Origin of the sequence: Paenibacillus sp. 2KB_22 (genome assembly GCF_052115745.1) — a bacterium.
In the GTDB taxonomy this organism is placed as follows: Bacteria; Bacillota; Bacilli; order Paenibacillales; family Paenibacillaceae; genus Paenibacillus.
The window spans coordinates 173,015-230,685 of sequence record NZ_JBFRHG010000006.1 but is presented as its reverse complement, the minus strand read 5'-3'; the positions used below and the strand labels follow the sequence as shown (position 1 = coordinate 230,685).

41 protein-coding genes (1 of these 41 cut by a window edge) are annotated in these 57,671 nt (G+C 46.2%); 30 read left to right on the top strand and 11 right to left on the bottom strand.

Going from position 1 to position 57,671, the window contains the following annotated elements; genetic code table 11:
* From AB4111_RS26380 to AB4111_RS26350, 7 genes are all read left to right on the top strand, one after another.
* Nucleotides 1–1,100, top strand: the 3' portion of a protein-coding gene (locus AB4111_RS26380; protein WP_442033896.1) for an outer membrane protein assembly factor BamB family protein. Its footprint begins 1,204 nt before the window's first position; 1,100 of the gene's 2,304 nt are visible here — the last part of the coding sequence; its start codon lies off the left edge, out of view; the stop codon is at nt 1,098–1,100.
* Between the two features lie 131 nt (nt 1,101–1,231).
* Nucleotides 1,232–2,041, top strand: coding sequence for a methionine ABC transporter ATP-binding protein (locus AB4111_RS26375; protein ID WP_253430483.1), 810 nt, complete (start codon nt 1,232–1,234; stop codon nt 2,039–2,041).
* Nucleotides 2,038–2,709, top strand: a complete 672-nt coding sequence (locus tag AB4111_RS26370) for a methionine ABC transporter permease (protein ID WP_442033894.1) — start codon at nt 2,038–2,040, stop codon at nt 2,707–2,709. The genes AB4111_RS26375 and AB4111_RS26370 overlap by 4 nt, the downstream gene beginning before the upstream one ends.
* A gap of 85 nt (nt 2,710–2,794) precedes the next feature.
* Complete coding sequence (locus tag AB4111_RS26365; RefSeq protein ID WP_442033892.1) at nt 2,795–3,634, top strand: MetQ/NlpA family ABC transporter substrate-binding protein; 840 nt, start codon at nt 2,795–2,797, stop codon at nt 3,632–3,634.
* A gap of 352 nt (nt 3,635–3,986) precedes the next feature.
* Complete coding sequence (locus AB4111_RS26360; protein ID WP_442033890.1) at nt 3,987–5,984, top strand: methyl-accepting chemotaxis protein; 1,998 nt, start codon at nt 3,987–3,989, stop codon at nt 5,982–5,984.
* Between the two features lie 71 nt (nt 5,985–6,055).
* The gene (locus tag AB4111_RS26355) at nt 6,056–6,361 is read left to right on the top strand and encodes a PAS domain-containing protein (protein ID WP_442033888.1); all 306 of its coding nucleotides are present in this window, start codon (nt 6,056–6,058) and stop codon (nt 6,359–6,361) included.
* A gap of 194 nt (nt 6,362–6,555) precedes the next feature.
* Nucleotides 6,556–9,780, top strand: a complete 3,225-nt coding sequence (locus AB4111_RS26350; protein WP_442033886.1) for a response regulator — start codon at nt 6,556–6,558, stop codon at nt 9,778–9,780.
* Nucleotides 9,781–9,801: 21 nt separating this feature from the next.
* On the opposite strand, the gene AB4111_RS26345 is transcribed toward AB4111_RS26350, so the two are convergent.
* Together AB4111_RS26345 and AB4111_RS26340 are read right to left on the bottom strand one after the other, a co-directional pair.
* Complete coding sequence (locus AB4111_RS26345) at nt 9,802–10,476, bottom strand: response regulator transcription factor (protein ID WP_442033884.1); 675 nt, start codon at nt 10,474–10,476, stop codon at nt 9,802–9,804.
* Nucleotides 10,477–10,611: 135 nt separating this feature from the next.
* Entirely contained in the window at nt 10,612–11,475 is an 864-nt protein-coding gene (locus AB4111_RS26340) for a helix-turn-helix transcriptional regulator (protein WP_253430494.1), read from the bottom strand.
* Nucleotides 11,476–11,613: 138 nt separating this feature from the next.
* Between AB4111_RS26340 and fabF the strand changes: the two genes are divergently transcribed.
* Complete coding sequence (gene fabF, locus AB4111_RS26335) at nt 11,614–12,852, top strand: beta-ketoacyl-ACP synthase II (RefSeq protein ID WP_442033881.1); 1,239 nt, start codon at nt 11,614–11,616, stop codon at nt 12,850–12,852.
* A 122-nt stretch (nt 12,853–12,974) separates the two neighbouring features.
* Here fabF and AB4111_RS26330 read toward each other — a convergent pair whose 3' ends face one another.
* A complete protein-coding gene (locus AB4111_RS26330; RefSeq protein WP_442033956.1) occupies nt 12,975–14,204 on the bottom strand; it encodes a nitrate/nitrite transporter in 1,230 nt (409 codons plus the stop codon).
* A 424-nt stretch (nt 14,205–14,628) separates the two neighbouring features.
* Here AB4111_RS26330 and nirB point away from each other — a divergent pair, with 424 nt between their 5' ends.
* The 3 genes from nirB (at nt 14,629) to AB4111_RS26315 (ending at nt 19,859) form a co-directional block, all read left to right on the top strand.
* On the top strand, nt 14,629–16,797 hold the full coding sequence (gene nirB / locus AB4111_RS26325) for a nitrite reductase large subunit NirB (RefSeq protein WP_442033879.1): 2,169 nt from the start codon (nt 14,629–14,631) through the stop codon (nt 16,795–16,797).
* A gap of 41 nt (nt 16,798–16,838) precedes the next feature.
* Entirely contained in the window at nt 16,839–18,971 is a 2,133-nt protein-coding gene (gene nasC, locus AB4111_RS26320) for an assimilatory nitrate reductase catalytic subunit NasC (RefSeq protein ID WP_442033877.1), read from the top strand.
* A gap of 147 nt (nt 18,972–19,118) precedes the next feature.
* Nucleotides 19,119–19,859: a hypothetical protein gene (locus AB4111_RS26315; protein ID WP_442033875.1), complete on the top strand. Its 741-nt coding sequence runs from the start codon at nt 19,119–19,121 to the stop codon at nt 19,857–19,859.
* A gap of 218 nt (nt 19,860–20,077) precedes the next feature.
* Here the strand turns inward: AB4111_RS26315 and AB4111_RS26310 are convergent, their stop codons facing one another.
* Nucleotides 20,078–21,010, bottom strand: a complete 933-nt coding sequence (locus AB4111_RS26310; RefSeq protein WP_442033873.1) for an AraC family transcriptional regulator N-terminal domain-containing protein — start codon at nt 21,008–21,010, stop codon at nt 20,078–20,080.
* Nucleotides 21,011–21,175: 165 nt separating this feature from the next.
* Here AB4111_RS26310 and AB4111_RS26305 point away from each other — a divergent pair, with 165 nt between their 5' ends.
* The 8 genes from AB4111_RS26305 to AB4111_RS26270 all read left to right on the top strand — a co-directional run bounded on the left by AB4111_RS26305 (nt 21,176) and on the right by AB4111_RS26270 (nt 34,848).
* The gene (locus AB4111_RS26305) at nt 21,176–21,460 is read left to right on the top strand and encodes an Atu4866 domain-containing protein (protein WP_442033871.1); all 285 of its coding nucleotides are present in this window, start codon (nt 21,176–21,178) and stop codon (nt 21,458–21,460) included.
* 19 nt (nt 21,461–21,479) lie between these two features.
* Nucleotides 21,480–22,217: an SDR family oxidoreductase gene (locus tag AB4111_RS26300; RefSeq protein ID WP_442033869.1), complete on the top strand. Its 738-nt coding sequence runs from the start codon at nt 21,480–21,482 to the stop codon at nt 22,215–22,217.
* A 487-nt stretch (nt 22,218–22,704) separates the two neighbouring features.
* Entirely contained in the window at nt 22,705–23,124 is a 420-nt protein-coding gene (locus AB4111_RS26295; RefSeq protein ID WP_442033867.1) for a hypothetical protein, read from the top strand.
* Nucleotides 23,125–23,148: 24 nt separating this feature from the next.
* On the top strand, nt 23,149–28,119 hold the full coding sequence (locus AB4111_RS26290) for a DUF4132 domain-containing protein (RefSeq protein ID WP_442033865.1): 4,971 nt from the start codon (nt 23,149–23,151) through the stop codon (nt 28,117–28,119).
* A 663-nt stretch (nt 28,120–28,782) separates the two neighbouring features.
* Nucleotides 28,783–31,494 carry a glycoside hydrolase family 3 C-terminal domain-containing protein gene (locus tag AB4111_RS26285; protein WP_442033863.1) on the top strand — a complete coding sequence of 904 codons (2,712 nt, stop codon included), beginning with the start codon at nt 28,783–28,785 and terminating at the stop codon, nt 31,492–31,494.
* Between the two features lie 142 nt (nt 31,495–31,636).
* Nucleotides 31,637–33,202 (top strand): glycoside hydrolase family 30 protein, encoded by a 1,566-nt coding sequence (locus AB4111_RS26280; RefSeq protein ID WP_442033861.1) that lies wholly within the window; start codon nt 31,637–31,639, stop codon nt 33,200–33,202.
* A 148-nt stretch (nt 33,203–33,350) separates the two neighbouring features.
* Nucleotides 33,351–33,815, top strand: a complete 465-nt coding sequence (locus tag AB4111_RS26275) for a GNAT family N-acetyltransferase (protein ID WP_442033859.1) — start codon at nt 33,351–33,353, stop codon at nt 33,813–33,815.
* A gap of 46 nt (nt 33,816–33,861) precedes the next feature.
* Nucleotides 33,862–34,848, top strand: coding sequence for a WXG100 family type VII secretion target (locus AB4111_RS26270; RefSeq protein WP_442033857.1), 987 nt, complete (start codon nt 33,862–33,864; stop codon nt 34,846–34,848).
* A 264-nt stretch (nt 34,849–35,112) separates the two neighbouring features.
* On the opposite strand, the gene AB4111_RS26265 is transcribed toward AB4111_RS26270, so the two are convergent.
* A complete protein-coding gene (locus AB4111_RS26265) occupies nt 35,113–35,901 on the bottom strand; it encodes a formate/nitrite transporter family protein (protein ID WP_442033855.1) in 789 nt (262 codons plus the stop codon).
* A 386-nt stretch (nt 35,902–36,287) separates the two neighbouring features.
* Between AB4111_RS26265 and AB4111_RS26260 the strand changes: the two genes are divergently transcribed.
* Both AB4111_RS26260 and AB4111_RS26255 read left to right on the top strand, forming a co-directional pair.
* The gene (locus tag AB4111_RS26260; RefSeq protein WP_442033853.1) at nt 36,288–38,669 is read left to right on the top strand and encodes an S-layer homology domain-containing protein; all 2,382 of its coding nucleotides are present in this window, start codon (nt 36,288–36,290) and stop codon (nt 38,667–38,669) included.
* A gap of 31 nt (nt 38,670–38,700) precedes the next feature.
* The gene (locus AB4111_RS26255; protein ID WP_442033851.1) at nt 38,701–43,044 is read left to right on the top strand and encodes an Ig-like domain-containing protein; all 4,344 of its coding nucleotides are present in this window, start codon (nt 38,701–38,703) and stop codon (nt 43,042–43,044) included.
* A gap of 100 nt (nt 43,045–43,144) precedes the next feature.
* Here AB4111_RS26255 and AB4111_RS26250 read toward each other — a convergent pair whose 3' ends face one another.
* From AB4111_RS26250 to AB4111_RS26235, 4 genes are all read right to left on the bottom strand, one after another.
* Entirely contained in the window at nt 43,145–43,573 is a 429-nt protein-coding gene (locus AB4111_RS26250; RefSeq protein WP_442033849.1) for a hypothetical protein, read from the bottom strand.
* Nucleotides 43,570–44,094, bottom strand: coding sequence for a HEAT repeat domain-containing protein (locus AB4111_RS26245; protein WP_442033847.1), 525 nt, complete (start codon nt 44,092–44,094; stop codon nt 43,570–43,572). Before AB4111_RS26245 ends, AB4111_RS26250 begins: the two co-directional genes overlap by 4 nt.
* Before the next feature lie 6 nt (nt 44,095–44,100).
* A complete protein-coding gene (locus AB4111_RS26240) occupies nt 44,101–44,340 on the bottom strand; it encodes a bacteriocin immunity protein (protein WP_442033845.1) in 240 nt (79 codons plus the stop codon).
* A 397-nt stretch (nt 44,341–44,737) separates the two neighbouring features.
* Nucleotides 44,738–45,727, bottom strand: a complete 990-nt coding sequence (locus tag AB4111_RS26235) for a quinone oxidoreductase family protein (protein ID WP_442033843.1) — start codon at nt 45,725–45,727, stop codon at nt 44,738–44,740.
* A gap of 184 nt (nt 45,728–45,911) precedes the next feature.
* Here AB4111_RS26235 and AB4111_RS26230 point away from each other — a divergent pair, with 184 nt between their 5' ends.
* From AB4111_RS26230 to AB4111_RS26215, 4 genes are read left to right on the top strand one after another with little or no spacing between them, the layout of a single operon-like run.
* Nucleotides 45,912–46,772 carry a LysR family transcriptional regulator gene (locus AB4111_RS26230; RefSeq protein WP_442033841.1) on the top strand — a complete coding sequence of 287 codons (861 nt, stop codon included), beginning with the start codon at nt 45,912–45,914 and terminating at the stop codon, nt 46,770–46,772.
* A gap of 47 nt (nt 46,773–46,819) precedes the next feature.
* Entirely contained in the window at nt 46,820–47,926 is a 1,107-nt protein-coding gene (locus tag AB4111_RS26225) for a threonine aldolase family protein (RefSeq protein WP_442033839.1), read from the top strand.
* A 41-nt stretch (nt 47,927–47,967) separates the two neighbouring features.
* Nucleotides 47,968–48,429, top strand: a complete 462-nt coding sequence (locus tag AB4111_RS26220) for an SMI1/KNR4 family protein (RefSeq protein ID WP_442033954.1) — start codon at nt 47,968–47,970, stop codon at nt 48,427–48,429.
* 30 nt (nt 48,430–48,459) lie between these two features.
* Complete coding sequence (locus AB4111_RS26215; RefSeq protein WP_442033837.1) at nt 48,460–49,347, top strand: LysR family transcriptional regulator; 888 nt, start codon at nt 48,460–48,462, stop codon at nt 49,345–49,347.
* 235 nt (nt 49,348–49,582) lie between these two features.
* Here the strand turns inward: AB4111_RS26215 and AB4111_RS26210 are convergent, their stop codons facing one another.
* Nucleotides 49,583–50,572, bottom strand: coding sequence for an aldo/keto reductase family protein (locus AB4111_RS26210; protein WP_442033835.1), 990 nt, complete (start codon nt 50,570–50,572; stop codon nt 49,583–49,585).
* A gap of 105 nt (nt 50,573–50,677) precedes the next feature.
* Nucleotides 50,678–51,712, bottom strand: a complete 1,035-nt coding sequence (locus AB4111_RS26205; protein ID WP_442033833.1) for a PocR ligand-binding domain-containing protein — start codon at nt 51,710–51,712, stop codon at nt 50,678–50,680.
* A gap of 305 nt (nt 51,713–52,017) precedes the next feature.
* Here AB4111_RS26205 and AB4111_RS26200 point away from each other — a divergent pair, with 305 nt between their 5' ends.
* The 5 genes from AB4111_RS26200 (at nt 52,018) to AB4111_RS26180 (ending at nt 57,658) form a co-directional block, all read left to right on the top strand.
* The gene (locus tag AB4111_RS26200) at nt 52,018–53,160 is read left to right on the top strand and encodes a glycerol dehydrogenase (RefSeq protein WP_427435942.1); all 1,143 of its coding nucleotides are present in this window, start codon (nt 52,018–52,020) and stop codon (nt 53,158–53,160) included.
* The gene (dhaK, locus tag AB4111_RS26195; RefSeq protein ID WP_442033830.1) at nt 53,160–54,926 is read left to right on the top strand and encodes a dihydroxyacetone kinase subunit DhaK; all 1,767 of its coding nucleotides are present in this window, start codon (nt 53,160–53,162) and stop codon (nt 54,924–54,926) included. Before AB4111_RS26200 ends, dhaK begins: the two co-directional genes overlap by 1 nt.
* Before the next feature lie 521 nt (nt 54,927–55,447).
* Nucleotides 55,448–55,621, top strand: coding sequence for a hypothetical protein (locus AB4111_RS26190; protein WP_340910116.1), 174 nt, complete (start codon nt 55,448–55,450; stop codon nt 55,619–55,621).
* Between the two features lie 182 nt (nt 55,622–55,803).
* On the top strand, nt 55,804–56,058 hold the full coding sequence (locus AB4111_RS26185) for a hypothetical protein (RefSeq protein WP_442033828.1): 255 nt from the start codon (nt 55,804–55,806) through the stop codon (nt 56,056–56,058).
* Nucleotides 56,059–56,314: 256 nt separating this feature from the next.
* Nucleotides 56,315–57,658, top strand: a complete 1,344-nt coding sequence (locus AB4111_RS26180; RefSeq protein ID WP_442033826.1) for a hypothetical protein — start codon at nt 56,315–56,317, stop codon at nt 57,656–57,658.
* Nucleotides 57,659–57,671: the final 13 nt, after the last annotated feature.

The window sequence follows — 57,671 nt, the reverse complement described above, 5'->3', positions numbered from 1 at the left end:
GAAGACAGCAGGCAGAGGTGGATACCACACGCCAATACGTTACAATCTACAACGACTATGACCCTGACAAGAAAAAATACGTGGATCGTATTCGTCATCTGAACTTGAAGAACGGAAAGGTCACATGGACGTACACCCCTAAGCAAAATTTTAGACTAAATGGCATCACCGCTGCGAAAAACGTTGTGGTCGTGGATAGCCCGGTTGTTGAGAGCTCAAGCAACAGTTGGTTAACGGTACTGGACAGCTCAAACGGAAAAACATTGTGGACGCGAAAACTGGCGAAGGGTTATGAATTGTTGAACAAGAGTGCAGATGACCCTTATGTGTTGTATTGGGAAACGAATAAGCTCATCGCAGCCGATCCGCAATCAGGACGAACCGTATGGAGCTTGAAGGCCAAACGATCCACCATAGAACAATTTGGGAATGATCCATATTTTGATGGAATTGAACGTCTTGATCCCTTTGAAACCAGAAATGCTGAAAGATGGCTATCGTTAGACAATCAGTGGCTGCTGCTTGATCTGAACACGGGGAAAAAGCTTGCACAATTTCCTGCTCGGGTAGGACAGAGATTGGATGAGCTGAATGATGGCATGCTGTTGATCCGTGAGAACAAAAACGGTAATCATTACGGAGAGTATGAAGATTTTACAACCACCCTGTACGATGCCAAGACAGGCAAAATACGGTGGACGGTCAAGGGTAAGATTGAACGAGGACTGGTGGAAGATGATCAGTTGTATGTGATTAAAAATGGTTACCCCGCGGCTTTGAATTATGATACGGGGGAGACTCGTTGGAATGCCAAAGATACGATTGCCACTCTAAGGTATCCAACGAATCAGGGAAGTTATCTGGTCATTGATGATCAGTTGCTGCTGCCCATGGACGAGAACTGGTTGGTATTGAATAAAAACAATGGGGCATTGTTAGGTCGTGTACATGACGTTGTGATGGGAAACCCGGAGCATCGCGACCGGGATGCGAAGAATGGAATGATCAACCGGATCGGCAATGAAGTGTACGTGGGTTCGTCCAACGGACGTTTTCGTGTATATGAAGCCAGCCGCCTGCAGGAGGCAATCTCACCTTAAAAGCTTGTCTCATAAGGGATGTTGATTTATTATAAATGAACAGGATTGCTCGCGCTCCGGTTATCGGCTGTGCGGGCTTTCTTCATGTGTTCTTGAAGAACCATGCATGATCATTCACGGGAGGACTCTCCATGATCTCATTATATGGTGTAAGCAAACGTTATAACGAGCGCGGTTCCCGTGCAGATCAGGGATTCGAAGCGTTAAGCTCGGTGTCGCTCGAAGTGGGACAAGGCGAAATTCACGGCATCATAGGTTCGAGTGGCGCAGGTAAATCCACGCTTCTGCGGATGCTCAATGGTTTGGAAAAGCCGGATGATGGTGAGGTTGTTGTGAATGGGCAGCACCTGACCCAGATGAATGAGCGCACTCTGCGTCTGGCACGAAGGTCCATTGGCATGATCTTTCAGCACTTCAATCTGGTCAGTAATCGAACGGTGAGTGGCAATGTCTGTATGCCGCTGGAATTGGCGGGTATGTCCCGTACACAGCGAGTCGAACGTGGACTTGAGGTGCTGAGATTTGTTGGACTGGAAGACAAGGCAGATCAATATCCTGCTCAGCTTAGCGGAGGACAGAAGCAACGTGTGGCGATTGCACGAGCACTAGCCAGTCGTCCGGATGTGCTGCTCTGTGATGAACCGACTTCGTCGCTTGATCCACAGACCACGAATGGCATACTAGATGTGCTTCGTCATATCAATGAAACGCTGGGCGTGACCATTGTTGTCGTGACGCATGAGATGGAAGTGGCTCGTAGACTATGTCACAGGATATCCGTCATGAAGGATGGGCGACTCGTACGAACGTTGACTGAAGCAGAAGTAAGCAGTATCCCCGCTCCGCAACCGGATCTGCTGACATCCTTGCTTGCGGGTGATGAATACGGTATGGCAGGTTCGTCTTTGTTCCGTCAGGCAGACCAGGAGGACAAATCATGAGGTTACCTGAATCTGTGCTCAAGTATCAGCATGAAATATGGCAGGCGATCGGAGAGACTTTTGTCATGGTGGGCATCTCCATTGCGGCAGCTGTTCTGATTGGATTACCTCTGGGTACACTTCTGTACTTATTCCGGAGAGGACAACGGTATCAGAATCAAACGTTGTCCTTTGTACTCGGCAGTGTCGTCAACATCATTCGTTCGTTTCCGTTCTTACTGCTGGTTGTATTCATGATTCCATTCACACGAATCATTGTTGGAACGTCCATCGGTACACTGGCGGCAACCGTTCCACTCTCGATCATTGCGATTGCATACTACGCCAGACTGGTGGAACAAGCGTTGCTTGATGTACCGAAGGGAGTAGTTGAAGCTGCTTCATCCATGGGGGCATCGACGATGCAGCTTGTGGTGAAATTCCTGTACGTGGAGGCACGATCTGGCCTTGTACTGGGACTCACCACAGCTACGATTAGCTTCATCTCCTACTCGACGGTTATGGGCATTGTAGGTGGCGGCGGTGTTGGTGATTTTGCCATTCGCTACGGTTATCAGCGCTTCGAAACGGAGATTATGGTATTTACGATCATCATTATGATTATCCTGGTACAGATGATCCAATTCACAGGCAGCAGATTGTCCCACTGGCTGGATCGCAGATCCTGAGGGTAGTGGACACGGTACAGTGATGGAAGAAAGTGCAGTAACAAGTAAGACCAATACAGATTATATGATGAGGGGTAGACATAAAATGAAAGCAAAAATGATGCTTATGTTGCTTGCAGTAATGCTGGTCGTAGCTGCTTGTGGCAAAAAAGAAGAAACACCTGCGGCTGAAGGAACGAAAGAAGATACACAAGCTGTACAAGAAGTTACGTTGAAAGTGGCCACATTGATTCCGCCGATGACAGACGTTCTGGATATTGTTAAACCACTCTTGAAGGAAGATGGCGTCAATCTGGAAGTTGTTGTGTTGTCGGATAACGTTCAACCGAATACGGCACTCGCGAACAAGGAAGTGGATGCAAACTTCTTCCAGCACGTGCCATACATGAACCAATATAATGAAGCAAACAATGCGAACCTGGTGGCCGTGCAGCCCATCTATAATGCCATCTATGGCGGCTACTCCAAAAAGTACAAAACAATTGAGGAATTGCCAGAAGGTGCAACGATCGCAATTGCGAACGATCCTTCCAACATTGGTCGCTCTCTTGTGATGCTGGAGCAGAACGGATTGATTAAGCTGAAAGAAGGCGTAGGTTTTAATGCCACACAGGCAGATATCACCGAGAATACGAAGAACTTCAAGTTTGAAGAAGTGGACTTGTTGATGCTTGCTCGCATGATGGATGATGCCGATCTGGTAGCCATGACACCTGCATATGCCAGTCCGCTCGGTCTTACACCGAAAAAGGATGCACTGTTAACCGAGAAGGATGATTCCCATTTTGCCATCACCCTGGTTGCCCGTGAGGATAATAAGGACTCCGAAGCGATCCAGAAGCTGGCTAAACGTATGGCGGGTCCAGAGGTCAAAGCCTTCTTCGAAGAGAAATATGCAGATATCGCGATCCCGGCATTTAAATAGAGAATACGTTGACCCAATGGCAATAGTCTTAAGATCTGAGCGATAACGCTTGGATCTTTTTTTGTCATCTTTGTTGTCATCGCGTGCTTATTAACAAGTATTTAAAAAGTTAACAATTTGGTCATATCCCCGGAATACTTTATTTAATAGTTTTTTCGTATAATTTGTTTGAAAATAGTTCTTTAGGATTATAAATGAAGAGATTTTATTCTATTTTTTAGCGTGAAAAATGTCTTTTACAAGAATTGAGACCTAATTTTAATATCTTGAGAATATTCAGGATAAGAGAAATAAATCACAATTATAGCTAGAACAAGTAAAACTAAAATTAATCTGGAAGAGGTAGAGAAATTTGTCACAAAAAAATAGCAAACCGACCTGGTTCAACAAGATGCATAAGAATTTTAAGACAAAGCTGGTGGTGTCCTTTATTGCTTTCCTGGCCATTCCTTCGTTAAGTATTGGAGTCTTATCGTATAACAGTGCCAAAGGTGAAGTAGAGAAACAAATTTTACATAGTGCGATGGAAAACGTGAATCTTGCCAGTGCGACGATTGATCTTTCAATTAATACCAAACGGAATCATATTGAGTACTATGCAAAAACACTTGCAGAGGAATTAAGACAAGAAGATGCCGAGGTTCGGGTTGTGAACGAATTGAAGGGGTATGCTGCGCAGAACACAGATATCATCACCATAGGTGTAGGTACAGAGGCAGGTGTGTATCTGATGTCCTCTGATGCGGAGATGCCTGAAGATTATGATCCGCGAACAAGACCATGGTACACGGAAGCAATGGGTACTCCACAGCAGGTGATTGTTACAGATCCTTATATATCTGCTGAGACGAAAGAGATCACCATTACGATTGCAAAGGCACTGGAAGACCAATCCGGTGTGGTTCAACTGGATCTCGATCTGTCGGACATTAGTCAATTGGTGAGCGGGATTAAAGTAGGAGAACAGGGGCATCTGATTCTGCTGGATGCCAGCGAAAAGTATATCTATCATCCGACGATGCAACCTGGAACAGATGCAACAGAAGATTTTTGGACACAAGTGTATACCAATGAATCCGGTAACTTTAACTATACCTTTGATCAGGTGGATAAGGTCATGTATTACGCCTCGAATGCATCCACGGGATGGAAGGTCGCTGGCACCATGTTCTCCTCTGAAGTAGAGGATGCCGCTGCGCCTATTCTGAATCGAACGATTATGGTAATCGTTTCTTTTCTCGTCATCGGAATTTTGATCATCTGGCTGGTGATGCGATCGATTGTTAAACCGATTCGTCAGTTGAAGGTTCAGGCAATTCAGGTGAGTGAAGGAGATCTAACGCAGACCATTACAAGCACAAGCAATGATGAGATTGGTGAACTGAGCGATGCATTTGGCAAAATGCAGAGCAACCTGCGTGTGTTGATTCAAAATGTGGAGAACAGCGCCAGTCAGGTAGTCTTCTCATCGGATGAAATGACTCAGAGTGCGGAATCAACCAGTGCAGCCAGCGAGCAGGTCGCGCGAGCTATTCAGGAAATTGCGAGTGGTGCGGAGAAACAGACCCAGGGTATTGAACATAACCATCAGGCCATGAATGAAATTACAATTGGCATTACAAGAATCGCCGAACGTTCCATACATGTTGCTGATTTGGCAAAACATACAACGGTACAAGCGGAAGAAGGCGGCAACACCGTTAAGCAGACGGTCAGTCAGATGCAATCGATTCAAGAGACCGTAGAACAGACAAACCAATTGATTCAGGCATTATATGAGCGATCACACCAAATTTCAGCGATCACGGAGTTAATCGGAAATATAGCCAAACAGACAAACCTGCTCGCGCTGAACGCATCCATTGAAGCTGCTCGTGCAGGTACACATGGCAATGGATTCGCTGTTGTAGCAGCAGAGGTTCGCAAGTTGGCAGAGCAATCCGGGCAATCTGTCAATGAAATTACCGTGCTGACTACGGCGGTACAGGAAGATATGGCTGCTTCCGTTCGCATGATGGAGAAGGTGACTTCAGAGGTTGGAGAGGGTATGGAAATCTCTACAGAAGCGATTCGGAAGTTTGAATGCATTCTGGATAGCATGCGGGAAACGACACCTCAGATTGAAGAGATTGCAGCTACGTCACAAGAGATTACAGCAGGTGTACAGGAAGTATCTGCTGTATCCAATGAGTTGGCAGGCATTGCGTCAGGCAACGCTGCAACTTCTGAAGAAGTGGCCGCTTCTTCAGAAGAGCAACTGGCAGCGATGGAGCAGATTTCTGCCTCGGCTCGTGGCTTGTCTACCTTGGCTGAAGAGCTGCAGCGCCTGATTAGACAGTTTAAGTATTAAACGAGATCGTAGAAGAGAATATCACACAGGGACAACATCACATCATGTTTCATTAGAGGGAGTGGACAGCCATGCAACTAGAACTCAAAGTCTTCTTACTGCTAACGGATGCGGTCATGATTACAGATGAGGAGGGTGTGATTCTAGATGTGAATTCCGTTTATGTAACCAAAACAGGATTCTCACGGGAGAGCACCATAGGTCAGCCTGCCCGATTGCTAATGGATACCCACTGGAGAGGAAATCAGACCTGGTCCGGTGTAGCCAAATTGATGAAGGCTGATCAGGAATTGTGGGAAGCTCAAGTTACAATTACATCGGTTCATTTGGAAGATGCTCTCTTTTATATCAGCATATTTAATGATGAATTTTCATGAAAAAAAATCGTTGTTTTGTGATAAGGGTATGTTAGCTGAAAGTGGTAATTATTTTCAATAAAAAGGTCAATATCGTCAATTGAATAAGGGAGCCTGGCATACTATGATTTGTGTACTGGGGAACTGCGACCGTGAATCTGACAACATTCATTGAATGCATGAAATCCTGAAGTCGTAATGTGGACGGTGACCATTTGCTACGCGATCTTGTGTTAAATTTCACGCTAATTTTGATCTTTGTTTTCCTGATTCATCACTATCTGAACCAAACCAATGCTACCCGTTCAATATCCATCACGACTCGGATCATTATTGGTATTACGCTGAGCATGTTGGGCACGGCGCTTTATTATTTCTCTATTGTGTTTGAAGATGGTACATTGTTGAATTTCCGGGCAAGTGTGTATCTGCTCGCCGCTTATTTTGGTGGGACTGGCTCTGCATTTGTTACTTTTGCATTCATGTGGATTTTTCGGATTAATATGGGGCGTAATCCCTTGTTGGAGAACTGGCAGTATGCATTGACAGAGTTGTTATTTGTTGTAGCCATATGCCTGATCTTTAAGTATATCCGGGGATTTATGCAGAAGTGGTTGTCCGGAGCGTTGCTGCTGATAATTATGTATGAGTTTTTTGTACTAAAGACATATTCTCCTTCTCTGCTAATGATGGGGCAGATTCTCCTTTTTCAATGTATCTGCCTGCTGTCCGTTATAGTATTCCTGTATTATCTCAACCAAAATCATCGATATAGGAGATTGGTCGTTCAGAGGGATCAGGAAATGCTGGAGATGCTTCGTATGCAGCCAGGTTTTACTTTTAAAATCGGAAAACAGAACGGATTATTCGAGTACCTTCTGCTTGAAGGAGAAATGCTCTCCCGACTGGGCCTGGATATGAGTAGTCTGAAGCAAGATTACACGTTGGGCACATTGAATATTTTACCTCAAGAAAAGGTAGAATTTCTGCGGAAGCAGTTCGACCGGGCCTGGAAAGGGGAATCTTTTTTTTACGAGATTGAGCATGGAGGTTACTATTCACTGGTGAAAGTTCGCCCTCTTCTAGAAGAGGGTGTGGTGAAATATGTGGTGGGATATGGACTCGATATCACGGAACACAGAGCAGTTAAACGAAGAATTCAAGAAAGTGAAGAGCGATATCGGACCCTTGAGCGCGTGTCGGCAGACTGGTTCGTCGGCATGGACAGCAACAGGTATATTGTGTCAGTTAATCAGAAATTTCTGGATGTGCTCGGTCTCGGCAGGCAGGAAGTGATTGGGCGTCAGCTTGAAGAATTGTTGTTCATTGAGCAGCTGGATAACTGGTTGTTCATTTTCCAAAAAGCCTTACATCATAATATAGCCCAGGATACGGAACTGAGTTTCATTGTTGGAGAAGGTCATGAGCAGCATGTTCGGGTTCACCTATACCCTGTTAAAGTACTAAACTCGAGTGAGAAAATTAAGGCAGTCATTCATGATATTTCGGATCACTATAGACGTGTTAAGGCCGACAAAGCAAGCCAGGCGAAGAGTGAGTTTCTCGCATTCATGAGCCACGAGATTCGTACCCCACTGAGCGGCATTATCAGCTTTTCGTTGTTGCTTCAACGAACAGATCTATCTCCACAACAAAAGGATTATTTGAGTAAAATTAATGCGTCCTCCCAAACCTTGCTTGCCCTCGTAAATGATATTCTTGATTTTTCGAAAATTGAGGCAGGTAAGCTGATTTTGGAAAAGGTTTCTTTTTCACCAGAGGATGTGATCAAACGTGTGGCAGATCAGATCGGTGTGGCCATCGGGAACAAAGATATCGAAGTGATCTTTACAACCGATCCCGATCTGCCGTTAACGGTGATTGGTGATCCCTTCCGACTTGAACAGGTGTTATTGAATCTGCTGAGTAATGCGATTAAGTTTACGGAGCATGGATATGTAACGTTGCAGGCAGAGGTGCTTTCATTAGAGGCGGAGCGAGTTCAGGTCCGTTTTGAGGTAGAGGACACGGGAATTGGAATGTCACCCGAACAATTGGAACGGCTTTTTGTCCCGTTTACTCAAGCGGAACCTTCCACGTATCGAACCTATGGTGGTTCAGGTCTGGGGCTGGTCATCTGTTACCTTCTGGTGACCTCCATGGGAGGAAGCTTGCAGGTGGATAGTGTGCTGGAAGAGTACAGTCTGTTCTCATTCGACTTGATATTTGAACTTGCAGATTCGGAAGAAGAAAGTTCCTTCCTGCAAACGTACCCTCTTCTATATTGTGCGGATGATGTGGTTATCGTAGAAGAAGATGAACGAATGGGTGCAAGTTTGAAGCAGATACTCCACTCATTCGGGATGAAGCCGAAGCTGTATCCTTCGTTGAACCATATGCTGGAAAGTGATTGGTGTGTACCTGATGCACAGGGGATAAGTTCAATATTGTTTATGGTGAATATGGATGCAGAGCACGCACAACATAGTTCACTTTGGAACAAATTGGTGAAGCGATTGAATCGAACCAAATATCAGATGGTGGGTTATACTCATGCCTTTAGTGAAAATGCCCTGTGGAGTGAGGAGAGATCCTTTCACCCTGATCTCATGATGATCAAACCGATTACACGTCTGGGATTGTTCGAAGTGTTACTTGCACTTCAGGGTGAAGGGCCACTGGAGAACAAGCGGATGATAGAAGGCGACGAATTCTATTCGCGTAACTTAAAAGGGCACATTCTGATAGCTGAAGATCATGAAATCAATCAACTGGCCATTCGGGCCATTTTGGAACATATCGGATTCAAGGTCACGCTGGCAAACAGTGGCACAGAGGTTTTGAAGAAATTGCACGAACAAACATGGGAACTGATTCTGATGGATCTCTATATGCCAGATATGGATGGAATGGATGCTGCGCGACACATTCGCAAGATGAGGAAATATGACCGTACACCCATTATCGCGCTTACAGCGAATGGTTTAAAAAGGGACCATGAACTGTATCTTGAAGTAGGCATGAATGCAATACTGATTAAGCCCATACATGAACAACAGATAGCAGACATTTTGGCGATATGGATTGATCTAAAAGGCATAAGGGAGATCAATGGAATTGATTCAGATAAGGCCATCAGACAGATGGACGGCAAGCCGCATATTCTGCAATATGCGCTCACGAAATTCAGGACGGAATATGGCTCGTTTCAGAAAAAATTGACGATTCAGCTTCAGCAACAGCAGATCACTGATGTAATCCGTAATGTTCATTCTCTTCGAGGCGTAGCTGCGAATCTGCATGCAGTGGACCTGATGTGTGCGGTTCTCCAGCTGGAGATGCTCTTATCCGATCCATTACTCGAAGAAGAGGCACTCAACTCGGTATTAGAGAAGGTGCAACAGGAGATTGATCAAATTACCGGGTCTCTGCCATGGTGACCTGAATAAAGATGTATTATTTTAAGGTGTGAACTTATATCCGACCCCCCAGATCGTTTGAATGTATTGGGGGTTTTTCGGATTGTCCTCGATTTTTTTACGAAGCTTGGTAATGTGCACATCGATGGTGCGATCATTAATGCAGGCATCAATACCACGAATGGCTTCAATCAGGGCATAGCGGCTGTAGACCTTGCCAGGATTGAGGATAAACAGCTTCATGATCTCAAATTCGGAAAATGTCATCTCCACTCGCCGGTTATTCAACAGAACGGTTCTTCGCGCCAGATCGAGAGATATTCCGGGTTCCTGTTCAGTGACCACAGAGCTGTTCAATATAGAGTAACGACGCAATACAGCCTCAATACGTGCTTTCAGTTCCTGCATGCTGAAAGGTTTACATACATAGTCATCAGCCCCATCTGTTAATGATCGAATTCGTTCAGAAACTTCGGTTAACGAAGAGATGACAATAATGGGGATTGCCGTATGTTGGCGCATGAGAGAACAAGGATTCATACTTCCCGAATCAGGGAGCAGCAAATCAAGAAGCAGGATATCAGGCCGCGCTTGAAGCTGTAGAAGACCATCTCTTGCGTTATCGACACGGGTAACATCATACCCCTCACCTTGTAAATACAAGGATAATGTATCGCCTAACATGTTGTCGTCCTCTATGATAAGCACTTTCGTCATGATATTCCTTTCTGAACCCCCTTCTTGTAGAAGGATTAAGATCCATGGATTAACTTCATATACCTGATATTTAAAACATGCTACATGAGGATGTCAAGACTCTAACATGACTCCAAGAAGGTGAGAGAATCCGATTTATTGCTCGCCAAGATGTGGATCAGCTTCACGCTCGATCAGGCGCATCAGTTTGCGCTCGGTAGCGGTCTCTGGCGCAGGGGTGTAGACACTGCAACGCAGATCGGAACTACCCTGAACCTGCAACGAAGTCAGATCAAACAACATTTTGCCTGCTTTGGAATGCCTGAATTCGATTAATACGTCCGGGGCACTGCTGACGCTGCTTTGTTTCCAAAGGGTATGAAAATCGTGATGTCTGTTCATCATGTCATCCAAAAATAAATTATACCATTCATCATCGACATACTGACCATAATAAGCACGAAAAATCGCCAGAAATCCGCTAACAAAATCCTCCCAGTTCACCGCGAGCCTGCGAAACTCCTTTCGATCAAATAAGAGACTGATCATATTCCGTTGTTCGGGGGCAATTTGTTCAAAATCCATAAAAACATGCCGGGCTGCATCATTCCAGCCAACAATGTAACAACGCCGATCCGAGATCACGGTAGGGCAGTGATGAAGTTCTTGCAAAATTTTCTGCAAAGAAGGGTGAAGTTGAACAGGTTCTTCTTCCAGTGTTGGCAGTTCCGAGTGATGTTCCATGGCCAGCGAAAACAGATATTTTCGCTCATCCGCAGTAAGCCTTAGTGCTGAAGCGATGTTGTCCAAAACAGAGTGGGATACCTGAATATCCCGACCTTGTTCAAGCCAGGTATACCATGTTGTGCTCACTCCTGCCAGTTGGGAAACCTCTTCTCTCCTTAGACCAGGCGTTCTGCGCCGACTTCCAGTGGGTAAACCGACCGATTCGGGAGAAATTTTGGAACGCTGTGTTTTTAGAAAAGTTGACAATGCCTGTAACCTGACATCGTAGTTCAATCCATCACCTTCAATCCTCGTTATCATGGTAGTCATTATACTATTATAATTGACAACTTGTAATAGGATATTCAAAAGTGCACTATTAGTGGCAGAGCGTAAGATTAAGGAAGACAACAACGCTGAAGGAGGATGGACATGGAACGAGTCGTCATTACAGGTATGGGAGTCATCTCTCCTTTGGGAAATGATGTACATACATTCTGGAATGGATTAATTGAGGGTAGATCAGGAATATCAACGATAGATCATTTTGATACAGCTTCGTACAAAACCAGAATCGCTGGGGTGGTCCGTGATTTTGATGGTGAAGAGCTATTTGGGCGCAAGGAAGCAAGACGCATGGACCGATTCGTTCAATTCGCTGTTGCTGCTGCGGATCAGGCTGTATCCCAATCGGGTCTTGTGATGGACGAACTGGACCGCGAACGGGTAGGTGTATATATTGGTTCAGGCATAGGCGGAATCCAGACATTGATGGAACAAGGCAAGGTCCTGTCCGATCGGGGACCTGCGAGAGTCAGCCCAACACTCGTACCTATGATGATATCCAATATGGCTGCGGCTATGGTCAGTATGAGGTTCGGTTGCTGGGGGCCGACATTGTCGCCAGTAACCGCTTGTTCCATTGGCAATACAGCCATTGGAGAGGCTTTCCGTTGCATTCGTCATGGCGGAGCCGATGTTATTATTGCTGGCGGGACAGAAGCGGCTGTAACCGAAGTGTCACTGGCAAGCTTCGGTAATGCGACAGCGTTGTCAACAAGAAATGAAGCGTTCCAAGCAGCAAGCCGTCCATTTGATGCGGGGAGAGACGGTTTTGTCATGGCGGAGGGCGCTGGAATTCTGGTTGTTGAGTCACTATCTCATGCACTGGGAAGAGGGGCGAATATTCTTGCCGAAGTGATTGGATATGGCGCCAGTTCAGATGCGTATCATATGGTAGCTACCCACCCGGAAGGACGGGGGGCATATCTGGCGATGAGAGCAGCACTGAAAGAAGCTCAGATTGGACCTGAAGACATGGATGTAATTAATGCTCATGCCACCAGTACGGAGGCGGGTGACCTCTCTGAGACGAGAGCGATTAAGCAACTTTTTGGGACAGCTGCCTATGATATTCCGGTTACAGCGAATAAGTCCATGACGGGACATATGCTTGGTGCAGCAGGCGGTGCGGAGGCGATCTCACTTATTCAAAGTCTGCGGCACGGCATCATTCCTCCAACCATCAATCAGGAGCAGAGGGACCCTGAGTGTGATCTGGATTACGTACCAAATGAGGCAAGAAGAGCAGAGTTGCGGATTGGGATGTCTAATTCCTTTGGTTTTGGCGGTCATAATGCGGTTATTGTTCTTCAAAAATATTCATCTTAAGTAAAAGAACAGCCGTAATCAAAGGAACAGCGCAGCCTGATGGGGCCACGCTGTTCCTTTGGTTATTCATATGGATCATTCGTACGGCTGTACCATGATTAACGGGCGAGTGATTGCACGCCTTATGAAGAGAGAGACGTTGATTCCGCCATGCCTGTGCTGCCCCGATTCAACCAGCTCATACGCCAGCGGGATTGCATGAACAGAACAAGGAACAGAGAAGCCGCTACAATCAGGCTAAGGATGACAAAGCCTGGTGTATAGGATTGATAGCTGCTATACAGTTGACCTAGAATCAGTGGCAGTGCATACCCGCCCAATCCGCCAGCTGCACCTACAATACCTGTCATCAGGCCAATCTCGTTGCCGAAACGTTGCGGAACCAGTTGAAACACGGATCCATTTCCGGCTCCCAGACACATCATACCGAGGAACAGCATGACGACTACAACAGGAAGCGGTGGCATGAAGGATACTCCGATCAACATGATGCAGGCTCCTGTGTATAGGAAAGTCAGCATGCGGGTTCCACCAATTTTGTCCGCCAGATAACCTCCTACAGGTCGGAAGAAACTGCCTGCGATTACACAGAAGGTGGTAATATCTGCGGCTCGAACAGGTGAAAGTCCATACTGGGTGTTGAAGAAGATGGTGAGATAGTTACATAATCCAACGAAGCCACCAAAGGTCACACAATAGAAGGCACAGAATACCCAAGCATCTTTTTGTTTGAGCAGACTTCCATATTGGGACAATTTCTTGGGTTCAGGCCGGTTAGGGCTATTCTTGGCAAAGAGAGAAAAGAGAATAAATACGAGAGCGATCGGTATCATAGCAAGCCCGAACACAACTTCCCAGCTGCCAAAATGCGTAGCCAAGCGATTGGCAAACAACGTCGCGAGTACGGTTCCGCTGTTACCCGCACCGGCAATACCCATGGCGAGCCCCTGATGCTCTTTGCCATACCATTGGCCCGCCAGCGGTAGCGCAGCGGCGAAGGAGGCGCCCGCCACACCCAGCAAGAGTGCTACCACGTACAGTTGGCTTAAGGAGTCAACCCATAACCAGCCGAGTAATAAGGGAACCAAAGTGACGAGCATCCCGATCTGTGCGGTTAGTTTCGGACCGATATAATCAGACATGAAGCCGAGCACAAGTCGCAGGATGGAGCCGCCAAGAATAGGCAATGCGACCAGATTGGCCTTTTCCAGTGGAGTCATCGGATAGTCCAATGCAATGACAACTGCGAGTGGACCCAGCATCCCCCATATCATAAAACTGATGTCAAAATACAGAAACGCCCCGAAAAGGGTGGGCTTATGCCCGCTTTTCCAAAAACTTTTGCTCTCCATCATCCATCATCGCTCCTCATCCAATTGAGATCTTCGTAATTTGTCTAGGCTTGTTGAGGCAGAAAAAGGCCGCAATTCGTCCAGTTAAGAACGATTTGCGGCCCCGTTGCCGACAGGCGGTACACGTCATTGTGTTCCCGCATCTGAGTTGATCACAGCACTGTGATTTTGATTCAAATTATAAGCAAGAGAAAATAGATATGTCAACAAAAATTACATGTAATTTTAAATAATTCATTTATCAATCGTATTTCGTAGTTTTGATGTTAATTATGTTGACATTATATTAGGATTCCCTTAATCTGAATCTAATATGAATTCACACAAAGGAGTGTGGATTCGGGAGGCAACGGTGCCCTTTTCCGAATGATGGAGAAGGGATTTTTCTGTTTATTTTCAGGTGAGAGAGATAGGGGGGCAGCCCATGAGCAGAAGCAAACTGGTGATTATCGGGAATGGCATGGCTGGAGTGAAGTGTGTTGAAGAGATCATTGCACTGGAGCCTGATACGTATGAGATTGTAATCTATGGCAATGAACCCCGTCCCAATTACAATCGGATCATGTTATCGAAAGTATTGCAGGGCGAGCATTCGTTACAGGATATCATAATCAATGATTGGAGCTGGTATGCCGAGCATCAAATCCGGCTATGCGCAGGTGAAACGGTGCACCGAATTGATACCCGAGGAAAATATATAGAGACTGAATCCGGCCTAAGAGAAACATATGATGTCCTTATTCTGGCGACAGGGTCTTCACCATTTATCCCACCGATTCCAGGAATGGATAAAGAGCGGGTCATGTCCTTCCGGACCATTGATGATTGTACGCGCGTGTCTGACTATTCCAGAGAATATCGCAAGGCCGCCGTTATTGGTGGTGGATTGCTTGGACTGGAGGCTGCACGTGGGTTGCTGCATCTGGGTATGGAAGCTGTGGTGGTCCATAATGCACCTTACATTATGAACCGGCAGTTGGATCAGAAAGCGGCCGCGATGCTTCAGGAGCAGCTTGAAGACCAGGGCATGTCCTTTCTTTTGTCCAAAAATACGCAGAAAATTACCGGACGATCACAGGCGCAGGGGCTGCTGTTTACAGATGGTTCCAAGCTTGAAGCACAGGTTGTCATTGTCGCTGTAGGGATTCGGCCAAATGTGGATCTCGCCAGACGAAGTGGAATTGCCACGAATCGGGCAATCATGGTAGATGACTATATGCGCACCAGTGTACCGGATATATACGCAGTTGGGGAATGTGCCGAACATCGGGGAATCAGTTATGGTCTGGTGGCCCCCTTATACGAACAGGGGAAGGTGCTCGCACGTACGCTCTGTGGACAGGAAACGCCTAATTACAAAGGATCTATTCCCTACTCACAGTTGAAGGTATCGGGAGTTGATGTTTTCTCAGCCGGCGAGATTAGTGGTGAAGGCGTACAGACCGCAATTCAACATCTGGATGGCATTCAAGGCACATACAAAAAGGTACTGATGCAGGCTGGGAAAGTGCGCGGAGCCATCTTATTTGGAGATACAACCGAAGGAACGTTGTTGCTTGGACTTGTGCAACGAGGTGCGGATGTGGCGGAATTGGCTCCGCGTGAAGGGGCACCGGACCCGGCTGAGATGGCTGCTGCCGCATTATCGGCTCAGGAGACTGTATGTGCCTGCAACAATGTGACCAAGGCTGCCATTATGAAGGCAATTCAGGAACAGGGACTGGAAACGGCAGATCAGGTGAAGGAGCAGACCAAGGCATCGGGTTCATGCGGTGGCTGTCGCCCGATGGTGGCTGCACTGCTGAAACATACGCATAACCTGAAAAATAACGGGGGTACTGGAGTAGTAGCCACAGCAGATAAACCTGCTCCAATGCCTGTATGCAGTTGTACGGAGCTTGGGCATGCAGAACTGAAGGAAATGCTGGCTGACATCGTTGTTCCGAAGACAGATCTACCTTTGATCTTGCAGAAGCTGGGTTGGGGTTCGAAGCTTGGCTGCGCGATATGTCGTCCAGTGATCCACTATTACTTGCAGGTATTCGGTGGAACGATAGTTGCTCCAGAGATCGAAGGTCACTCCGAGGTTCAGGTGCGCTGGGATAATCATATCCCGTCGTCATCCTATGCCAGAGATGTGAGTAGGTTGGCTGCACAGCTTCGTGCCAGTTGGATCGGTGCAGTGATGCCGTCATCCGTGAATATAGGGGTTGCACCAGGGCCGGGATCATTAGTGAGCGCACTGGTTCAGGATATTGGTTTGCTGGCTTCACCAGCTGGATGGGAGATTTACGCAGGAGGTCATGCAGAGCATCCGGTCAAGCAAGGTCGTTTGCTCGGGGTGGCTGAGACGGAGATGCAAGCGGCTATGCTTGCATCAGCCTGTCTTCAATGGTATCGCCAAACCGCCTGGTATGATGAACCGTTATGGGCATGGACCGAGCGATTGGGATTCATTTCGATTCGGGAAACGCTGCTAGACGACCAACTACAGAAGGAACTTGTTGCGATTCATCATCATGAGCGGGATGCGGCTTCAGCATCCCCGATGAAGCAATCTCTTGAATCTCCCGCGGTGCAGGGCACCGTCTGAAACGGATCGGTCGATTACAGCTGAAAGGCAGGGATGGGAAAATGGAATTATCGATAACATCGGAAATGGCGGTATCCAAGCTGTATGTAAAAGAAACACAGTGTCCATATTGCAGCGTGCAATGCAAGATGACAGTTGAAGAGCTGGCTGCACCTGTTGCAGGTCAGAGCCGAGCGGAATATACAGTCCAAGGCGTTCCGAATGAAGCCTCTCAGGGCAGGCTGTGTGTCAAGGGCATGAATGCTCATCAGCATGCGCTAAGTGGTCAACGATTAATGCATCCGCTCATTCGTCGCAATGGTCAGCTTGAACCCTGTTCTTGGGAAGAGGCCATTCAGACCATCGCACAGCGGTTTCAGAACTTGCAAGATTCATACGGAGCAGATACGGTCGGAGTATACGGAGGCGGATCTTTAACGAATGAGACAGCCTACCTGCTTGGCAAGTTCGCCAGGGTTGCTTTGGGGACGAAATATATCGACTATAATGGACGATTCTGTATGTCAGCTGCCGCTTCTGCCGGAAGTAAAGTGTTCGGGATGGACCGTGGACTGACGTTCCGCCTGTCCGATATACCGAAATCGGACTGTATTATACTTGCGGGAACCAATATCGCAGAATGCCAACCTACACTCTTGCCATACTTTAATCAGGCGAAGGAGAATGGGGCCTTTCTTATCGTTATTGATCCCCGCAAAACGGCAACTGCGGCGATCGCCGATCTTCACTTGCAGGTAAAGCCTGGAATGGATTCCTTGTTGGCGGATACCATATTGAAAATAATGATGGATGCCGGATTGGTGGACCCTCATTTTATAGGCGAACGAACGCATGGATACGAGCAATTAATGCAAGGGTTGGCTGATCTTCAACTTGAACAGTCGGCACAAGAATGCGGAGTTGATCTGGCCCTGATTCGTCAGGCGGCGCTGGCCTATGGTAAGGCAGAGACAGGCATGATCATGACAGCGCGTGGTGTGGAGCAGCAGACGGATGGGCATATGGCTGTCAGACACTTTCTCAACCTGGTGTTAGCGACTGGCAAAATTGGCCGAGAAGGCTGTGGATATGGTGCGATCACCGGTCAGGGAAACGGTCAGGGCGGACGGGAGCATGGGCAGAAGGCTGACCAGCTGCCGGGCTATCGATCGATTGAAAATGAAGCCGATCGTGCCTATGTGGCATCGATCTGGGGCGTGGACCCTGCAACTTTACCGGGTAAAGGGGTCTCGGCCTACGAGATGATGGAGAAAGTTCATGATCAGGAGATTCGGGCTTTGCTTGTCATGGGCTCCAATCCGATTGTATCCAATCCTAATGTGCGTTTGGTGGAAGAGGGTTTGCGTAAGCTGGATTTTCTGATCGTGGCAGATATGTTTCTGTCCGAGACTGCACGAATGGCTGATCTGGTTCTTCCGGTTACCTCTTATATGGAGAATGAAGGTACACTCACCAATCTGGAGGGACGTGTTCTGCTCCGTGAAAAGGGACGACCTGCACCAGGAGAAACGCTCGATGATTGGGATATCTTATGCCGAATTGCTGCAAAAATGGGCAAAGCCTCTTACTTTCCATATGACCGTGCCGAGGATATCTTTAATGAGCTTCGGCTGGCGAGCCGTGGTGGAGTGGCTGATTACTATGGCATTACCTATGAGCGTTTGCGTAACGAAAAGGGTGTATACTGGCCGTGTTCTTCCCTTGAAGAGCAGGGAGAAGGCCTGTTATTCGGTGACCGATTCGCACATGCCGACGGCAAAGCGGCATTCACATGCGAGTCAAGCCTAGGCTGGAATGATATATCGCCGGAGTTCCCCTTAATTCTTACCAACGGACGTGTGCTCCCTCATTATCTTACAGGGGTGCAGACGCATCGCAGTCCGGCACTTGCAGCTCGTGAATTGGAGAACTTCGTTGAGCTTCATCCGGTTACCGCTGCCCGTCATCGTATTCACGATGGAGAGTGGGTAGAGATACAATCGGTGTACGGAAGCTTCACGGTTCGTTCGCGCATTAAGGATTCCATTCGGGAGGATACGTTGTTTGTGCCGATGCATTGGGGTGGTGTTCAGAATGTGAATCGGGCAACCCGACCGGAACTGGACCCGTTCTGCCGTATGCCCGGATTCAAGACGGCGGCAGTAACCATTCGACCATTGCGATTAGCCAAATGATTCATACAGGTTTCAGATTACTGGTTTCCAGGCGTCATAAGCTGCTCTAATGCCAACTTCGAGAACGGATATGTAAAATGACTGGAACTTAAAAGCAGAATAAAGCGTTAAGAATATATACTGACTAAATAAGAGGTGGGCAAACCTTTGAATAAGAAAACATTGGTTCCACTACTCACCCTACCACTGGTAGCTGCATCTGTAAGTGGTTACATGTACTTGAACAAACCGTCTATAGTTAGTGCTCAAAGCGATGTTGAAACCGCAGCACTTAAGGCGACCCAGGGTAAGGTGGATTATATTAAGGAATCGTTTGAAGACGGATCATATATCGTTCGCTATCGGGACCGTGTGAATTTGACAGAAGTTACTGAGGAATACCGTGATAACCAGCTTCATTACAAATTGATTATTGAAGATGGTGGTAAGAAAATTACTTCGTATGGTCGAGGTTTTGAGACGGGAAAATTGGTTGGGAATACTTGGACCATGCCGGACAACATAGCTGCTGAAAATGAGAAGTTGCTACAGATCTCGCTGTTGGAGAATGCTAAAGAAGAATTACAGAGTCAGGATTGGACCGTACTGGAAACTGCGGGAACACACTCCCGTTCTACTGCAGAGCGTAACGAGCAAAAGGCTGTTTCTGAAGACACACTCCACAAGGAAGTGGTAACCATTGATGTAAATACGGGTTTACCAACGCAACGTGTGACTTATCAGAAAGACAAAAACGGTGAAATTGTAACCAGCTCAACCAAGACCGAGGAGTACAAGCATCTGGATTCTATCCCGATGAAGATCCAGCGCCTTGCTCCGGAAGAATCGATTGAGATTAAAGAAATACCGGCGCCGGTCATTAAAGATAAGGTGCTTGGAGGGTCCTAAGATTTTCTATTTCATCAACAAGTACATTACAAGAAAGCCAGCCCTCATATTTGTTGAGAGCTGGCTTTTTGTATTCTTAGCCAAAGTCGAGGCATAAAAGCAACTCGTTTTCTTTGTGCATAGGGAACTTTAATCAGAAGAGGTGAAAACGCCTAGCCCTAAAATTACATTTAAGCTCAAACTGCTCCCAATAATTTTGGGTGTTTTTTTGCTTGAATTTAGCCCTCGATCTGGAGTGCATGGCGAAGGCGCTTGATATCACTTTTGGGAGGAAGGCCATACATGCGGGCGTACTCCCGACTGAACTGGGAAGGACTCTCGTACCCAACCTGGAATGCCGCATCGGCCGCATCGGTTGAACCTGCAAGTAACATTCGCCGGGCCTCCTGCAATCGAATCTGTTTTTGATATTGCAATGGGCTCATGGCGGTAACGGCTTTGAAATGATAATGCAATGAGGACGTACTCATGTTAATCATGGAAGCCAATTGCTCGATTCGCAGTGGATGGGCGTATTCGGAGTGAATTACTTCAATGACTTGGGCGATGTGCTGTGCATGACTGTTTTGGACTGCAAACTGCCTGATGGAATGTCCGTGTTCATCCTGAACCAGGCGATATAGAATCTCACGAGTCATAAGAGGTGCAAGTGCAGGTATATCTTCAGGTGTATCCAGCAATCTGACCAATCGGATTACGGCTTCCAGAAGCGGAGGTTTGTTTGAGCTTACAAACAAACCACGACGTGTTGAGTTGTTGGGTTGGGTTTGTGCGGAAGGAGAATTTTGAATAAGATCAAAAACCTGCCCCGAATCAAAATCAAGTCGTAAGCAAAGATAAGGGTGTTCTGTCGTTGCCTGTACCACTTGTCCTGAAATAGGCAAGTTTATGGAAGCGACCAGATACTGTGAAGAGTCATAGGTATAGCTCTCTTGTCCGAGAATAACCAGTTTGGAACCTTGGGCCACAATGCACAAGGCGGGTTCGTGCACGGTATGAATGGGCTCTGAAACCTGGGAAGCACGGATCAAAGCAAGCGAAGGAATTGCTGTTAGATGAATCCCGTCATCGTGGGCGAAACGACCGATTAAGCCGGCCAATTCCTGTTGCTGCTGAATAATAGCTGTATCCTGTTCCGTTTTGGATAGCATGGATTGCAGGCCCTCCTTTCCTGGTACTCATATAACCATTTTAAAATGCGTTGGACGAATAGGCAAGAATACTGTGGGATTCTTCTATCGTGCAGAGACTGATCTTCTACATAATGAAATTAAGCAATTGAAGCTGTTGGCAACAGAAAGGAGTGTTGTGGAAATATGGCAGGTAGTAGATCAGAAGACAGACAAGAAGTGGAACACCCGTATGTAGGGATGTGGGTGACGAAGGGCGGGTACATCCGACATGAACTGCTCCCTTCCGGTCGTTATGATGAAGCACGGGGAGATAGGCAAAGTGCGTATCAAGGTCGATATGTAGTCGATGGAGAACATATTGAATATGTGGATGATACTGGCTTTACTGCGGATGGAGACTTTAAGGAAGGCGTGCTTTATCATGCAGGCATGGTCTTGTACAGAGAAGATGCACAATCAAATACCTAAACAGGGGAGAGAATTCAATATGTCTAATGTAAAAGGGAAAGTCGTTGTGATCACGGGTGCAAGCAGCGGAATTGGGGAGGCAACAGCGCGTCTGTTAGCAGAGCAGGGGGCACATGTTGTTATTGGTGCAAGACGAGTGGATCGTCTAGAGGTGCTGGCTTCCTCCATTCGCTCGGAAGGTGGTTCAGTAGAATATCATGCCCTTGATGTTACACAGCTGGAAGACATGCAAACGATCGTAGAGCTTGCGCTCAGTCGTTATGGACGTTTGGATGTGATTGTTAATAATGCTGGAGTTATGCCACTATCAACCCTCGAAGCACTAAAAGTGGACGAGTGGAACCGTATGATTGATGTTAACATTCGGGGTGTTCTACACGGCATTGCAGCTGGGCTGCCCGTTATGAAAGAACAGGGTTTCGGCCAGTTTATTAATATCGCTTCCATCGGAGCTTATGCTGTGACACCAACAGCCGCAGTATATTGTGCAACCAAGTACGCTGTCCGTGCGATCTCGGAGGGTCTGCGCCAGGAGATAGGCTCAGATATCCGCGTGACCCTTGTATCGCCAGGTGTGACCGAATCCGAACTTGCCGAATCAATCTCTGATGATCAAGCACGCGAGTTCATGAAAGATTATCGGAGTATATCCATTCCAGCCACGGCTATTGCTCAAAGCATTCTATACGCGATCAACCAGCCGGCTGAGGTGGATGTGAATGAAATCGTGGTGAGACCCACTGCAAGCATAGCTTAAAACCTCGCTGTAAGACTCCAAAAATGCCCCCAACCATATGTACGGTTGGGGGCATTTTTTTGTACCTTATAAACAACTTGGTTCATATTCCAGGGTGGCTAACTACTAGCGCTACAATTATAATCTCACATAAGGAAGGAACACATCATGGATTTATGCTGTCTATACTCTTGGATCTGATCCAGTATTCAACAGGAAGATAGAAGGATTTAACCTGGGAGCAATTCAGGAAGAGTGTATTAGCTGGTTTTTGCGTATATGTACGCAAGTAGGCCATAGTTCCGTGGTTCCACGTAAACATGAGGATTGGCTCATGAATATGGATTGAATTTTAGTTATGATGTTCATTAGGGGTACATATGTACGTGTTTTTGATTTTATTTTGAGATAGATCGTCATTGCGAGTTTAGGTTATTACGCATCGTGGTATAGATATCGGGGCTTATGGAAGCTTCTTCAAATAGGGTAGGACAGAGGAGGCATGACAGTGAACATATGGATAACGGTAAAAAGTCTGGGTAAGCGCAAGCCGGTACTTGCCAAGCAAGCTGCCGAACTTCCGGAAACAACTCATACGCTAAGGCAGCTCATTGAAAATATGGTGGCTCTGCAAGTAAAAGCTCTTCAGGACAAGAAGCAACAGGCGGAATTGCTCGCCTACCTAATGCCGGATGATATTGAAGCGCAGGGAGCGGCGGGGAAAGTCGGGTTTGGCGCAGTATACAATGAGGGTGTTCCTGATCTGAATGGTGCGATGGAGACAGCTATAACTGCCTATGAGGATGGGTTGTACAAAGTGTTTCTCAACGATGAAGAATTGCAGGAACTGGACAAGTCAATTTTGATACAAGACGGCGACACCGTGGTGTTTATCCGATTTACAATGCTTGCCGGACGTCTGTGGTAGAGAGTGATGAAGGAGGAGAACAGGATGAATCAGGAAGATCAAGTGCAGGTGTATATGGATGAATTGCAGGAAAGAGCCAAGTCGTTAACAGGGGTACAGCTTGAGTTGGCAGGTTATGTTGTGGAGATCGCCGGGTCTACGTATTTGCGTGGAGACGAAAAGATGTTTTTGAATACAGAAAAGTTGCTTGGAAGGCTGGCTACAGAAACGCAGAAGCCATTATTCCAGCCACTATTGGATGTGCTCCAGCATCTGGCGAGTGAGTCATTGGTTGCACGATTCCGTTATATTGCAGAGCGTGCAACCCGTTTCCCATACAGTAACAACTATGAACGCAGGCCCTTCCGCACATCCGATCCGGAGCAGCATGTAGCACAGGTCATCCGTAAACTGATGGGATTGTTCCGGATGGAAATGAATAATTTTTCCCTGGAAGAATATGTGTCACTTCGTGAGTACAAGCTGGATTATCTCCATGAGATCCGTTGGGTCCTGGCGGATTGTATCGCGTATGAACTGGATCATCAGGGTGGAGATATGAAGCAGGCACTGCACGAGATTATATATGGTGACAATCAGAATGCATTGTTAACCCATGAAATGATCAAAGGCATATTCATGAGCGATCAGGTGGATGCCTATCAGATGGTGGGTGAGCTGCTGGTTGCAGCACGGTTGCAGGAAGGTCTGCGCCAAAGCATTGTGGAGCGGATGGATGAAGGGACACTGGAAGCCTATATTTACATATTAAAAATCATTATCGACAACAACCTGATTCGTTTCAGTTCTGTGGTAAGAGCGCTCGCTGTCTGGACAGGAATCGGCATAGAAGCAGCCAATCAGCGTGTTGCTGCACAGCTCATTGAACAGGCCCATGAGGCGCTGGTGCAACCAGAAGTACGCGAAGCCTGGCAGCAGGAAGCGAACGCGAACAAGCTCTTTATCAGCCTGTGGGCGACAGCAGTCATCGAAGAGAATGATTTGAAGAGCAAGATCATCGAGATTATGGATCAAGGCCAATTATATCAGAAGATCGTTGCCCAATATGTACTGGCTAACAGCCAGAACCGAGAGCTTCGATTAGACATTGCACGTCGGTATCTGGAAGCGCAGGATGCCGAGTTGATGCACTGGATTGTGACCAACTATGACGCCATGTATATGTATAACTGGAGTTTCGAGAATGGTGAGAATCAGCGTAGCGTCTACGTGTGGCCATTGCCTGCTCTTGAAGATAAGGCCTTGCGGCGTCAGGACTTTGACCGGTTCAAACAGATGTTGGCTATCATTCCGAAAGGCGGGTCAGGTGGACCATCGGGTGTACTTGAGTATGTTCACTACCGGATTGATATGGATGATGTAGTCAAAAAAATGTTATATCTGGCCGCTTATGATATGGACCCGGAATGGATCGGCGAAGTCATTGCAATCAAGGACCGTCTAAGCCCGGAACTGCGCGGAGAACTGTTGTCCCAGTTTGTTCAGCATCCTGAGAATGAGGTGCAAAGACAGTTTGTGTTTGAGAGTCTGTCTGATAAAAGTATGAGTAACCGGGAGAGTGCACTCGCCAAGGCGAAGTTGCTCACGTTGACGGTTGAAGAAATGGAACAGATGGAGGCACTGATGAAGCTCAAGACAGGCTCACTTCGTCAGAAGGTCATCCATGTATTATTACTGCAACCTATAGACCAATTGACAGTCTCACTGAAGCGACTTTTGCAGGCCAAGAGTGAGTTGCAGCGTCTGGGCGCACTCGAATTGTTGACCGAGATTGCGGCAGATCCGGAGCGGGCAGATCAGCAGGAGGCATTACAGCCATTGGCGCAGCTTATTGAGACACCGACTGCCAAGGAACAGAAACTGCTGGATAAGCTGACCGATCAGGGGAGTCGTTACACAGCCTCTAATGGATTTGGTTTATTTGATCCGAAGCGACGTGAGCCATTGCTGGATGAGATGCGTGATCTCAAGGGCGATACTCCGAAGGACATCTTCACGCTCTCTCTGGATAAGACCAGACCTTTTCTGGAGGGACTCAATGAATTGGTGCATGAACACAGGGATTATGAGTATGAAGTGGAGTACTACGCTGGCTATAAAGAAACATTGTTAGTTGGAGCGAGTCTTCGCTCCAAGGTTCCGTATGGAGAGCGCAATGAAATGAAGCAGATGCAGCAGTTTCCGCTTCATGACGTATGGGAGAACTATATTCAACATGGCGAGTTTAGCAGTATGGAGTTAATGCAGTTGTATATGGTTATACAGCTCCGGGATTTCAATGGCAAATTGAGCGACCATTACAGTTACTTCCATGATCAGTATGGCTATGAAGAACTGCAAAAGATTCCGTTACTGGAAGGCTGGCGCAAGACGTTTGCTGAACAAATCTATCCGCTGGAGGATATCGAAAAACTGCAGCAGATGCTGAATTCGTTAACGTATAAGGATCAGGTAGTGGCGCTAATATCGGCGGCATTTCTGGATAGCGATCCGATCGACACGTTTGAGATAGCCGAGAAAACCTGGGCCTCTATTATTGCGAGTATGCCTGCTGATCGACTCGAGAAGGAGTCAGGCATGCTTCATATTCTGACTGGACCCTGGAATTATGTGGTTCGTGGCAAAATCCATGACGATAACAGCTTCAAACGTTTCTTCCAGACAGCTTACCAGTTCACCAGTCTTGTAGAGAGTAGTCAGCCGCTGTCTTTACTGTTACTTGAAGATTTTCTCCGTGCGTACCAGTTGAACCTGATTGACGAACAGGAGATATATCGACAGGTTCTGGTCGGTGGGAATCGTCTGATGTTTATTCGGAACTTAACATCCACTCGTACGGAAGAGATCGCAAGTGACCCGAAGCTGATTCACTTACGGGATACGGTCGTTAATCGGATTCTGGAAATCGAGCTGACCCGGGGAGAACTCTCAACAGAAGTAAGTACACTTGCCATGAAACTGGAACGAATTGGAGGCATGGAACACTGGGTACATCTGGTCTCTGCGATGGATCAGGATACCTTTGTCCGTGGATATATCTACAGTTATGGGGACAACACAACACGCAAAGAGACGTTCAGCTATCTGATTCAGAATTGTCATCCACGGGATGGAGAAGATGAGAAACAACTCGGAGAGTTGCTCCAGAAATACCCGATTAAAGAGAAAAAATTGCTGGAAGCAGCCATGTACGCGCCACAGTGGATGGAGATTGTTGCAAAACATCTGGGATGGGAAGGTCTTCGCAGTGCGGCATGGTACTTCCATGCTCATATCAATGAACGCTTTACTGCGGAGAAAGAAACCATCGTGGCCCACTATTCTCCAATCTCACCACAGGACTTTAATGAAGGTGCGTTTGATATCGCTTGGTTTGAAGAAGCTTATGCTGCTGTCGGGGAGGAACGGTTCAATCTGTTATACGATTGCGCCAAGTATATTTCCGGGGGAGCCAACCATCGTAGATCCCAATTGTTTGCGGATGCTGCACTGGGCAAGCTTCGGCTGGAGGATATGCGTGATTCCGTGTCAGACAAGCGAAACAAAGATCATTTATTAACTTACAGTTTGATTCCATTTGCCGTAAATCGGGAACAGGATCTGCGTGAGCGATACGACTTCATTCAGAAGTTCCTGACGCAGAGCAAGCAATTTGGCGCACAACGACGCGCAAGTGAAGGTGTAGCATCACAGATTGCCCTGGGCAACCTTGCTCGTAATGCAGGCTATGCCGATGTTACGCGGCTGATGTGGGACATGGAAGCACGTAAGCTCGATGAGATGAAATCTTTCTTTGAGCCACATGTATTGGATGCTGACACGACAGCGCAATTGGTCATTGATGAGGAAGGCCAGCCCGAGATGGTTATCGTTAGCAAAGGCAAGACACTCAAATCTGTACCTGCCCGTTTCAAAAAAGATGGATATATCGCTGAACTGAAAGAGCTCAAATCGGATCTGGTGGATCAGTATCGCCGGGCAAGGCAGGAACTGGAACGTTCGATGACTGCTGGAACATCCTTTACACGTCAGGAAATTGCCAGTCTGATGCAAAATCCGGTTATACATCCGTTGGTAAGAACGCTTGTATTCCAGTCAGGTGACAAGATGGGAAGATTCGATGTATCGTCCAGTGGTCTGGTTGCTCCAGGGCCAGAGGGTGCGATCCATGCACTAGCGGAACAGGATCAACTGTTGATTGCTCATCCGCTTCATCTGTACCAGAGCGGGAGCTGGAGTGAATTCCAACGTGATCTGTTCACCCGTCAGGAGCGTCAGCCGTTCAAGCAGGTATTCCGTGAATTATATCTTCCTAACGAGGACGAATTGGCTAATGGTACGGTGTCCCGCCGATATGCCGGGTATCAGATTCAACCGAAAAAAGCAGTTGCTCTGCTCAAAGGACGCCAATGGACGGTCAGTTATGAAGAAGGTCTGCAGAAGGTAAGCTACGAGCATAATCTGATTGCAAATCTCTATGCCATGGCGGATTGGTTCTCACCGGCAGATACCGAAGCACCGACGCTGGAGACGGTGCAGTTCTACGATCGCAAGAGCTACAAACCTGTACCGTTGCAAGATGTACCGCTGACGTTTTTCTCGGAAGTTATGCGTGATATCGATCTGGTGGTCAGTGTTGCACATGTGGGAGGCGTAGATCCGGAAGCCAGCCTGACAACAATCGAGATGCGTCATGTCATTGTGAACGAGTCGTTGCGTCTGCTGAAGATCGACAATGTACGTCTGGAAGGGAATTACGCACGGATTGATGGTGAATTGGGTGAGTATGCTGTTCATCTAGGTAGCGGCAATGTATTCAAACAAGCCACAGGTGCCCTTCATATCGTACCAGTGCACAGTCAGCATCGGGGTCGAATCTTCCTGCCATTCCTTGACGAAGATCCGAGAACGGCTGAGATTCTGTCTAAGGTGATGTTGCTTGCCGAAGATAAGAAGATCAAGGACCCGCAGATTCTTGCACAGTTACAGAACTAGAAGTTAGCGAACTAGAAGTGAACCGCCCCATGGGGCGGTTCTTTTATTTGTTACCTCGATTTTCAATGTATCTCCGAATCTAAATATAACGAGTATAGATCAAGAAACATGGGGGGAAAGTGAACAAGCTGGAGAGATTTCAACATAAAGGCAGCTGAGGAACCTGATAAAAGGGACTTCAGTTGCTTTTATATTTTTGGATAAATCGATGGGCCGGATTGGTTCCGGTTTCAAATAGACCTAGGACCCAGAGTGTCTCAGCATATTCCTTAATCTGATAATTAATTACATTAATTAGTTGATCGGGAGTGGGTCGAACCGACTGTTTTTAAAAGTAAAGAATTTGTTCGAAAGTAGTTACGGAAATGTAAATAATTCGTTTTCTTGTTATGTTATCTGAATTCAAAGAGAGATGATTCCAAAGGACTAGACTCGATATAATCGGTCATTTACCAAATTTAAGGGGATGTAATTCACGATCATGTCGGCTATCGTTAGGAAGCGAAATCTGCTGTCTTGCTTGCAGGCTGCAGTTTCCGAAGCCATGTGCAGGACGACCTGAATGCTTGAAAGACTGGGATCAAGCCAGTTTGCATTCACTTGTATACATGTATTCAAGATGTGCACAAGAAAAATGATCAAGAGAGAAGGAGAGCTTACAACATGAACAGAAGACTCAATCTGATTTTCCTCAAACGATGGTTTATGCTACTCATCATCGTGGCGGTTGCGGCTATGCCGTTACACGCCTTCGCCGCGGAGGCGGAATCGGGGGCCAATCAACCATGGATGAACAAATCTCTATCTGCGGAGGAGCGCACCGAGTTGCTGCTCAAAGAGATGACGCTGGAGGAGAAAGTTGGATTCGTAACCGGTAAAGTAAATAACTATTATGGTTTCTATAATGATGGATTGGAGCGCCTCGGCATTCCGGCATTACAGATGGCAGATGGACCCGCAGGGGTACGTGTGGCCAACCCGGATGTGCAGGACAAAAAGTCCACGGCACTGCCGGCCCCAATTGCGTTAGCCGCTTCCTGGGACACTAATCTGGCCAAGAAATATGGCGATCTGATCGGTCAGGAAGCACATGATACAACACATAATGTAGTCCTCGGCCCTGGGCTGGATATTGCACGTACACCATGGGGTTCCCGGAACTTTGAATCGCTCGGGGAAGATCCATTGCTGGCTTCCGGTATGGGTGCAGCGTATGTGAACGGGATTCAAAGCAATCCGGTTATCGCTACAGCGAAGCACTACATCCTGAACAACCAGGAGACGGAGCGTTTCACGACCAATGCAACAGCCAGCGAACGTGCCATCCAGGAAGTCTATGCACGTCCGTTCCAGGCGATGGTTGAAAAAGCGGATCTCGGTTCCGCAATGTGTTCATTTAACCAGGTGAACGGTACATATGCTTGTGAGAACAAGGAGATGCTGACCGATGTCCTTAAGAATCAGTTTGGCTTCGAAGGGTTCGTCATGAGTGACTATGGTGCAAACTTCAGCACAGCCAAGTCCGCCAATGCGGGTCTGGATCTGGAGACACCTGGGGAGCCGTATGGCAAATGGGGAGACAAATTGCTGGAAGCCGTGAACAAAGGCGAAGTCAGCGAGCGAACCATTGATGAGAAGGTTAGACGTATTTTGCTTCAAATGTTCGATAAAGGGCTGTTCGATAACCCTGTAACGAACACACAAATCAATGCCAAGAAAGACGGCAAACAAGCACGTGAAATTGCAGAAGAGAGCATGGTTCTTTTGCAAAACAACGATAATGTGCTGCCACTTAACAAGAAAAACGTGAAATCCATCGCTGTCATCGGACCGGATGCAGATAACGCATCGGCTGCTGGTGGAGGAAGCAGTCTGGTTAATCCGACGTATACCGTAAGTCCACTGGAAGGCATTCGTAACCGTGCCGGTAATGATGTGGATGTAAAATATGCAGCCGGAACCGATCCAATCTCCGCAGGAGATGCATTTAATGGACCGTCTGCCGTACCTTCCACTCTTTTATCACCAACGGATGCTCAGAAAAGTGAAAGAGACTATGGTACAGATCGTGCGGAATACGGTCTGCGTGCTGAATACTGGACGAATAAAGATATGGAGGGTAACCCTTCTCTGGTCCGTACAGACAATCAGGTCAACATGAATCTTGGATTCTACAACTATGAAGGTTTTAACGCACAATCATCCAAGCTTCCGGTGACACCAACGAAATTCAATGCCAAAATGTCTGCTCGTTGGACAGGGGGGATCACAGCACCTCAAACGGGTGAATATAAACTGTCCCTGACTAGTCTCGGTTCTGCGAAACTTTATGTGGATGATAAGCTGCTCGTAGACAATCAAGGTGAAACATTGAGTACAACCAAGAAAGAAATCACGTTCAAAGAAGGCGAGTCCCACAATATTCGAATTGAGTATCGTACGGATTTCCCGGTACAGACCAATCATGATATGGGTGCACAGGTTCGTTTTGGCTGGGAAGCTCCAGAGGACGCTGTTGATATCAAAATGCAAAAAGCAGTCGATCTGGCCAAAAAATCCGATGTAGCTGTCGTGGTAACTCGCACGTATGACAGTGAAGGTTATGTAGACCGTTCCGACCTGGAACTGCCGAATAACCAGGAACAGCTGATCCGCAAGGTAGCGGCAGCCAATCCAAAAACGATCGTGGTACAAATGAGTGGTCGTGCTGTCGAAATGGACTCCTGGCAAAAAGAAGTGCCATCCATCGTTCAGGCTTGGTATGCAGGTCAGGAACAAGGTAATGCCGTGGCACGTGTTCTGTTCGGTGATGTGAATCCATCCGGTAAGTTGCCGGTGACGTTCCCGTCAGATGATTCCCAGACTCCGGTATCCACTGCGGAACAATTCCCGGGTGTGAATGGAGTGGGTAACTACTCCGAAGGTATCTTTGTAGGGTATAAAGGATATGACAAAGAAGGCATGACACCGGCGTTCGCTTTTGGACACGGACTGTCGTATACCGATTTTAATTATCGTAATCTGCATGTGAAGAACACAGGCAAAGGCGACAAAGCAACCGTGGAAGTATCTCTGAACCTGCGCAATACAGGTAAAGTTTCCGGTGCAGAAGTCGTACAGGTCTATGTTGGCAATCTGCCAACCAAAGTGGAGACGCCAGAGAAGCAACTTGCTGGCTGGGCGAAGGTTGATCTGAAGGTAGGCAAGCAGCAACGGGTCAACATTCAACTGGATCGCAGCGCACTGTCCTATTGGGATGAAATATCCCATGAATGGGTAATGCCTAAGGGTAAAGTTCAAGTGTATGTCGGCAGTGCATCGGATGATATCCGTCTGACAGGCAGTGTGAATATCGGAAGCAAGTCCGGTAAATAAAAGTGAAGTCAGGGAGATCAAAAGGTTGTTCTTCCTGTGAAATTTGCGTCAAATGCAGTTTGTTCTAATTCATATATATTAGGAAATGAGTCGTGGCCTAGTGGCCGCGGCTTTTTCCATAATGGAAGGAGAGTGGAGTGTGATGAATTTAGCCTGGAGAGAGCACCCCAAACGATGGATCATCCTGTTCATCGCTGTTTGTTGTATCGGTGCAGGAGTCTGGCTAATTCTCAACAGAAATGAACAATCCATTCCTCCACCGGTTGAGGACAAGCAGAGAACGGCCGAAGTCTGGTTAACGACGGGTGATCAGCAAAATCTGCTTACACCACAGAAGCCTATTCCAATTACAGATCACCATGAGGCAGACACAGGCTCTTCAGTTGCTTCAACGCGGGAGTCAGACACATCTCCGTCGGAGTTCACCATACAGATTGATCCGGACAAGACGTATCAGACCATGGATGGATTTGGCGCAGCGATGACGGGTTCATCGGTACATCTGATTGATCAGCTTCCAGAGGAAGAGCAAGAACAACTACTGAAGGAACTGTTTACAACAGAAGGGCTAAACATGGATATGGTGCGTCATACGATTGGTGCTTCCGATTATTCGGTGGGTGAATCAGGTGAGGCTTCAAGCTATACCTATGATGATATCGAGTCCGGCACGGATTATGAGATGGAACACTTTTCGATCGATAAAGATCGGGAGGTTGTGAATATGCTGGAGCGTGCAGCTAGATTGAAACCGGATCTTAAAGTATTGGGCACACCGTGGACGGCCCCGGCTTGGATGAAGTATGGGGCGAAAACTACCAACGGCTGGTATCTGGATTATAACGATCCCAGGGTATATGAAGCGTACGCGAGCTATTTTGTAAAATACATCAAAACTTATCAAGCGAAGGGCATTCCCATCTACGGGATCACGTTGCAAAATGAACCGGAGTTCACCTCGGATAAATATCCGAGTATGAGTATGGGGGCCGAAGAACAAGCCATGTTCATTCGGGATTATCTCGGTCCGGCACTACAGGATGCGGGACTGGATACACGAATCATCGCGTATGATCATAACTGGGATCAGGCGGTCGAATATACCGGCAAGGTGCTGGGTGATGAGCAGGCTGCTGCCTATATCGATGGATCTGCTTTTCACTGTTATGCGGGTGATCCATCTGCCATGTCGGAAGTGCATGAGCGCTTCCCGGACAAACATATCTATTTTACCGAATGTAGTGGTGGGGAGTGGAGTCCTGATTTTGGCGAGAATCTGAGCTGGCAGATGTCCAATCTCATCATTGGTGCACCTCGCAACTGGGCGAAGAATGTACTGCTCTGGAACATTGCACTCGATCCGCAAGGGGGTCCCACGAACGAGGGCTGTGAGAACTGCCGTGGGGTTGTGACGATTGACCCTTACAGTGATGAAATCACTAGAAATGTCGAGTATTATGCGTTGGGCCACATCAGCCGTTATGTGCGTCCGGGAGCTGTAAGAGTGGATTCCACGCAAGAACATGGGCAGATCGAGAACGTAGCCTTCCGCAATCCTGATGGAACGATGGTGCTGGTTGCAGCTAATACGGGTGAGGCAGAAGTTTCCTTAGATGTAGTCATGGACGGAGATACGTTTCAATATATACTGCCTTCCCAGTCGGCAGCAACCTTCCGTTGGAAGCCAAAAACGGGGGTAGAACGTTGACACAAGATTGGAAATTATGGGTACAGATTGAATGATGGACATGGTAAAATAAACGTAAAGTTATTTCAAATATGATGTATTATACAAGTCCGATCCCAGGATCGGGCTTTTACATATTCACTTACTAGAAAAGGAGAATACATTGGACATGTTAGTCGTTGCATATCGGGAACAGGATCATGACAAGTTGGTCGAGATCTGGGAGAGTGCTGTGCGGGCAACACATACATTTTTGGAAGAGCATCACATTCAGTTCTATAAAAAAGTGGTGAGTGATGTGTTGCAGCACCGGCAAGTCGAGGTTTGGGAAGTACTGAATACAGAGCAACAACCCGTGGGTTTTATTGGTTTGCATGATAACTTTATCGAGATGTTGTTTGTAGATTCGAGTCAACATGGACAGGGTCTGGGACGTCTGCTAATAAACCATACCTTCAAAATCAAAGGCCGTCACCTCAAGGTGGATGTTAATGAGCAGAATATTGGGGCAGCCCGATTCTATGAAAAGATGGGATTTGTACAGATGGGGCGGTCTGAATTGGATAGTTCCGGTAATCCGTTTCCACTGTTGCATCTGGAGATCAAACAGGAAGAGGCCGAGAGATTGTCGTAATGGATAGACCATGAGTTATAAATGACCAGGATGAGGAGTGTGCAGGATGACACAGATCAAGGTGACACCGGAACAACTGGAGACGGTCAGTGGGCAGTTCGCTCAGGCACATCAGCAATTATCGGGCTTCATGTCCACATTGGACGGCAAGATGAGTGTCATGCGCAGCAACTGGGATGGCATGGAGCGTGAGCGTTTTTATAACGATTATTCAACGGCTCAAGGCACGATGAAATCTGTTCTGGAACTGGTTCTGTCCATTCAGTCGGAGCTTAAGAAAATTGCCGAGCGTTTCCGCACGACAGATGAGGAGGCGGTGAGCCAGGCAATCATGACGGCGCTGACCGCAGCGCGGGCGCTATCAACCATGGGCAAAAATAAAGGCGATGATCTGGACAAAACGCCAGGTCCACCAAAGAACATGGATGAATGGGATGAGAAGGATGCCGAGAAATACCAGAACTATGAGGAAATGCTGAAGAAAGCCAAAGAGATGGGTGACGAAGAACTGGCGCAGCAGATTCAGGCCAGCATGAACATCATTCGGCTTCAGTATGAAGATGTAATCTATCAGACTGACCCCAACACTGGCAAGACGGTAAAAATAACCGAGGATTCCATCGTAGGTACGTATCAGGTGAAAAGCGACAAGGGTGAAACGACCACCATCAGTCTGGATAAACAGGGCAATGTGGTGGACTATACCAAAGATACGGAAAAGTATAAGTATTCGGAGCAAACGCACACCACCAGTCAAGGCGAGCATCTCTTTGGCAAAGCAGCACAAACGGCTACAGCCTACGGCATTGGTCTGTTGCTCACAAGCAAGACGGGCTCTGCCTTTACGGAACATGCGACAGGACTAGGTTCATCCTTCGTCGCGGATAAATTCCTGTTCTCCGTGCCGGAGGAAGGCGAGACACGTACGATGATCTACCGTACCAATAAGGAAACGGGCAAAATGGAAAATATGATCGTGGTCACGCGTGGCGACAACGATATTGAATATACTCCGTGGCGGGATTACTTCTAAGCCACGGATGGAATTCGCAGGCGGGCAACGCAGGGCTACCTGATTGCGGCCTGCTTGCCGACCCACAGCATGGAGCCATGTGTGTTCATGTGACACATGGCTAAAAGCAAGGGGCAGGCGGCTTATCCGTGAGACTGCCCATAGAGAAACACCCCGGCAACCTTTTCCCTGAGATGGGAAGGCTACTGGGGTGTTTTGGATTCTCCTTACCGATTAGCCACGGTCAACGGACCGGACTGTAAGGAGATCTTTTTTTGCCAAAGATTAATGGGTCTCTTCATCCAGAAAAGGTTTGTTCACCGCATAATACATGAAGCCCATCAGCAGCACACCACCCACCAGATTACCCAAGGTCACGGGCACCAGGTTGTGAAGCACACCTTCAAATGAGATCGTCCCGGGGTGGTTCAGCACAAGTGCAATCGCGAACGTACACATATTGGCGATGCTGTGCTCATATCCCGAGATGAAGAAGCAGAACACAAAGAGCATCATGGCAAACATTTTGGCTCCATTCTCCTTCATGAACATCGGAACAAAGAACGCCATACATACGAGCCAGTTACACAAAATCCCCCGGAAAAAGAGCTGCATGGTCGGAACTTCCATCTTGTGTTCCACCACGCTTAACAAAAAAACGTTCACCTGGGACGAGTCGAATAATCCGGTCAGGTAGATTAACAGGGCAAACACGGCTGCGCCCATCAGGTTACCGCTATAACTCGCAATCCACAGCTTGATGACTTCGAACCAGCGCAGCTTCTTGCGAAGCGCCGCATACGTATAATAGAACGTATTGCCCGTGAACAGGTCACCGCCACCGTAAGCGATCAGGATGATGGCCGCGCCAAACGTAATGGCTGCCATCGGATAGGTAAACGGGGATTGCTCCATATAAAAGAAGTTACCTGTCTTAAACGCCACGATGACGCCGAATCCGATAAACATACTGGCCAGCATGGAGCGTGCAAGGTACCTGATTAAGCTTTGTTTGTAAATCTTGTGTTTCTTCAGAGCTAGTTGTTCCACGTTCCGTAGAGCTTCCGTTTCCATAATTCTCCTCCAGTAGTTAAGTTGAATGATTGCATTAACTTACAAATCTCACCAAGTTCCTTTTATTATAACTATTTTTGAGATAGTAACACGCTTTTTAAAAAAAAGAATATCTTTAACCAGTTTAAGTTTATTTTGGATGTAAGCATATAATATGGGTTCGTATTGTTTGCATTTTTTGAATAGTTATTTGCATATTTTTCTCGTTCCAAAATTCCAAAATTTATATAGAACAATGTATCCCCATGTTAAGTGAAATTTGTATGGGTTACATCGATATAATCTTCTTTTATCTGGGTTTTTTACTAGTTGTTTTGTTCAGAAATTGTTCAGAGCATCTTGATAAACTTTGTGCGGAAAACGAAGTTTTATTGGGAGGAACAAATATGAATCAGGATTGGAAAAAGGTGTTGCTGACTTCACTGGTAGTAGGCATGCTGTGGGGAACTCAATTTGTCAACGCAGCAGAGCAAACCGGAGAAGCAACAGTCTCCGTATCATCGGTTTTTACAGATCAGAACGATATACGATCGTCCTCTCTTCAAGCGGTAAAGGAAGCAGTAGAGAAAGGGTTGATCTCAGGTTACCCAGATGGATCATTTCACCCGGACAAGCCTTTGACTCGGAGAGAAATGGCTGTGTTGTTGGCCAAAGCATCACAATTAGAGACTGATAAGACTTCCAACACTGGGCTTAACCATTCAGATTGGGCCACTCCTTATATTGAAGCAATCCGTCAAGAGGGATGGATGACCAGTGATGCAACAGGTAATTTCCGTGCTAACGATCCGATTCGTCGTGAAGAGCTTGCTTCCATTTTGGTAAGAGTTACAGGAACACAAGGAGCAAAGGGAGGCCAACAGCAGACGCTTGCAGATGAATCTACGATAAGTGGTTGGGCTAAAGAACAGGTACATACGGCGTTGAAACTGGGTTTATTGGATTCCAATGAGGGGAAATTCGAATCCAAGGCTTTGGTGGAGCGGCAAGATATAGCAAAAGTTCTCGTTGATGTTTTCCAGACGGGTGAGCGGACAGCCTCTTTGACTGCACTGGACGGAGATATTGCTTATGTGGATGGACGTCCATTTGTGATTAGTCAGGCATTGCAAAGAATTTTGAATGACGAGAACAAAGAAGCATTGCAGAACGCAGTAATTACTTATGATGCACGTACACGTAACCTGTCTGCCTTATCAGAAATCCAGATCACCCAAGCAGGCACGCTACAAAATTACGTGAAATTGAATATGGTTGGTACCTCCTATCAAGGTGTGATCACAGTCTCTTCAAATCATGTTGCTCTCAAGGCCGATACCTTGTCCAAGGTTGTATTAAAGCCAGGCGTAAGTGCGATAGCGATTGATGGAGATATCGATGCGGTAACCGTAGATACGACTGACAAAGTCACTGTTCTAGGAAGTGGAACGTGGAAGGAAGTTGTGTTAAAAGACGTGAAGTCCATTATTCAATTACCGGCAAGTGTAAAAACAAATACAGTTATTCTTCCAAAAGGCGGTGTAACCTCACAGATCATTCGTAGTGCACCGCCACTAACCGCACCATCCAGCAATACCGTGGCAAGCAACTCCAATACTGGCTCAGGATCATTGACACCAACTCCTACACCGACTCCAGAACCTGAGGCGCCGGTTATTGTACCTCCGTCTCCTCAGAATAAACCGCCTGTTGTTCAGTCTAACATCTCTGACATGATGGTGGTTTTCGGACAAGGCATGCAAGAGGTTGATCTTGGAGCTGTATTTACTGATCCAGATGAGGACGAGCTAAACTATGAAATTACCGAAATCGATCATAACATCGCTACTGCGAATATTCAGCATTCAAAATTAAAAATTGTGGACGTTGCTATAGGGCAAACCACGGTTACGGTGAAAGCTGCAGATGGAAAAGGAGGAAGTGTATCGGCTACATTCATTTATTTGGTAAAACCGGCCTTTGTTCCACCACCATTCCCGCCTTTACCGCCTATCATCATCCCACAACCACCAATCAACCATGCTCCTGAAGTGGTAAAAACACTGCCAACTGTTGTGGTTGAATTGGGTACCGTGAGTAAGACAGTTGATTTGGCTGATGTGTTCGCTGATATGGATGGCGACATTCTATCGTATTCAGCGCAATCTTCTGATCCCGCTGTGGTAGAAGTGAGTGTACAAGGAGATATATTGACTTTAGATCTCAAGAACGTTAATGGTTCTGCCACCGTTAGCGTCAAGGCTACTGATCCCGCTGGTAAAGACGCTGAGACCACATTCACGGTTAAGGTGGAGGACCCGGATGCAGGGAAGGGCCTGTTTATTTCCGAGGTGGTCTGGGGAGAAGGCACTACTCAGGCTATCGAACTGTATAATCCAACGTCCAAACCAATTGAACTCAGTCACTTTGAGATTAAACGTAGTGATATAGACGATCCGATTACGTTTGCTTCTGGAACTATCATTGCACCTTATAAAACAATGGTCATTGCCGATGACTCCACAGATTTCCCGATCAATGAGGACGAAATCTATTATATGTCTTTTAATTTTGATATTGATCAACCCCAAGACATTACTTTGATACTCTATCAGATTAACGATGGGGAACCTATGGATACAGCCATCTTGAAGCCTGCGCAATCTTTAACAAGGACGTCAGGCAATGTTCATGGTGATGCAAATTATGACGGGGCACGATGGATCCAACAAGGAGAGAACTATTACAACGGTCTGGGTAACTACACATCCTCACCTTCGATTCCTTAATTTTGAATATCCCACATGAAGGAGAACATCTATGCCCAAAATAAGAAGGACTGTGCAGCTCGCTTTGATTGCGTTGCTTCTTTCCAACACTGTACCTGTATCTGCACAACATGATAAGTCGGAGGCACAGATTATGTCTGTGTCTGACATATCCTCAGATGATAATAACAATAGCAAATTAAACGATGTTATGAATAGGGCCGTAACCATGGGGTTCATCAAAGGTGATCCGGATGGGGATGTTCGTGCAGCTGACCCAATCACCCGTCAGGAACTGGCAGTTGTTCTTGCTCAAGCTCTGGGTCTCACACTGGACAAGTCAGTCTCAGCATCTTTTACGGATGTGAAATCTACTAGTTGGTCAGCACCTTCGATTCAGGCGGTCAAGAAGGCGGGGATTTTACAAGGAGATGCAACAGGGCGTTTCCGCCCACAGGCCCAGATTACTGGACAGGAACTGGTGACAGTTCTGGTAAGAGCCACGGCTTTGGCTAAACAAGAAGTTCAGGGAGATTCTCTCCCCTCAGATTGGAAAGAAGCGAGTACATGGGCTGCTCCATATATTCGAACTGCTGAGAAGGCTGAAATTCTAAGCGAATATCAGGGACCGAATAAAGTTAAACAAGGGCTTGTTCGGGGTGAAGCCATAGGCATGTTGTTGTCGGCCCTATTCCCGGAAAACCGCTTGTCTGTCATTCAGTCAATCGAAGGAAAGCAGATTCAGATCAACGGTGTTGTCTATCAGATTTCTGAACAAGTGGGAGGCCTTTTGAATAATCGCAATAAGGCTGTACTGGTTCAGGCTGGAATACGGTTTAAGAGTCAAAATCATACACTCACCGAGATCAACGGGTTGGAAATTAGAACGGGGGGTCAGGATGCGGCCCCAGGAAAAGCTGAATTTAGCGGAAATCTGCTATTGGAGGGTGGAGCCGCCGTAATTCATGGGGATCTAACGACGAAGGCAGACTTTGTTTCAGTGGAAGGACTTACAGTCGAGGGCAAGCTGACGATTGCCCCCGAGGTCAAACATGATTTTTATGCCAAAAATATCAGTGTGAAACAGTCTGTTTTCGTTTATGGCGGTGACAGTAATACGGTTGTATTTGACAATTCCACTCTCAATAATGTGGATGTAGATAAAAGCGATGTACATGTGGCACTAACAGGGGATACCCGTACTCAAGAAGTCAACATTAGATCAGACAGTATGTTTGATATCGGGAAAACAGCTAATCTCCCGTTATTAAATATTCTCGAAGGTACAAGCAAAGTGGAGCTACAAGGAGCCGTTGATACGGTTCAAGTGAATACATCCAAGTCCCTGCAACTCAACGGTAACATCACTTTACAGCAACTCAATGTGGATGGGACAGGCGCTGTCAACATTAATGCATCAGGCTCCATTCAACAGCTTCAAGTGAATAACCCTTCCGCGCAGGTTAATGTGGCGGGCAATGTGAAAGTTTCGGAGATTTCTTTGGCTGCTGGAGTCTCGTCTTCAGTTGTAAGTGGAAATACAGGAACGTCATCTCCAAATCCGGTATCTCCTTCGTTAGGGGGAGCAAGTGGGGGGAGTGGAGGCGGAACATCTCCTGTTGTTGCCAATCGTGCTCCTGAACTACTCAAATCATTCGAAAGTCGCAAGTTTACGCGGAATGGACAAGGAGCAACGTTAAACCTAAACAACTATGTGACGGATCCGGATGGTGACTTGGTAACTTATACGATCAGTTCATCCAAACCTGCCGTTGCAAAGGTTATCCTGAATGGATCGCAATTGGATGTTGTTCCCTTGGAGGATGGCACGGCTACCATAACAGTAACTTCCAATGACGGTCGTGGTAAAAGGCTGAGATCCACATTCGAAGTCTGCGTGAATAGACCTCCTCTTGCATCACCAATTCCTGATCAGGAATTGATAGCTGAGTCAGGTAGCAAGGATGTAGATCTCATGGTCTATGTTATGGATGATGTGAAGTATGAATCGGAGTTGCTATACAGTGTAACAAACAGTGCCCCGGAAATCGTGCACACTGAAATCGTGAAATCGAACTATGCTGAATCTGTACTGAGGTTAACGCCTAAAAAGGCAGGGGAAGTTATTCTTAAAATTAAGGTAGATGATGGGCAAATAGCAGATGATGGCAGTACGGGAGTTACTGAGCTTGACATGAAAGTTGTTGTTCTGCCACCACTCAATCGTGCGCCCGTGGGGGAAGCCCCATCGAAAATAGAGGTATACCTGGGGGAAGACATCCCTGTAGTAAAGTTGAACGAGGGATATACTGATCCAGACGGTGATCCTTTGACGTATACAGCGACTTCATCCAATCCAGACGGGGTAACAGTAGAGGAAAATGAGGGTGAACTGAAGTTAACATCACTTCAAAATGGGACGTATACGATATCATACACAGTGAATGACGGTAACGGAGGAATCACTACAGATTTCTTTGAAATCGATATTCTACTCGTTCCAAATCATAATCCGGTAGGAAATTCACCAGGATGGGTTGAAGCATACCTGGGTTTCCTCACAGATCCTATCCCCTCGGTTGACTTGAATGATTATTATACAGATCCGGATGGTGACCCACTTACATTCAGTGCATACTCCTCTAATCCTCACTTAATTGTTAAGGAGGAAGCGGGTGTACTGAACTTTACCGCTATAGAATTTGGAGAATACATCATTTATTATTCAGTTGAGGATGGAAAAGGTGGTCTCATTTCAACTGCATTTCAGATAAGGGTTAATCCTAAGCCTAATGCTTCTCCAGTGCTTACTCAACATCTTCCTGCTCAAACGGTGTTTGTAGGTAAGGAAGATGCGGTCATCAATCTCTCGGATTATTTTAATGATCCCGATGGAGACGCATTAGAGTTTAATACACCACTTGATTTCAATAATCTCCTGATCGCAGCGGTGGATATTCAAGAAAACAAGCTGATTATTCATCCAAGACGGGTTGGTAAATTTCAAGCTAACATCAAAGCAAAAGATATGTATGGAAAAGAAGCGTCAGCCTATATTGACATTGAAGTTCTTGAATCTGGGAATATCAGTTCAATTCCGGATCAAACGGTAACATGGCCTTGGTCTGTTCAAAATCTTGACCTGACATCGTACCTGCTGAATTTTGATTCAGCCACGTTAACAGTGGATGCTTCCTCAGCAGATCCCAATATTGCGACGGTTTCTACCAATAGTTCACAGATAACTGTTGCTCCAGTTGCTGCAGGAAATACGACAGTCACGTTTACGGTATATGATCAGAAAGGTCGTAGCGAACAAGCGTCCTTTGGCGTGACTATACAAGGAGAACCTACTGGCCCTAACTTGGCCCCCGAGGTAGTAAGTAGCATTTACGAACAAGTATTGACACCTAATGTAACGAATGAGCGCACGTATGATCTGAGTCAACTATTCAGTGACCCCGATGGAGATGCGATGCAATTCACGATAAGCAACAGCTCAAATGAAGCGGTGAATGCAAGCATTAATGGTAACCAGATTATACTAAAACCGGGAACAGGGAATGTCGTTGCCCCTTTAACGATAACAGCAAAGGATGGAAAAGGTGGACAGGTAGATTACACCTTCAACGTTCGCACTGCTTCTCTAGTTAACGGTGGGGTTATGCAGATCAATACGAAGTCCGGCGTCATAGATCCTCTGACCCTTACAGCTTCCAATTGGTTCCCTGGGCAGACGAGTTTTAAAGTATATAGCGGTACGCCGGATTCGACGTTTACAGGACCGGATACGATTAATTCTTCCCAGATCCCTTTGAGTGTATCTCCGTTATTATTCTGGATCATAGGGGATGACGGTAGGGCCGTGGTCGTTCAGGTAAACTCGAAAAATCAGGGCACCTCAGAGTTGTTCTTCTCTCAGTATGCAGACGCAGGGGACGGACGCAGTGTAGTTCAACTTTATTACACAGGTGACGGTGATCCGTCGCATAAAGCAACCGGATATCAGTTGGAAGTTCATCAATGGATGAAAAAGACATCCACAATGAAAGTGACAACAAAAAACATATCTGATGTTACTTCAGGGTTACCTTATATAAACATCAATTATACTTTTTACGACTTTTTCGATATAACGTCAGCTTGGTACTACAATGATGAATTAGAATTGTATAATCCGAATGAGTATAATGTCGTTGCGTTCGTTCTGAGAAAAGATGGACGAATCGTAGATGTCCTAGGTGACCCAACTTCACATGATCAATTCATGCCTGCTGGCGGGACGTTTATTCGAAAACGGGGGATATATACAGGTTCACAACAGTTCTCATTAACCGGTGAATGGAATGAGTTTCCTAAAGGAACTCTACAGTACGTGGACAAACATACACCGTAGACTTGTATTTGCTACAATGATGTTCAGTTTAACAGAGGGTACGTCCTAATAACGAAATGAAAATCCTCCATGCTCTGAAAGAGAGTATGGAGGATTTTTTTCATTTAACCGGATACGGATACATGCAGGATCTAAGAATTTCGTTCTTCTGCTCCTCTGTTCGTTCACGCGGTGCCAATTCTTCTGCATAGGAACGCTCCACCTTGGCGCGCATAAAACGCTCCGCATATTCGTTTGGACGAGAGTGAAGTTCTTTGGCGTACTCACCAAATGAGCTGACATCCCGTACCTTTTCCAACACACTGTTCAGTAGCGGACTGCCTGCATAGAGCAAGGAGGCCGTCTCTTCAGATTCAAACTTGAGGAACAGAATAGCTTTCTGTAGGGCGTTGATTTCACCTTGGGTGAGGTAAACAGCCTGCGTAGCATGCTCTCCTGATGCTTCTGTTTCTTCTGTTTCTTCTGCTTCTTCTGATGCTCCTGGTGTTCCTGGTGTTCCCGGTGAAAATGGTTCATGGCCCTGATTCATAAATCATCACTTCCTGATATGGAATGCAGTTCTCGCTTGGCGGAAGCGCCGAAATGCGGATGAGATTGAAGAGATTTTAGCGCAAGGACTGCGCTTGGAACATGTTTGTGAGCAGTAAGAATAGCAAAAGCTGCACCTTGAAGTAAAATGTAGGCATTCCCCGACAATACATCCTGAGCCAACGTAATCTCAGCTTCGGTAGCAGGTAACAAGGCTAGAGTCTGTAACGCATAAATCTGTACATCCTCATCTTCTTCCGATTCACGAACAAGTTGTGCGGCAGCATGACGAATTTCATCCAAAAGTGAGGAAGACTCTGCCATGCCTAAAGCACGCCATGCTTCAATACGGATGAGATCTTCTTCATGTAAATCCATGCCAATCGCGAGAACTTGCTGAGTAAGTTGGCTATCGGTTAGTTCGATCAGATCACGAAGTGCCTGGAGTTTCTCTTCACCGCTGATTTCGTTAAAATTAGGGTGTTCATTGTTGTTATGATTGAAATGATTCATATCAGACATTGGCTATCATTCACCTCCTGAAGAATATGAAGATGGGGGCGGAAGAATGATCGGACGAGCTGCCAACGCTTCCTCAACAATCTGTTCCGGCGTAAGGTCTCGATCATCCCAGAAAATCAGATTACTGATCTCTGCATAGGGGACCAGCTGCTGTAGCTCCGTTAACATGTCATCCAACTCAGCTTCGGTTCCTTCGGCGTCCATTAGTTTGCGAACCAATTCTACCAGATGCGATCGATTGTCCATATGTATTTACACCTCCTGAATGATTAATATCGTGAACCAACTAGTCTTTCATGGGCTCATTAAATGGATCATATATAATGATCACCGGTAAAAATTTGGGCTCAAGCATCAGACTTATGAGTTGTTCATCTTGATCAGTATAAGAAATGATATAGTTCCCGAAATGAGACTCGTAGATGAAGTTTTGGAATTGAAAGGAATGTTCTGGATACTTTATCTTCATATATAGCGTAGTAACTCCTCGGGCTAAGGTTTCTTTTAACATAGGAATTTGGGCCAAAAGCATAATAGCGACCAGAAAAATTAATATACGTTTAGCGAGACGGGTCAGATGGATTCACCCCATTATCGTAAAACAGTATTTAACAAATTATGAAGGCCCATCTCAAAATAGATGTCACTCCATACGTATAGCCAGATTACCAAACTGCTCGCCTTTTTCCATGCGTTCGAATGCTCTCGCTACGTCTTGCAACGGATATACGCTATCGATTACAGGATGTATGTCATGCTGCTCCACCCATCGCAACATCTGCACAAACTCCTCACGGCTGCCCATAGAGGTGCCGATCAGACTGATCTGCGGGAAGAAGATAGAGCGAATTGGTAGGGTCAGATCATCCCCCGAGCTTGCACCATACATCACGATACGTGCACCTGGTCTGATTATATCAAAATATTTCGGAAACATGGCTTGTCCGATGCTATCCAAGATCATGTCCACAGGTTCCAGATCGTTCTGCAAAATCCAATCGGCATGACTATCCAACGCATGGGTAGCACCCAAGCCCAGTGCCTCATTTCTTTTGGCTTCACTTCTGGAGGTGACAGTCACCTTGGCACCAGCCGCTACTGCCATGAGCAGGGCATAAGTTGCCACACCACCGCCAATACCGGGAATAAGGACATGTTCACCTTGCTTTAATACGCCGCGAGTAAACAAGGCGCGATAGGCCGTCAGCGCTGAAAGGGATAACACGCCTGCTTCCTCCCAAGATAGGTGGGCTGGCTTAGGCAGGGCATTTTCAGCAGGCAACGTTATATATTGAGCCAGCGTTCCATCCGTAGGACCACCAACAATATCGGGCACGATCGGTACGTTATTCGCAACTTCCCAACCGAGTGTAGGATGGATAATGACTTCATCCCCTATCTCGAGTCCACTTACACCTTCGCCAATCTCTACGATAATACCTGCTCCATCGGAACCGGGAATGAGCGGGATGTCCTGGGTTCCGCGTCCTGCCATGATAAATAGATCCCGATGGTTGATTCCAGCGGATTTCAATTGGATCTGCACTTCCCCGGCTTCGGGTACCCGAGATGTTGACTCTGTATATTGAAGACCAGCAAGGCCGCTCTGGCCCGAATGGATCATAGCTTTCATGTCAATATTCCTCCTGTCTATCTAGCCAGATTTCACTACTGAGCCTCATTGTACAGATAGGGCAGATTCACGTAAAATGAACAAAAATGATTGTCAGTATCATTGAAAATAATAGATAAGCACTTTGCATGAATTAGATGATGAAGAATGAATGCCGATATAACGACGAGCAGGTGATCAGGGTATGGATGCAGGTGATTTGAAAATTTTTCAGGCGGTTGCCCGCGAAGGTAGTATCAGTAAAGCTGCACTCGCACTCAATTATGTACAATCCAATGTGACCACACGAATCAAACAGTTGGAGACACAGCTACAAGTACCGCTGTTTCATCGTTCCAATCGGGGGATGTCTCTTACACCAGCGGGCGAGAACCTACTGGTGTATGCGGATCGAATTTTGCAATTATTATATGAAGCAGAGCAGGCCACACAAGTGGGGAATCCGCCTTCCGGCATGCTTCGTCTGGGTGCCATTGAGACAGCAGCTTCCACTTTCCTCACGCCGCTCCTGGCTGAATACAGTTCATGTTACCCGGAGGTACAACACTCGCTTGTCACGGGTGGGACCCATGAGCTGAATCAGAAGGTGATTCAACATGAATTGAATGGGGCGTTAATATATGGCCCAATCGATCATCCTGATCTGAACTATATGAAGATGTATGACGAGGAATTGGTATTGATCGCCGAACCTGGAGTACATGAGATACACGAGTTATTGTCCAGGCCGATGTTATTTTTTGAGATCGGATGCACACATCGCACTCAGGCGGAATCCTTTTTGAAAGATCAGGGTATCCACTCACTGAGCATTATGGAATATGGAACACTGGACACGATTCTGAATGGGGTATCTGCCGGGCTCGGTGTATCATTGCTGCCGCGGTCTTCAGTTACCAAAGCAGAATTAAGAGGTGAGATCGCGGTGATGTCTTTGCCAGATCCCTATTGCCGATTGGAAGTAGGATTTGTGTATTCCCGTGGTGAATATATATCTAGTGCGCTAAGCGCTTTGGTACAGATCATTACAGAACCAGAACTTTAGAGGTTGTTGAAAAAGATAGCTTTTGAACACGCATTATAAAGGAGTGAATGGCTTTGGAGGATACTACGTTAACATTGGCTGATGCATTTAATCAGGTAGATTTTATTGTAGGCGGTCACGGCAGTCGCCAAGTGAAGGTGCTTCAGAACGTACTGGATCAGGTTGATGGGGAGCTGTATAGTGACCACTACGGCAACGGCTCCATCATTGAAGAATTTCAGCAACAGATGGCTGACATTCTCGGCAAGGAATCGGCGGTATTTTTCCCAAGCGGAACGATGGCGCAGCAGATTGCATTACGGATCTGGTGTGACCGAATAGGAGTAAAGCGAGTAGCTTACCACCCTCTGTGTCATCTGGAAATCCATGAGGAAGACGGATTGAAAGAGTTACACCAGATTGAATCGATTTTGCTGGCGGACAAGGATCGGTTGATTCGTTTAGAAGATGTACAAGCGCTTGATCAGGACATTGCCTGCCTGCTGTTGGAACTGCCACAACGCGAGATTGGGGGGCAGTTGCCAGCATATGAAGAACTGGAAGCGATCTCGGCCTATTGCCGTGAGCGCGGGATTAAGCTGCATCTGGACGGGGCACGCCTGTTTGAGATTACTCCCTATTACGAGAAAACGCCAGCGGAGATTTGCAGTCTGTTTGATACGGTGTATGTGTCCTTTTACAAAGGGATCGGGGGCATTGCGGGGGCCATATTGGCCGGGGACACGGATGTGATGCAAGAGTCGAAAGTATGGAAACGGCGGCACGGCGGTGATCTGATCGGCCTGTATCCGTATATTCTGAGTTCCCAGTATTATTTCAATGAACGAATTGGCAAAATGGAGCTTTATTATGAGCAGGCTAAAGAACTGGCATCTCTATTGAATGATTGTCACGGGATACATACCTTGCCCGAGGTCCCGGTATCCAATATGTTCCATGTACATTTTGCGCTCGCTGCTGCCGAAGTTGAACCAATCCTTGTGCAAATGGCTCAGCGGTTTGGCATAGGAATGACTTCATATCTGAACAAGACTAGTGGGAACAGCTGTGCCTTTGAATTGTCCACGGGTGATCGTTATGAGAATATTCCCCAGGATAAGCTGCGTGCAGCACTGGAATGGCTGGATCAAGAGTTGCGTACACAGGTGAGATAACAAGCGGATTCTAATGTAAAGGGGGAGTTCAAGTGAAGTCGATGGAATTAGAACCGATTCGTGATCTTTTGGTGAAAGCTTACAATACGACTATGGGAGAAGGGTGCACGCCCGAAACGCAACAGGGCATTGAGAATTTTGAGCAAAAGTATAACGTGCAACTGCCCGCAGCGTACCGTGCACTTTTGCTTGAATTCGGGGCATGTAATTTCGGCGATCCTGCCTTGTATTCAGCAAAAGAACTGGATTGGGCATATCCCGAGTTTCTGGAAATCTACCGTGAAGTTAAGAAAGAGTACAAGCTGTCGGATGATCTCAATCCGTTCCCGATTGGTGGATTTGGCGAAGGTAGTATGGCTATGCTGGATCAGACCTCGGGCAAGATACTGATGTTGATCCACGATGCAGGAGATACGCCAATTCGAGAGATTGCGGTAGACTTTAATGATTTAATGACGATGCTGACGGAGTCTGCGATCTGGGTACAGGAACAGATGAATTAACAGGGAGACGGAAGGAAGCGCAACAGACCTATGGATATTCGCAAGTTAAGATATTTTGTAACCGTGGCGGAGGAGCTTCATTTTCACCGTGCAGCGGAAAAATTAAACATGACGCAGCCACCCCTGAGCCAGCAGATTCAAAATCTGGAGGAAGAGCTTGGCGTAAAGTTATTGGAGCGCACGAGAAAAATGGTTCGTTTGACGCCAGCGGGTGCCGTCTTTCTGGAACAGGCCAGACTCATCATGGCCCAACTTGATCGATCTATTCAGCTTACACAAAAGGCAGATCAAGGTATCATTGGGCATATATCCGTAGCCTTCGTGGATTCCGCTTCGGGCGGGATCATGGTGGAGGTGCTTAGAAAATTTCGCACTGCGTATCCGCAGATTGAATTGACATTACGTGAGATGACTTCGTCCCAACAATTACAGGCATTGGAAGACGGACAGATCCATATTGGATTTCTGCGGTATCAGGAAGATACCCGACATGTTTCGTTCCGCCCCTGTCAGGAGGAAACGTTGCTCGCCGTGTTGCCAGATCATCACCCGATGTCAGCCCAAACTCAGGTTTCGATTCGAGAACTGGCGGATGAAGATTTTATTTTATTCCCACGGCATCTGGGCTCCCCATTTCATCGAATGGTCCTGGAGTATTGTAGGGCACATGGCGTAGACCCTCGAATTACGCAGGAAGCGATCCAAATGTATACGATTGTGAATCTCGTTGCAGCGGGCATGGGTATTTCCATTGTTCCCTCCTCGGTGAATGTGTTCCAGCGAAAGGGTGTGGTCTTTCTTCCATTACAAGAAAATCCGCCCTCCGTACCGTTGTATACGGCATGGCGAACGGATATGAATCAGGAAGTGGTATCCCGTTTTATGGACATTGTTGAGGGGGAATATGAGTTGCACTAAAGGTTATTTACACTTACACTGCGATGACAGAACAACCTTCCAATCGCTGTTATCCCCAGATTTTTTCGATCCCTTTTCTCAAGGGGAAATCTGGTGCTAAAGGCGAAGTGTATGCTTCCGAAGTAGCTTTCTTGCAGAAAGCTTTTAGCTCCGCTTTTTCAGGTTTTTTCTGTCCTCTCCGTTTTCGTGTAAATGATTAGTTCAACTTAGTATGTTGTGAGTAGTAAAAAAGAAACTATCCCGTCTTGGCTGGATCACGCTCAATCCACGGATTCAGTATTTCATCAATACGAGTCATGATCGCAGAGTCCAGTTTCACACCAGAAGCTTTTACATTTTCCAATACCTGCTCCGGTCGGGATGCACCAATAATGACGGAACTGACATACGAGTGCTGAAGAACCCACGCCACAGCGAGTTGTGGAAGAGTTAGACCAATCTCTTTAGCGAGCGGAACAAGCTGTTGTACAGCGGTAAGAACATCTTCGCGTAACCACTGACCAGCCAGTTTATTGAAAAAGGGTGCGCCTGCCTCCCCAGCTGCACGTGATCCGGCGGGCAACGCTTCGTTAGGCGCATATTTGCCTGATAGTATACCCTGAGCCAGAGGAGACCATGTAATCTGTCCAAGTCCTTCTTGGTCGCTTGCAGGTACCACTTCTTGCTCAATCACACGCCATAACATTGAATATTGGGGCTGACTTGCAATGAAGGGTACATGAAGTTCCCGCGCCAAAGCGGCTCCTCTTGCAATCTGATCCGCGTTCCATTCACTCACCCCGATGTAATGAACCTTGCCCTGACGCACCAGATCGGAGAATGCCAGAAACGACTCTTCCAGCGGAGTATTGTAATCATAACGGTGAGCATAATAGACATCAATATAATCAGTCTGTAGCCGCCGTAATGAACCATTGCATGCTTCTATGATGTGTTTACGTGAAAGTCCGCGGTCATTATGACCTGTGCCGGTTGGATGACAGACTTTGGTGCATAGTTCAATACTTTCTCTTCGTATATCCTTAAGAGCCTGTCCCAAGACAGTTTCTGCCTTCGTATTCGAGTACACGTCTGCCGTATCAAATGTGGTAATGCCTGTATCCAAAGCGGCCCGTACACAAGCTTCTGCTATTCCATCCTCGACTTGCGCTCCATGCGTAATCCAGTTGCCGAGTGAAATCTCACTGACGGTTAATCCACTGTTTCCTAATTTACGATATTCCATGTATGCCGCCTCCCTATGTGATCTGGACTCCATTGTAGCAATGGCAGATTAATAGGTGAAATATCTTTTAACCTCATCTTTGATACGAAAAAAGTATCAGTGAACCTACATTTTCTCCTGGAGGTATTTGCGATAGAGAGCAGGCGTAATTTCCTCGAACTTTTTGAATATTTTAATAAAATATCCCGATTCATTGAATCCCAGCTCATCACTGATCTGTGAGACAGGCATGTCGGTGACCTCCAACAATTGCTTAGCCCACTTAATCTTGAGTTTTGCCAGGTAGGTTGTGAAGTTCTCGCCGGTTTCCTTGGCAAATAGCCTGCTGAAATAACTCGGACTCAGGTGGCATAGATCAGCCATTTGTTTGAGCGAAACTTGTTCGCTTTTGTGACTATGAATGTATTCAAAAGCAGGCTGAAGCACCGGACTGGAGCTTTCGGCATCACTTGGGCTGTTCTTGAGATAAGCATCTGCAATCGCATTGGTCATCTCTTTTTTGATCGACTCGATATTGCGAATGGAGTACCCAGGCAGAATGGTGGAGAGGTTTAACGACTCCTGATTGCCTGAAGCTTTCTCGAACATTTCAACTAACAGATTTTTGTTGAGTGCTTCTTCCACAATGTAGTTGCAGAGCAGGGATAACATGTTGGAGATTTTTACAATCTCTTCATAGGTCATCACAGGCAGCTGGGCGTAATCATCCTTTAATTCCTCCAACTTGGCTGCATGCATGGGGACGTTTTTGGACGTGACAATTTGCTCCAGGTCGCGGCCTTTTTCCGGGTCGGCAAGTTTCACTTGTCCTGCCATGACGGCGCCGATATATTTGCCATCGATTGTGATTGGAATCGCGATATCTATAATATTGAAATGGCATAAATACACATAAGGCTCATTCAATCGAACTGCTTCCAGACCACCGCGCGAATCACATTTTTGGCAGTAGGGGAGCAGCTCGGGGTCTTTGCGTACATTCTGGCAGAAGGCCTGACAGCTGCTGTGACTCGTTACAGGAATGCCTTTATAATCAACGGTGAGGATCGCCAGTTTGGTTACTGTTGCGAGAGAATCTTGTAGACGCTTCCATTTATTAAGGTCCAGAATTTTATTGATATGCAGATATTCTTTGATCATTGGTGCAACCTCCATAGGCTAACCTGATTCATAATTTAGGCCGTTAAAAGTTAGCAAGTTGTACATATTAAGATGTAATGATGACGGGTAATGTATAATGGGAGGTCAAAATTCAACCATCTCATGACAATAACATACCATGATTGCACTAAAAAGCAAAAAATTACGATTGTAAATTATAATAATTTGTTATCAAAGTCCACTGTAAACCTGCTGCTCATGCGTTATATTAAGGTCAATTGTAAGAAATTAAAATTTGATGTAATCACTTCACCAATTCATATCATTAGGAGGCATATATTATTATGAGAAAAGCATTTATCAGCCCAACCAAATATGTACAAGGCGAAGACGAGTTGTTGAACCTGGGGTACTTTGTTAAATCCTTTGGAGAATCTGCCTTGTTGATCGCACATCCGGATGATGTACAGCGTGTCAAAGCAAAGCTTGATGCAACAGCGGAGAAATTTAACATTACGTTTGTTGAAAGCGGTTTTAAAGGGGAATGTTCCCGTGAGGAAGTTGCTCGTCTGCAAGCGATCGCAAAGGAAAAAGGATGTGACTCTACCATCGGTCTTGGTGGCGGTAAAGCGATCGATGCTGCCAAATGTGTAGCTGAAGGTGAAGCACTAATCATCTGCCCAACCATTGCGGCAACAGACGCACCGACAAGTCACTCTGCTGTATTGTACACACCGGATGGTTCTTTCGATGACTATGCTTACTTCAAACAAAGCCCAAGTGTAGTTCTCGTTGATACAACGGTAATTGCCAATGCACCAACACGTTTCCTCGTATCCGGTATGGGAGATGCGCTCTCTACATACTTCGAAGCAAGAGCAACAGCGAAATCCTACTCTCGTGTAAACGCAAGTCTGCCAATGGGTTCCCGCGAAGGATATACTCCATCTGCTGTTGGTACCAATGCGGCACTTGCACTGGCAAAACTGTGTTATGAAATGCTGCTGACTGACGGTGCAAAAGCAAAAGTAGCGAGTGACAGTAACGTTGTGACACAAGCGCTGGAAAACATTGTTGAGACGAACATTTTGTTGTCAGGTCTGGGATTCGAAAGTGGAGGTCTGGCCGCAGCACATGCGATCCACAACGGCTTGACGGTTCTGGAAGGCACACATCACTTCTTCCACGGTGAAAAAGTATCCTTCGGTACGATTGCACAACTGGTCCTTGAAAATGCACCAACCGAAGAGCTGCATGAAGTTATGGACTTCTGTCTTGAAGTAGGACTGCCTATTAGCTTGGCGGACATCGGTGTAGACAAGATTAGTCAGGAAGAGTTGTTGAAAGTGGCAGAGATCGCTTGTATTCCGGAAGAATCGATTCACGCGATGCCTTTCCCAATCACCGTTCCTGAAGTGGCTGCTGCCATTGCAGCGGCTGACCGTATGGGACGGGAGTACAAAGCAGCTCGCCGGGAGGCAAAATAATGAAGAAAATCATTAACCAAGCCGAACATGTTGTTATGGAAATGTGTAACGGGATTGCGCTTGCGCACCCGGAGCTTGAATTTTTGAAAAAATATAAAGTCATCAAACGCAGAGAGATTCGGGCCGATAAAGTCAGCCTGATCAGTGGCGGAGGCAGCGGACATGAACCGGCTCACGCTGGTTATGTAGGTAAAGGGATGTTGGATGCAGCGGTATGTGGAGATGTATTCGCATCACCTTCCCAAATCCAGGTGTATCAAGCGATTAAGGCAACCGCCAGCAACAAGGGTACACTCTTGATCATCAAGAACTACAGCGGTGACATGATGAACTTCAAGAACGCAGCGCATCTGGCTGAAGAAGATGGCATCGACGTACAGTATGTTCGTGTTGAGGATGACATTGCTGTACAAGACAGCCTGTATACCGTTGGACGTCGGGGCGTTGCCGGAACTGTACTGGTTCACAAGATTGCCGGAGCAGCAGCCGAAGAAGGCCGTAGTCTGGCCGATGTGAAATCCGTTGCCGAGAAAGCAGCTCAGAACGTTCGCAGTATTGGTTTTGGATTCACATCCTGTACCGTGCCAGCCAAAGGCACGCCTACATTCGAAATTGCTGAAGATGAGATGGAATTCGGCGTAGGTATCCATGGTGAGCCAGGTATCCGTCGGGAAAAAATCGTATCGGCTGATGAACTGGCAGGACGTATGGTTGAAGCATTGCTTGCCGATATGAAGCTGGATACGGCTTCTGCTGAGATTGCAGTGCTTGTGAATGGTTTTGGCGCAACGCCACTGCAAGAACTGTACCTGCTTAACAATTCCGTTCAGCGTGAGCTTGCAGGACATGCAGGTCTGAAGGTCGCTACTACGTTTGTAGGCAACTATATGACAAGTATCGATATGGCGGGTGCATCGGTGACGATCCTGGAACTGGATGATGAACTAAAAACGCTGTTGTTCAAGGAAAGTGATACACCTGCATTTAAAGTATCTGGCCCTCCAGTAGCACAAGTGGCGTATTCCGAAGCGCTGGAAGCTGTTGTGGGTGAAGACGCTCCCGTATCTTACGAAGTGGAGACGGATGAATCAGCTGCGGTAATCGAAGGCAATCAATTTTCACTGGACAATGTCGTCTATCTGATCGATAAGATGGGTGAGATCATCATCAAGAACGAGGTACCGTTCTGTGAACTGGATTCACATGCCGGTGATGGCGATTTCGGTATGAGTGTGGCCAAAGGCTTCCGCCAGTTGAAACGCGAATGGAATCACATCATTAACGAAGATAAAAAAGACATCGGATCGTTCCTGGATGCATGCTCCTTGGTCATCATGGAATATTGTGGCGGCGCATCCGGCCCAATCTGGGGTTCGGCATTCCGTGCGGCGGGCAAAGCTGTAGGGGATAAACAGCAATTAAACGTTGCTGAGTTCGCCGAAATGATCCATGCAGCCGTGCAAGGAATTCAGTCTACTGGAGAGCGTTCCTTCGGACGTGGAGCTGTTGTAGGTGACAAGACCTTGATCGATGCACTCGTTCCGTGTGCCGATTCCTGGACACAAAGTGCGGAGTCTGGTGATGACTTCAAAACCGCATTTGCCAAAGGTGCGGCAGCAGCCGTTGAAGGTGCGAAGAAAACCGAAGACATCGTAGCACGTATGGGACGCGCGGGTACCGTGGGCGATCGTAGTTTGGGCTACCCTGATGCTGGCGCGTATGCGCTGGGTGTTATTTTCACAGAGTTATCCGAGTCCATGAAGTAAGGAAGCTTATCGTTCTAGATGAATTACTGATGTTTATTTTATATTATAATGTCGGTAACTTTTTAGTATTTTGTCGGTAGTTTTATTTTATGTTGTCAGCAAACACGCAAACTCCAATTATTCAATGAGTAATAAATAATTACGTAATGTTCTTTCAACAGAATGCAGTATCCACAGTGATACTGCATTTTCTGTTGTATAATGTGCTTTATGTATTTTGTTAACATGGTACCAGCTATAAAACAAATAACATATTGCAACAGTGATACTTGTTTGTTACAAAAGTGATCTGCGTTAAAGGATGCCCTGATGGGTACAGGCTCTATTAGTGGTGTATCAGATTGTGGCGTGCTGGAATTAAGTAAATGAAGAGGGATGTGCTGCGCTGGAACAGAGTGTCACCCAATCTTAATCTTTATTGTATTAAATTTAGATGGGACCTTCTATTATTATACAAGTTTCAAACTACTATTATACTTAAAAGAGAATACATAATGTGAATAAAATGGAAACATATGCTTTTGGATAAAGGAACAATACTTGTGCTGCTGCGATCCATGCTGGGCGCAATGGATGTGAAGCTCACGGCAGCAACAGATGATACGATTACGGCCATGGTTAACGGAAAGACGATTACTTTGAAAAGCAACTTTCGCGCCGATCCGTATTGTTGGAGATGCTGTAGGTTGTTATGAAATTGATTGGGATGCTGCGACGCGCATGGTATTGCTGGTTTCCAAAGGTGGGGAAACGGAAACCGTTCAAACGGGCGGACGCGGCGCAACAGAAAATGTTCTAGATATGGGACATACCAGGAATGGTACTACACTGAAAAGATCACACCTCCAACGAGACGTATACGCGAGTGGGAGACATTTTGAAGAAAAATAGATTGGAAGCGAATAACCTAAATACTTTTGAGAGTATGTTGGCCAGCCTGAAATTTATGAAAGTAGATATGATGTTTCTGCTGCAAGCCGGACGGAAGTCGTTATCGGCCACTGGAACAGCCGCTTCGCTCTTAAAGGTGAAGATTGCTCTCCCTGTTCGGAAGACGAATCGTAAGTGGGAGAACGTTGCAAATTATTCCTTGAAGAATATCCGATTCTCATCTATTTTGCTACATGCCTGATCAGATTTGATTTGTGCTGCTCACTAATGTCCCTTCAAAAACGAGAGAAAAATCAATCAAGCTAACTTAGTACCATATTTGAAAGACAACAAAATAATATGATTATTTATCATAATGTCATTATTACTAATTAAGTAATAGAAACTTTATTTAGGAAATCAAATGATAAGTTTAAGTTTGTATTTGAAAAAAGTATTTATTTGGGATATATTATACTTTGTATTTATTTGCATCATTCTTTGGAAGGAGTATTTAAGTGTCAAACGATATTTTTCTTTCGCCTGAAAATCTACGAGAAATGAGAGTCGCAGTTGGTATAACCGTCCCTACTGTGCCTGAGGCTCATATTGTTAATCCACTAGTTTTTATGACAAAGAATGGTGGAGAGTTGGCAATTATGGATAAAAAACTTGCTCATAGTTTACTGGAAGTCATGGTTATTGAAAACAGTAAGAAAGAGAAGAGGACAATAAATCAACTTTCAGGAGAGGAAAATCTTCTATATTTTGATTTATTATCATCATTCATTGACTTTATTCATGAAGAAGAGGTCATTGAAAAATATGATCTAAACGATACAACAGCAAGAATTGTATTTAATCATGACCCCTGGACACTAGATCGCGATGGATTGCAACCTGTTAAACGATTTCATACCCATTTTTACATTGTAAATAACCAAGTTGAAGATCAGATACAAAAGAATTCTACCGTTTATGGAGAGTTAAAAGATAAATATGAAAGAAGGAGAATTGTAGATCCTTTTAGTTTTCTAGGAGCGAGTATTTTATTTGATATACATAGTAACTTACTGAAGACAACTGATCTTTGTATTCAAGTTACGGAACCTGATCCTGAACAAACCATTGAAAAAGGACTGCCATTGGGGTTAAATGTAAAACTTTCTACTATAGGTGCTACAACAGACAAAGCAAGTTTGAGGAAGTACATAGTTAACTTGAATGCACTTATTGACCATTCGTATAACGAACTCTATCTGGCAATAACAGGTGAAACTTCGCCAGCGAAACTATTAAAGCGTCATGGTGTATTGAACAAAAAGACCGTTTTAGAAAACTTATCTAGAATAAGTTGGTTATCGGCAAAGAGTTTTCAGGGTCTCGAAGAAGCGATTATGAAACTAAGACCAGCTTCAGATAAGTTGTTTATGAGGAAGCACCACCTCGATATGCTCATTTCTCATAACATATTAAATGGATTAGCGTATACTTTCTCTATTAGTAAATTAATATCTTCTGATCGCTCAAAAAGTGACATTCTTGATATAAATATATCCATTAGATTATTTGGAGATACAGGTGGAGCAGGTATGTTTGGTTACTCTGGTAAGAGCGCCATTGTATTAAAACGCGGAGATGGGGTTTATAGCAGGATAGAATTGGCTAAGAGGCATAACTTTCAAAAAGATTTTCAAACGTATTTAATAAAGCAGCTGAATTCTAATTATGCTTATAAGAGTATGAAGTCTGCACAAGCAAACAGACTATTGAATCCCTATTATAATAATAAAGTAAAGGCAAGTTCCGAAATATCCCAAGAATTAATTCTAAAAATCATTAACCATCATAGAAATAAATGATTTTTATGCGATG

What these genes read in the sequence shown, in the direction of transcription:
- AB4111_RS26375 (WP_253430483.1), top strand. Translation starts at nt 1,232, where the DNA reads ATGATCTCATTATATGGTGTAAGCAAACGTTATAACGAGCGCGGTTCC.
- AB4111_RS26370 (WP_442033894.1), top strand. Translation starts at nt 2,038, where the DNA reads ATGAGGTTACCTGAATCTGTGCTCAAGTATCAGCATGAAATATGGCAG.
- AB4111_RS26365 (WP_442033892.1), top strand. Translation starts at nt 2,795, where the DNA reads ATGAAAGCAAAAATGATGCTTATGTTGCTTGCAGTAATGCTGGTCGTA.
- AB4111_RS26355 (WP_442033888.1), top strand. Translation starts at nt 6,056, where the DNA reads ATGCAACTAGAACTCAAAGTCTTCTTACTGCTAACGGATGCGGTCATG.
- AB4111_RS26345 (WP_442033884.1), bottom strand. Translation starts at nt 10,476, where the DNA reads ATGACGAAAGTGCTTATCATAGAGGACGACAACATGTTAGGCGATACA.
- fabF (WP_442033881.1), top strand. Translation starts at nt 11,614, where the DNA reads ATGGAACGAGTCGTCATTACAGGTATGGGAGTCATCTCTCCTTTGGGA.
- AB4111_RS26330 (WP_442033956.1), bottom strand. Translation starts at nt 14,204, where the DNA reads ATGGAGAGCAAAAGTTTTTGGAAAAGCGGGCATAAGCCCACCCTTTTC.
- nirB (WP_442033879.1), top strand. Translation starts at nt 14,629, where the DNA reads ATGAGCAGAAGCAAACTGGTGATTATCGGGAATGGCATGGCTGGAGTG.
- nasC (WP_442033877.1), top strand. Translation starts at nt 16,839, where the DNA reads ATGGAATTATCGATAACATCGGAAATGGCGGTATCCAAGCTGTATGTA.
- AB4111_RS26310 (WP_442033873.1), bottom strand. Translation starts at nt 21,010, where the DNA reads ATGCTATCCAAAACGGAACAGGATACAGCTATTATTCAGCAGCAACAG.
- AB4111_RS26305 (WP_442033871.1), top strand. Translation starts at nt 21,176, where the DNA reads ATGGCAGGTAGTAGATCAGAAGACAGACAAGAAGTGGAACACCCGTAT.
- AB4111_RS26300 (WP_442033869.1), top strand. Translation starts at nt 21,480, where the DNA reads ATGTCTAATGTAAAAGGGAAAGTCGTTGTGATCACGGGTGCAAGCAGC.
- AB4111_RS26290 (WP_442033865.1), top strand. Translation starts at nt 23,149, where the DNA reads ATGAATCAGGAAGATCAAGTGCAGGTGTATATGGATGAATTGCAGGAA.
- AB4111_RS26285 (WP_442033863.1), top strand. Translation starts at nt 28,783, where the DNA reads ATGAACAGAAGACTCAATCTGATTTTCCTCAAACGATGGTTTATGCTA.
- AB4111_RS26280 (WP_442033861.1), top strand. Translation starts at nt 31,637, where the DNA reads ATGAATTTAGCCTGGAGAGAGCACCCCAAACGATGGATCATCCTGTTC.
- AB4111_RS26275 (WP_442033859.1), top strand. Translation starts at nt 33,351, where the DNA reads ATGTTAGTCGTTGCATATCGGGAACAGGATCATGACAAGTTGGTCGAG.
- AB4111_RS26270 (WP_442033857.1), top strand. Translation starts at nt 33,862, where the DNA reads ATGACACAGATCAAGGTGACACCGGAACAACTGGAGACGGTCAGTGGG.
- AB4111_RS26265 (WP_442033855.1), bottom strand. Translation starts at nt 35,901, where the DNA reads ATGGAAACGGAAGCTCTACGGAACGTGGAACAACTAGCTCTGAAGAAA.
- AB4111_RS26260 (WP_442033853.1), top strand. Translation starts at nt 36,288, where the DNA reads ATGAATCAGGATTGGAAAAAGGTGTTGCTGACTTCACTGGTAGTAGGC.
- AB4111_RS26255 (WP_442033851.1), top strand. Translation starts at nt 38,701, where the DNA reads ATGCCCAAAATAAGAAGGACTGTGCAGCTCGCTTTGATTGCGTTGCTT.
- AB4111_RS26250 (WP_442033849.1), bottom strand. Translation starts at nt 43,573, where the DNA reads ATGAATCAGGGCCATGAACCATTTTCACCGGGAACACCAGGAACACCA.
- AB4111_RS26245 (WP_442033847.1), bottom strand. Translation starts at nt 44,094, where the DNA reads ATGTCTGATATGAATCATTTCAATCATAACAACAATGAACACCCTAAT.
- AB4111_RS26240 (WP_442033845.1), bottom strand. Translation starts at nt 44,340, where the DNA reads ATGGACAATCGATCGCATCTGGTAGAATTGGTTCGCAAACTAATGGAC.
- AB4111_RS26235 (WP_442033843.1), bottom strand. Translation starts at nt 45,727, where the DNA reads ATGAAAGCTATGATCCATTCGGGCCAGAGCGGCCTTGCTGGTCTTCAA.
- AB4111_RS26230 (WP_442033841.1), top strand. Translation starts at nt 45,912, where the DNA reads ATGGATGCAGGTGATTTGAAAATTTTTCAGGCGGTTGCCCGCGAAGGT.
- AB4111_RS26225 (WP_442033839.1), top strand. Translation starts at nt 46,820, where the DNA reads ATGGCTTTGGAGGATACTACGTTAACATTGGCTGATGCATTTAATCAG.
- AB4111_RS26220 (WP_442033954.1), top strand. Translation starts at nt 47,968, where the DNA reads ATGGAATTAGAACCGATTCGTGATCTTTTGGTGAAAGCTTACAATACG.
- AB4111_RS26215 (WP_442033837.1), top strand. Translation starts at nt 48,460, where the DNA reads ATGGATATTCGCAAGTTAAGATATTTTGTAACCGTGGCGGAGGAGCTT.
- AB4111_RS26210 (WP_442033835.1), bottom strand. Translation starts at nt 50,572, where the DNA reads ATGGAATATCGTAAATTAGGAAACAGTGGATTAACCGTCAGTGAGATT.
- AB4111_RS26205 (WP_442033833.1), bottom strand. Translation starts at nt 51,712, where the DNA reads ATGATCAAAGAATATCTGCATATCAATAAAATTCTGGACCTTAATAAA.
- AB4111_RS26200 (WP_427435942.1), top strand. Translation starts at nt 52,018, where the DNA reads ATGAGAAAAGCATTTATCAGCCCAACCAAATATGTACAAGGCGAAGAC.
- dhaK (WP_442033830.1), top strand. Translation starts at nt 53,160, where the DNA reads ATGAAGAAAATCATTAACCAAGCCGAACATGTTGTTATGGAAATGTGT.